The organism is Sphaerospermopsis sp. LEGE 08334, assembly GCF_015207205.1.
GTDB lineage: Bacteria > Cyanobacteriota > Cyanobacteriia > Cyanobacteriales > Nostocaceae > Sphaerospermopsis.
This window is the reverse complement of sequence record NZ_JADEXH010000012.1, coordinates 57,672-113,742: the sequence shown is the minus strand read 5'-3', so window position 1 is coordinate 113,742 and position 56,071 is coordinate 57,672. Positions and strand designations below refer to the sequence as shown.

Below are 56,071 nucleotides of genomic sequence, written 5' to 3'. Positions count from 1 at the left end.
GGTCAGAGGTACATCATAGATTAATTACAGCTATAGCAGACAATATAGAAACTCACCTCAGTCAAAAATATCGTGTAGCTATAGAAAAACGCACGTATCGGACTGATAGTGAAGATTCTCTCTTAATTGGTATTCCCGATGTTTCTATTTTATCAGTCAAACAGCAAGATCAAAAACCAGATAATACTACAAACACAACTTTAGCAACAACAATAGAGAATAAATCTGTTACTGTTACATTACCATCACCTTTAGAAATCAAAGAAGGATATTTAGAAATTAGAGAAGTTTCTACAGGTAAAGTAGTAACTGTAATTGAACTGCTTTCTCCTACAAACAAAAAAAGTAAAGAAGGAAGAAAGTCTTATTTAGATAAACGAGATAAAATATTTGAAAGTGATACTAATTTAGTAGAAATTGACTTAATCAGAACTGGTGAAAAAATGCCGATGATTACCCATATTCCTGATACAGATTATCGGATTTTAGTTGTTAGGTCTCACCGCTTACCATCTGCTCAATTATTTCCTTTTAGTGTTAGAGAAACCATTCCCAATTTTACTATTCCTCTGCAAAAATCAGAACCAGAAATAGAAGTTAATCTCCAAACTTTGTTATTAGCAATATATGAAAAAGCAAGATTTGATTTAACCTTAGATTATAATATTCCTCCCGTTCCAGATTTATCTGAAGAAGATAGAGAATGGATGGATTTATTATTAACAGAACAAGGAAGAAGAAAGTAACTAGAGTTTCCTGAACAGGGTTAAAAAATCCAAAAATATCTTGATGAATAAAACCCGTAAACTTGAAAAATCTTACCTCTGCGATCTCTGCGCCTCTGCGGTTCGTCATATTCCAAAATCTACAGCAATACGATGAGCGCAAGCAAACCCAGAAAACGCCACAGCATTTAAACCCTGACCCGGAAACGTGCTATCACCCACACAATAAAGATTAGGTATGGTGGTACGATTAAAAGGCATACCCAACAAACCCCATAACTTACGTCTGGGTATTGGTCCATAAGTTCCATCAACCCGGCTTAAAAACCGCCGATGGGTTAGGGGTGTTCCCACTTCCATATAGTCCATACCCGCATCTAAACCGGGGAAAATTCGCTCTAATCTTTCAATAATTTCCCCTGCTGCTTGTTCTTTCTTTTCTGCATATTCACTGGGAGAAAGTCCCCGCCAATTATCAATCCAATCCGGTGTAAAAGCATGAATAATGTGGTATCCTGTAGGGGCTAAACTCGGATCTAGTAATGTAGGAATAGATACAAACAGCGTCCCTGCTGCTGATTCCATTTTTTCCCAGTCTTCTAAAATAATATGATGACATTCTGTACCTTGAGATAATACAGATGCTTCTACCCCTAAATGCAAACTTAAAAAACTGGGTGATTTTTGATATCTCTGCTGCCAATTTTTCTCATTAGGTGGTATTTGTTCTTTTGGTAGTAATTTTTCAAAAGTGTCCCAGCGCGTAGCATTAGATACAATTTTCTTGGCATGATAAACTTCACCAGTTGCTAATTGTACACCAATAGCTTTACCCTGTTTAGTGAGAATTTTTGTCACCCTGGCTTGATATTCAATTTTACCACCACATTTTTCTAAACCTTCTGCTAATTTTTGGGCAATTTTTCCCACTCCACCTTTAGGGTAGTTAACTCCCCCATAATGACGATCAGAAAATACCATTCCTGCATTAATCATTGGTGTCATATTAGCAGGAACTACAGACCAACAATAACATTCAATATCAATGAATTTTAATAATAACGGATCTTTAATATATTTGCGGGCAATATCGCCGACATTTTGCGGTAAGTATTGGGCTAAACCTAAGCAAGCTAAGGGGTTTTGCCAGAATACTCGCATTACATAACCAATTTCTTCTAATGATAACAATTCTATGCTATTTAGGCAATTAAATATTTTTTGACATTCGTTATAAAATTGGCGAATCCCTTTTTCTTCATGGGGAAAATAGGCAATTAAATTTTGTAAAAATTTCTCGTAATTTTGATCAACTTTAATATCTAAATTATCAGGTAAATGATAATGAATTTGAACAGGATCAGGGATGGTTTCTAAGTGAACATTGACTGCATCTAAAGCACGGGTGAGTAAGTTGGTTGTTCCTTTTTTGCCAAAACCAAAAATCATGGAAGCACCAACATCAAAAGTATATCCTTGATGTTGAAAATAACCTGCACTTCCACCGGGAATTAAATAACGTTCTAAAACCAGGACTTTCGCACCTTTAGCTGCTAACTGGGTGGCTGTGACTAAACCCCCAATACCAGCACCGATAATAATCACATCAAACATAATTAATTGGTAATTGGTAATTGGTAATTGGTAATTGGTAATTGGTAATTGGTAATTGGTAATTGGTAATTTATTATGAATTATAATTCTTAATTTGTAAATCTTAGAATCTGTTAATTTGTCTGAAAGCTGATAGCTGACTGCTGATAGCTGAAAAAAAGAGGGACAAGCCGCTATTACTGGCCAATCCCGTTTGCCGATCCTTTAAAGAGAGGAGAACACTATAAATAATATATCCTTGATTGAGAATATCTGTCAACTACTAATGAAAATTTTTGGCAATAATTTGAAGGAGATCGCACAAATGCCGGAAATACATAGATTTTCCACAGCCATAAATGAGCCTATCTAACCAATGCACAGGCGGGAAAGAGTATGATGGTGGTTCAGTTCCTTGATAGTGACAGGCTGCTTTTTGAACTATGACACAACAATTGCTAGTTTATGTCCCACCCCATCCCCTGATCAAACACTGGCTGGCGGTAGCTCGTGATGCTGCTACGCCTTCGGTTTTGTTTCGCTCCGCCATCACTGAGTTAGGCAGATGGCTAACTTATGAAGCAGCGAGAGAGTGGTTGCCAACGCAAGACACGGTAGTTAATACTCCCTTAGCGCCTTGTGCAGCAACATTTATTGATCCACAAGTACCAGTGGCAGTTGTACCGATTCTCCGGGCTGGGTTAGGCTTATTAGAGGGAGCGCAAACAGTATTACCTTTAGCAAAAGTTTACCATTTGGGTTTAGTGCGAAATGAGGAAACCTTAGAACCCTCTTGTTATTTGAATAAACTACCAGAGAAATTCGATCCAGAAACCAGGGTGTTAATTACCGATCCCATGTTAGCAACAGGAGGATCTATAATGACAGCAATGGCAGAATTGACACAAAGGGGTGTTGATCCGGCGTTAACGCGGATTGTTTGTGTGGTAGCTGCACCACCAGCTTTGCAAAAATTGAGTGCTGCTTATCCTGGTTTAACAGTTTATAGTGCCATCATTGATGAAACGGTTAACGATCAGGGATTTATTGTACCGGGATTAGGAGATGCAGGCGATCGCATCTTTGGGACTTGACGAAGGCAGGAGGCAGAAGGCAGAAGTCCGTGTTTGTTATGGGTATTAATCACCCACTGCAAAAACTTTGTACCTGAAAAAGCGGGGTTTTAGACCCAATTGTTTCGATAATTAATAAAATTGCTGAAAATTGGCTGCTTGTGGTTTCTTTGTTCAAGGCGGTGAAAATATGAGTCAAAAAGATGGTTTTGCCAGTGGTTTTTTACTAGGAACTATTGTTGGCGGTGTAGTTGGCGGCGTTTTAGGTGCTGTGCTGGCATCTCGACGGGATACAGTGGAAGAGGAAGAGATAGAAATTAACAATGGTTCTGTGACAGCGGGTAAAGTTCCAGCTAGAAGAAGACGGCAGATGAGATCCGCTGGTGGTGAAGATTGGGAAATGGAAACAGCAAGGCGATCGCTAGAAGATAAAATCGCTCAACTCAATGCCACAATTGATGATGTGCGAAATCAGTTGAGCAATGTTAATGGTAGTTCATCTCCAACCGCTGAACGCTCTATGTCCCAAGACTCTTAAACAACGGCTATATCATAGCAAAAAACCTATTTTGGTAGATGTCGCTGTGATTTGCAGACGCTATGACATTAGCTCCATTACAATCAAGAAATAAGACAGCGTTTGGTTTTTACCACAAAAATAACCCATCTATGTATTTACTGATTAACACTCTCAATACTTTCATCACTATCTATAGCTCTTTGCTAATCATTCGGGTTTTATTAACCTGGTTTCCCCAAGTCAACTGGTATAACCAACCATTTGCAGCCTTGAGCCAGATTAGTGACCCCTATCTTAATCTATTTCGTTCAATTATCCCCCCATTGGGTGGTATGGATTTTTCGCCTATCCTAGCTTTCCTTGCACTCAATGTTGCTAGTAGTTTAATATCTGGTCTTGTTCCTTTAGTCCAGGGATTTTAAATCATTTCTGCTCATTTCGGTAATTACCCGGTCTGATATCAGCCGGGAATGTATTGTAAAAATATAGGATTTGCTGAAAAAGTCTTTTCGTGGAGGCAGGGAATAGGGAGGAAAATTTTAGATTTTAGATTTTAGATTTTAGATTGGAGTTAACAAAAACAATCCAAAATCCAAAATCCAAAATCCAAAATCCAAAATCAATAACTCCTGACTCCTGCCTCTTATCTTCGCACTTTACCGCTAAAACCAGATGCTTTAAATTGCTTGAGTTGTAATGGAGTTGGTTGGTTTGCAGGTACAGAAATTCTTAACTCAAAATTACTAACACCTGGTGGTACTTCAGGAATAGAACCTAGACGGGTGCGGTTTTGGAGTATGGGGTTATTGTTAGCATCATAGATGCGTCCGTAGATATCTGCGTCATAGACTGTTTTATAAGTGCTGTTTTCAGCTTTACCAGTGACAATAAAGCAATTAGCAGACCCTGAACCATTGCTAACAACAGCACCTTGCGCTAATTCTGGTGGACAATCTTGGTATGATAAGTCAGATAGTTTAATTTGTGTTAAAGCTTGGGCAGGTAAGGTAAAAACCCAAGAGCAGAAAACTAATAAACAAGAGATTAATATTAGCTTGAGTGATAGCTTGAGTGAGTGCGATCGCATAAAACACAAAGTAAATTTACAAAAAGTATACAAAATTTTTATTTTCCAATTACCGAAAATTCCCTATTTTTTAATGAGAGAGTGGAATTTAATTTTGCAATAATTGTATCAATAGACCATTCTTTGCACCAGCTTATGAATCCAGATGAGATTGAAGCAGTCTTGCAAACAGCATTTAGTCGTTGTGATGCTGCTGACTGTCCTCTCACTGATATGCAGAAACAAATATTGCTGCAAGTAGTCGAACAGATTCAGAGAAGCTTAACTTCTAAGCTATCAGATACTAACAACCCTTTGGATGAACTCACCCCAGAGGAGTTAGAAGCGTTTTTAGAGTTTGTCAAAGCAGAGGAAGCACAAAACCGCACTTGGAAAGTACAATTACTTAATGATTGGCTTTTAGCACAAGATTCGGGAAAAGTCCAGTTTATTCGCCAACGTTATGGTTTACAGTGGTTAAATCGGGTGCAAGCATATCATTTTGATAAGTATGCTTATTTGGAAGAAGCATTAAAACTGAAAATAGGCGATCGCATTGAAGTTTCTAATGCACTATGGGAATGGATACCAGAAGATGATTTATCTCAAAAAGAATGGTTTCCCTGTATGGTGATTAAAATTGATGAAGTTGTTAATAGTAATGACAGTTTTAGTATTTGTCAAATTCGGTTTTTTAATGGTAGTGAATATGAAATACCCGGTGTTTATGAATGGAATCGGTATAATTGGCGGTGGCCTAAAAAGTAAATATCATTTAATATCATTTACCCAGATACCCGACTTCTTTAAGAAGTCCGGTATCTATCAATTTTAATTTGATTTTGACTTATTTATTAAACTCATCAACCAGGAAAATATTAAAATTTTATACAATTCTATAGCATTAAATTAGACATATTGTAAAATATTATTTATAGCTAAAACATTTGAATTTTGAGATTATTAATTATGGTCAATCAGTTATTTTATGGTGATAATTATATCACAAAGATTAAATCGTCAATGGATAAGAATTGATATTACCTATCAAAGTATTAGTTTAATTCTCAAAAGATTAGAAGACTCTTATGGAAAACAAGTATTAGACAATATTAATATGAGTGGTATTCCCAAAGATATGAAATCTGCGGAAGCATTAGCATTAAAAAAAGAAGATCGCACTCGTAAAGAATTTGAGAACTGGGCAATTTTAACCTATACTAATAATCGTGCTACCATTAATCAAAAAAAAGGAGCAGATAAAGGAATTGATGGAATAGCGTATTTTACAGGAGACAAAAACGAACCAGAAAAGATAATTTTACAAGTAAAATCCGGTAATGTCAAATCTGGAGATATTAGAGATTTACAGGGAACAATAACCCTAGAAAGTGCAGCATTAGGGATTTGAATTACCTTAAAACCACCGACAAAAGACATGATCAAAACTGCAAAAGAAGCAGGAATATATCAAAGTCGGTATATGAGTCAACCTGTAGATAAAATTCAGATTGTGACAGTACAAGAAATCATTGAATCACAAAAAAGATTAGATATGAGATTAAGTTTAGAAGTTTTGAAATCTGCGGAAAAACAAAAGGAAGTGAAACAAACACAATTAGAACTTTTTCGGGAGGAATAACTGTTTTCAGTAAAACAATAATACGGTTTTATTCATTTAAATAATCATCAAGTCTGGATATTCATAAAAATTAATGCGTAAAGTATTTGCTGATTCTAGTATTCTCATTGCTGGTTCTGCTTCGCGGACAGGAGCTAGTCGTGGTGTATTAACAATGGCAGAGATAGGTTTATTTCAATTAGTGATATCAGAGCAAGTTTTAATAGAGTGTGAAAGAAATATCAGTAAAAAATTACCTGATGCTTTACCTAGTTTTTTACAGTTAAGCTTAAAATAATTGTCAACTGTCAATTGTCAATTGTCAATTAATCACCTCACCAACTGCATCGCATCATTAAAAAACTGCCGACATAAACCTTTAGTGACAAAAATAGTCGTCAACAAATTAACAACAGCAACCATAAAAATAATTAAAATTTCATAAGAAACCGCTTCTAATGCAGATACTCCAGCTAATAATTGTCCACTGGTAAAAGTGGGTATTGTCACCATGCCAATTAACATCATTTGATTTAAAGTAGGAACCAATGCAGCTTTAATTGCATCCTTGCGATAGTGACTAATAGCTTGCTGGGGTGTTGCACCTAAACTGAGGTGTGTTTCTATTTCTGTAGGAAATTGATTAATAGTGCTAACTAGCCTTTCTCCGGCTACTGCTGCGGCATTCATAGCGTTACCGATCAATATACCACCCAAAGGAATTAAATAACGGGGTTCATACCATCTGTCAGGTTGGATAATCAAAAAATTGGTGTAAAGTAAGGTGAATGACGTACTAGCAAAAATCACTACCCAAACTAAAGGCAGTAGCAAAGGAATTTTTTGACTGATGCGGTTTCGTGCGACAATCGCCGTAATTGTGAGAATGATTGTGAAAATTCCCACAACAGCCCAAACATTGTCAACAGCAAAAATGAAGTCTAAAACGTATCCTAATACTATAAGTTGGAGGATGGTTCTACCGGTGGCTAATGCTAGGTTTAACTCTAGTCCTAATTTTTCCCAGACAGATAAACCAATAGCGATCGCCATTAAACCCACAGCTAACACTAAATCTACAATATCCAATTTAATCAAATCCGGCATGGTTTCTTTATTTCCTGAGATAGTCTACAGGCAGGAGGCAGAAGTACAACCTATTTTAGTCCTAGTTTTATGATCAATTAATGTCGTAAATTAATGTCATAACTACCCTGTATACTGCTATATCACCGTTAAAAGTGTATCTTTTGAATCTCTTGATAAAATAACAACTATGATCCAAAGTGTAAATTCCGTTCCTGCATTTGATATAAAACAGCAATATGCCGCTATTGAAGCCGAAGTCAGTCATGCTGTTTTAGAAGTTCTCAGTTCTGGCCGTTATATTGGTGGTCCTGCGGTAGAAGGTTTTGAACAACAGTTTGCAGCTTATCATGGTGTGACGGAATGTGTAGCCTGTAATTCCGGTACTGACGCTTTATATCTGGCTTTACGTGCTTTAGAAATTGGTGCAGGTGATGAAGTTATTACCACACCTTTTAGCTTTTTTGCTACCACTGAAGTCATAACTGCTGTCGGTGCAACACCTGTTTTTGTAGATATTGATGCCACTACCTTTAATTTAGATGTCACCCAAATAGCCGCAGCAATTACACCGAAAACCAAAGCTATTATCCCCGTTCACCTCTTTGGTTTACCTGTCGATATGACAGCATTAATGGCGATCGCAAACTCTCATAATTTAGCAGTAATTGAAGATTGCGCTCAAGCCACCGGTGCAAGTTGGGAAAATCAAAAAGTCGGTAGTATTGGTCATATTGGTTGTTTTAGCTTTTACCCCACCAAAAACCTTGGAGGTTGCGGTGATGGGGGTGCAATTACAACTAACGATAGTGCGATCGCTGCTAAACTGCGGATATTACGAGAACACGGTAGCAAAGTCCGATACATTCATGAAGAAATCGGAGTTAACAGTCGTTTAGATGCCATTCAAGCAGTCATCCTCCAAATTAAACTCCGCTATTTAGACACCTGGAACAAATACAGACAAAAAATAGCAACATATTATTATCAATACCTCAGTCAAATTCCTGGCATTACTCCCCCCCAAGAATTATTAGGAGGAGAAGCAGTTTGGAATCAATATACCATCCGCGTTTCCAGCCAAGAAAGAAACGGAGCAAGTTCCAAATATCGGGACTGGGTGCGGACACAACTGCAAGATCAAGAAGTCAGCACCATGCTTTACTATCCCCGTCCTTTACACCTACAACCAGTTTATGAAAATTTAGGCTATCAACCAGGACAATTACCAGTATCAGAACAAGCTTGTCATGAAGTGATATCTTTACCCATGTTCCCAGAACTCACCCAGGAACAGCAAGATAAAGTCATTTATGCCTTAAAAGACTGTTTAAGTTAGAAGAGGTGACAGGTGACAGTTAAGAGGGAGGGGTGAGAAACTTCTCCCCAACTCAAATTCTAATTTTAATTCCTCTCTGCGCCTCTGCGTCTCTGCGTGAAATAAAAAAATGCGCCTTAACAATAAAAAAAGCGAATAAACATATTTTACCGCCACTCAGAAACTCATATTTTTATAACTCTAACTTATCTTAAAGTAGTAGCTGTTTACATATTCAAATATTACAACCATTTTAGCTTAACATTTCTTAACACATTATTGAGAATTATTTTTATTTCTCTACGGTATTGCAATAGTTTCCGGCATTTGCTATAATTTTTCCAAATTTCAAAATCAGGGTAAGTATGTCAAATTTTCTAAATATCAAAAATTGCCATCTTTTAACCCTTGATATACAAATATTTGCAAAATCTATACTTAAATCAACATCAAAAAACACTGAGAAAAAATAGATGTTACTTGCACCAATTTTAGGGGTAAACTTATCTGAAAAACCGAATAGTACAAATAAACTCTTGACAAAAAAATATTTATAACCATCTGCGTCTATCTGCGTTCATCTGCGTTTTTTGTATCCAGGAGTTTGTTCAAGGTAACAGGAAGCAGGAGAGAACAAAATTTTTATCTGTCACCTGTCACCTGTCACCTGCCTTTTATGCAAAAGTGCGATCGCTCACAGTTGTTAAAGCTTCTACTAAACCACGCACAGCAGCGATCATGGCAATTTCGCTATTGAGTTGGTTAATAGCAGAACCCACACCCACACCAGCCGCACCAGCAGCAACAGCCAGAGGTGCAGTCACATTAGAAATACCAGAAGCACACAAAACAGGTACAGAAACAGCGCGGGAAATTTCATAAGCAGCCGCTAAAGTGGGAGCAGCTTTTTCAATCAAACCCAAAGTACCGGGGTGAACGGGTTGACTGCTAGTACCGCCTTCAGTTTGGATGATATCAGCACCAGCTTTTACCAAATCTTCAGCTAATTGTACTTGCTGATCCAAAGTCAGGATATGGGGAACAGTCACAGATAAAGTGATGTTTGGTAACAAAGCGCGAGTTTGGTGAGTTAACGCCAAAACTTCATCTGCTTCAAATCTGCGACCTTGAGCGTAAAAAGAATCAAAATTACCGATTTCAATTAAATCAGCACCAGCAGCAACAGCTTCTACAAATTTTTCTGGTTCAACAGCGGAAACACAAACAGGTAATTTAGTCAAGCTTTTAGCTAAATGTACCAAAGCCGCATCAGCAGCGATATCAACAAAAGTCGCACCACCCAGATCAGCCGCTTTCACAGTAGCAGCAACACTTTCAGCGTTAAAATTATTTAAACCGCTAATTACTTTTAAAACACTGCGGTTAGCAAATGCACGTTGCAAATTAGGAAGCATAGTCATAATATCTGATTTTGAACCTATTGAGGTAAGAATTATACACTATTTGGGGGATTTGGGAATAGGGCTTGGGGAATAAGGAACAGGAAATAGGTAAAATTACCAGATATTTCTCAGAATTTAATCTACATATTGAATATTAAAACTTTCAACAAATTTACTTTCTTTAGATTTTAAATACTCATCTCTTTGAGAAACAAAATCATCTATTTTCCCCTGTTTATATAAAGTAACCATTTCTTCTGTTATAAAATGCTTTTCTAAAACATCAGGTTGAGAAGTGTTAATAAAGTTAGCTAATGTTTTTTTCTCAGGTGATAGATCAAATTCAGAAGATAATCTCAAAATTATATTACCTGGAGTTCTATCCTTTTTAGAAGAAATAAAAATTTCCTTTATTCCTTCCATATCTTGAGGTTCACTATTACCAAGAATTGATTTTAAATAAAATAATTGTAATGCTTTAGGTCTAACTCCTGTAAAATTTAATTTACTTGGATACTTAGCTGTAGTAAATTCAATATCATCATTAACTCTATAAATTCCATCATCGTGTTCTCCCTTTGCAAATTGACAAAATACTTGATAAGCATTTCTTTGTTGACTTAATAAAGAATATCTTGTAAAATAATTAGAGTATGTAGTTATCCAAAACCAATTCTCTAATTTTTGATATTCTTCATCTGTAGGTGCTGAGTTTAATCTAAAATATTCAGATATGAAAATTAATTGAGACGGATAGGGTAGCAGGCGTACATCTAGTACAAATTTTTTATACAAAAACTCTACTGATTTTTGAATATATCGGTAAGCATGATTAGTACATAATTCTAAATCAGATTTATTAATTAATTCTTCTATCCTCACATCAAAATAAATCTTACCAGGTACATTGTTAACATTATTAGCAATACAGTTTAAAATTATATCTCTTTTTAAATCTTCAAAATTATAAATATTCAAGCTGTTTACAAACTCAGTAATTGAGTCACTAAGTACAAATCCCGTTTCTTTATTGTAGCTAAGTGCGGAAAGCATAAAATCTTTAGAAATTTTTGTTCCTGTTGAGTTAATTCGCGAGAAAATTTCTACAGCACTTTTTATATCTCCTCCTTTTATATTTACATAAGGTAATCTATATTTATGTAAAATATTATGTAAATTTCTGGCATTATCAATGTATTGATTTTTCTCAAATTCTGTAATATCTATTTTATCTAATTCACGATCTAATTTGCGTATAAAATTAAATAATTCACGATTATCGTAAATTTCATAAATAGGAATTGAAAAAGTGTTATTACTTTTTTTATTTCTTCTTATATAGCTAAAATTATTTTCCCTAATATCAAAGTAAATTAAATAATCGTTTAATTCATCTCTATCTACTTGGATAGATTCTTTAGGGTTCATCAATGAACCAAATAAAGTCGATATTCTTTGAAATCCATCCAAAACATATCTAGTATCACTACTTTCTTTTTTTATAGTATATGGACCTATTTTATCTTTAGTTTTATATCCTTTAGTTTCCCAAAATAATAAACTACCTATGGGATAGCCTTTCAAAATACTATCAAACAATTCAATTTTTTGAGAATTTTCCCAAACAAATTCTCTTTGAAATTCCGGTATTTTGTATACCCCATTAGCTATATCATTTAATAAGTCTTCAAGAAATATAGTATCAGGCTTGATGCTTATGTTATCATTCATATTATTTTCGCTATTTTTAGTAAAATTTGTTCTATTTCAGAAATTTCCTCTATTGTTCCATCAGGTAATTCAATTCTCACTTTGTGATGTTCGCATCTTTGTTCAAGTAGTCGGTAAGAAAAATTATCCAGAAACATTTTTGGAAATTCTTCTTTGATATCTATTTGACCTATATTATCCTTATTATAGTCTATAAAATCTAAATCACTTTCACTTTTACTAAGTAAATCACTTTTCTGTGCTTGAGTAATTAGTGGAGCTTTTTCAAACAGTATATCTAAAGGAATATAATTTTCTATTTTTCTCTTGTATAGAATATGCCATATAATTAGGTCATTAGGTTCATATTCATAGTCACTCTCTTGGATATTTTTAATTTCTCTTTTTTTAAAAAAACCAATTTTATCTATATGAGGTGTTTTAAAACCATTTCTAATTTCCCTATCACTATCAAAAATAGCCATTAATTTATACTGATAAATATTATGATAGCGATCAGCATTTATCCAACGTTCTGTAATTTTGAGAACATCTCCAATGCCACCAGCATGATCAGGTTCTATCATTTCCTGACTAATTGCTTTATTTAGTAATTTATAAATAGATTTTCTCTTTATTTTACTATTACTATATTTTTGGCAGATACCCCAAACAAATTTCCAATCATTAATTCCATTTTCTACAATAATTTTAGAACGCTCTGTCAGAATTTTATAAGCATCCTGGGGGTGTATTTCTCCAGAATTATTTCCAATAGGTAAATGAGTAAGATGATTTCTATACAATTTAGTAAGATTTTGATGTATTTTCTTCTCAATATAATCTTTTAAATTTTGCCTTTTAGCGTCTGACAAATGAGATTGAGCAATTTTATTTTGATTAAAAATATATTTATTGTCATTATCAAAAAAAATGTTTGCAATACTGCTAGGATCTATAAAATGGTTATCTTTAAGAAGCTCAACAAGGATATCAGCTAAAATAGACTGTATATCATCATCTTGAGTTTTAAAAATTGCGGGATTGAAAGATATGATCATATTGGTATCCTGGTTATAGTTACTGTTATTGTTCTTGTTGTTTTCTTCTTAGTGCTTTTTGCATTTCTAAAATTTCTTTCATACCTTCATTAAAAACACCTTCCGGCCAATCACTTAAAACCCCCTCCTCATCAACTGTTATTTCCCTCAGTTCTTTACCTTTCAACTCAGCATCTTCTATCCAGTAAATGATTAAATCATCTTGGGTGAAACCAAAATCATTTTCAACTATTAATTTCCGCAAACGCAAGATTATATTTTCAGAATGAGTTTCAATAATAAAAGTCTGATTATTCTCCTTTGCTGACTTCGCAAATAGTTCAGCTAAATCACCATGTGCAGCAGGATGTAAATGTAATTCCGGTTGTTCTAAAACAATTATTGAGTCAGGTCTATCAGTAACATTAGCACGAACAACTAAAGGTAATGCTTGATTCATTCCTTGTCCAACATCCATAATATTTACTTCAGTATCATTTTTAGAAAGTAGAATTTGGATAAGAGGTCTTTTACTTGTATCATCTACTATCAATTCCGAACCGTCAAAATGTTCCTTGTACCACTCTCCCACCTTCTCATACAAATTATCTTTTTTCTCTAATTTACTGACTCCAAGCATTATATAAGCATTTTCACCTGTAATACCTGTATCTCTAAATTTTGTCTTTCCAGTTAAAGAAAAGCATCTTTGAGGCAAAATTCTAAAAGGTCCAATATAATCTACATCAATTTTTGGTATTTTCAAGTTTGCAGATAAATTTTCATTTGTACCTTCTTTTATAAATTCAGTGGGTGTAAAACCTTTAAATTTGCACTCATAAAATTTTTGATCAATCTCATTAATGTATCCATTAGTAAAGGGGTTCATATTATTCATATCTTGCAAATCAAATTCCTGGTTATTATCTTTATATTTCCAATTGAAAATATCTAAACCATAACCATTTACTTTTTTTAGTAACCCAACTTCTATTTGTATATTATTCTCAAATGTAATTTGAAAATTTAAACTAATTCCTCCAGGGTTATTTTCAGGAAACAAATTATCAAAATCTGCACCTAATTCCACTCCATTATTTTTCAATAGTAGAGGTTCATCAATATCTCCCTTGAGGGACGTTTCCAGCAAAGTAAATAATTTAGCAATAGAACTTTTACCAGAACTATTTTTACCAATCAAAATAGTAATTGGTTTTAATTGCATTGTCTGTTTTTCATAAAATGCTTTGTAATTTTCAAAAGAGACTGATTTTATTTTTACCATGATTAATAAACCTTATAAATTAATGTTCGGATTCTCAGAAATGAATGGTTCAGTAGTATAAATGCGATCGCTGCTGACTCCCAGCAACCGCACCCCTACCGTACCAGCATCATTTACCCGCACAGACTCCGTTTCCAAAGTCACAGGCAAAGGTGTAATTAATAACTCTCGTTCTTCTCCTGTTAAGGATATTACACCTGCTATATAAAACCTAGACAAAGCTAGACTTTACTTTCTACTTCAACGGGAGCATGGGAGCGGTTATCCCTCAGTAGACTTGCACGCTGTAGCCCAACGCGACTTTCTCAGGTTAAGATTTGGAAACAGACTATCACTATCAATGATTGGTTTTCGCGTCGGTAATAGTCTGATTCAATACTTGATATCTGAGGATTATATATCAAGTTGGCATTTTTCTGAGCTAACTTATGTCCATTTTTGTCAACATAAGTATATTATTGTCTATAAAATGGTCAACTTAGGACAAGCTCTTCTTGTAACCAAAGCTTTGTCACCATAGACTGTGACAGATACAATCTGGCTTTGTATTGTTTTACGCCAAGATGATAATTCCGAGTTTACCATTGCCGGTTTTCCACCATGTTTAACAGTTACCAGTTATCACTGTCACCTTTTGCCTGTTCACTGGTTTAATAGTTATGTTGGTTAATTGTCAATGGTTTCCTGTTGCACCGTCAAGCAGTAAGGAAGTTTTGAATGTAAATTTGATGCAAATTTTATGACGGAAGTTGCTCAACCTTAATACTGAGAGGAGCAATTTCCTTTTCCACAATTTTCCTTGCTGCCTCTAATAGATACTCGTAATAAGTACGAGCAACAATAGATAATTGTTTACCTGCTGGATAAGCTATATACCAAGTCCGCTTAATGGGAAAATGCTGTACATCCAAAATACTAAACTCATGGGCATCCGTCAACAAAGTATGACGAGATAGCACCGAAATTCCCAAGCCTCCAACTATAGCCTGTTTTATTGCTTCATTACTCCCTAATTCCAATTTCACCTTGACCTTCACCCCATGTTCATCTAAGAGACTTTGCACAGCGCGGCGTGTACCCGAACCCGGTTCCCGCATAATAAACGGTTCTTCTCCCAGTCGTTCTAAAGGAATATTTTTTTCCTTGGCTAAGGGATGTCCAGCAGGAGCAAAAACCACCAAAGGATTTTCCAAAAAAGGTTGACAATTGATATCCAGATGATCTGGAACTTGACTCATAATATACAAGTCATCCAAATTAGCAATCATCCGATCCAAAATACCTTCATGATTTGTCACCTGTAGCGAAATATCAATTCCCGGATACTGTTGGCAAAACGGACCCAACAAACGGGGAATAATATATTTAGCCGTGGTAATTACCCCCAAACGCAATTGACCTTGTTTTAGCCCCTTTAAATTTGCAACAGTCATTTCAAACTGGGCGATAGTGTCAAAAATCTGGCGACAAGTGGCAAATAACTCATGTCCCGCTTCTGTTAAAAATAAGCGTTTTCCCACCTGTTCAAACAATGGCAACCCCACAGATTTTGTTAGTTGCTTGATTTGCATTGATACAGTCGGTTGGGTGAGAAATAACTCTTCAGCAGCACGGGTAAAGCTACCGTGTCTTGCAGCGGCCTCGAACACCTTCAACTGGTGCAGTGTCGCTTGGTTCAAGGTGATTCTCCTCTAATAGCAGTTAATAGATAACTTAATTTGCTAGTTGTGTTAGAAGTTCAGAAGTTCAGAAGTTCAGAACCAAGAATTAAGTTTTTCCCCTACACCCCTACACCCTGACTTTTTTGTAACTAGCAACTTGGGTTAGATATATTAGTCAGCAGTAAGATTGTGAAAACTCTTGTTTTACAAATATTGTAGAATTTGAGATGATCCTCATTATCTGCCGACTACTATATATATTCAGTATTACTTAACACTGACAAATTGTGTAGTGGCACACATATTAAAGTTATGAGTGTAAGTATAGAGAAAAACCTATCCTCGCTATCAGAAGTGTAGTATTGGACTTATGGAATTGAAAAGATATGATCAAAACAACACAAAACGTAAGATGCCTTCCAACCCAAGATGAATGCTGAATATCGAAAATATAGCATCAGGCAAGAGGCAAAAGGCAAAAGTAAAACCCTTGTCAAAACTAGGTTTGAGTTTTCAATAATGTCTTAAAGTTCTTGTCCACAGCTACATATAATTGATTATTCACCATTCATCATTCATCACTCCAAAGTTCTTCCTTAACCTTAACAGGCAATTTCGCTAAATCAGGTAATTCCACAGCTTCTGCATCAACAATTTTATCCTTGATATTCAAGGGTATATTCACTGGTTGACGTTCTTCCACCCAGCAACTAGCCACAGGCAAGGTTTGTTCCAACTCATCCAAAGGTCGCGGAATCACCATGACAGCGTTTAACTCACCAATCCTTTCTGCCTCATACATTCCCGCTTCTACAGCAACAGCCACATTAGCCACCGTACCCCGAATAATAGCGGTACACAAGCCCGCACCAATTTTTTCATAGGAAGCTAAATGGACATCTGCTGATTTCAGCATAGCATCACAAGCCCCTACCATTGCCGGAAAACCACGAGTTTCGACCAAACCAATCGCTTGATTACTTAAACGGCTGTAACTGCCATCCTCCATTATTTGCGTGAGACGGTTAATAGGTAGAACTATATCCAAATTGGGATAAGGCCGAGGAATAACCAAACTAGACACCAATTGTCCAAACTGTTCTGCTGTTTGTACACCAGCTTCCACAGCTAGACGTACATCAGCAATATTACCCCGAACAATAGCCGTACAGTGACCACTACCAATTTTTTCATAGCCGACTAAATGAACACCAGCCGACTTGAGCATCATATCAGCCGTGCCAACAATAGCCGGAAAACTGAGAGTGGATACCATACCCAAGGCTGCATCCTTGAGGGGATCGCGGCGACGTGGTGCATGGATGGTACTAAGAGAGCGTTGGTTGTATGTTTCCATCATAAATTCACCAGGATTCTCGCAAAGGCAGACAACTAACAAATAACACTTACTCTGAGGAATTTTCAGAGTTTTGGTTACTCAAGGGTTGCCGATTGGGAAACAATGTAGTCAATAGTCTATTAATGCTTCCTTGTCCATATATCTGTGTTCCAAAAATTTGAGAACTTTCAGTGTTAGCTGGACTGGGTTCGGGTTCTTGAGTGTTAGTTTCTTGTGAACCTGGGAGATTTGTTTCTGTGGGGGTAGAGTCAGTAACTAGGGGAGTTTCTGCAACAGGAGGTGACTGGCTTTTAGGAATGGGAGAAGGTGGAGGTACGGAAATAGATTCTTGTTTAAAATCCACAAAAGCCGCAGCAGAAAATTGAGTATAAGTAACTACGTTTTCCTTGGGTGTTTCAGGTTCTGCTTCTGGGGGATTTGTCTCAGTGGTATCAGAGGCCGTTTCTACCTCCTGTTGATTTTGATTTTCATCAATTTGCCGACTGCTATCTCCCAGAATTGAACCTGATGGTACTACTTGCTCCGGTGCGACGGAACAGTTAAACACTGTCGTAGCAGCACCAATACAAGCATTAGCCCCAATTTTGCCTTGGCCAACCATCAAAAAGCCGGCTCCCAGGTTTGCTCCTGCTTCTATTTCTAGGATACCCTCATTGACTTGGAGAATTGACCCCATGCCAATACAAACCCCAGGACCAATAATAATTTTACTGTTGGCAGCTGCTTGGAGTATTACCCCTGGTGCTATTACGGCGGTTTCATGAATATTGACATCGCCACTCATAAGAGAATTAAAACTGTTGCCCAGGCGTAGCAGCGGCACAGACATGGAATTTATTACCTCGGAAGCCGGAAAAATTAATGTTGAATATTTTGAGATAGGTAGGTGGGGGAAGCATCACAGGGGTAGGTTTTTAATATTAACTGTGAAGGCAGGACTAGGTAGACAAGGAGGTATTGTAGACAAGGAAGATTTGATACGCACAATGGTATTTTGACGGACTGTTCTTGTTACCAAGAAAATCTGATTTTGTACGGTTTTCCTCCCTTGTCCACTGTCCTTCCAAGTCATCCAAGTCTTGCCCTGACGACAATGTAAAATACCTACCCTTGTGAGGTGGGGGAAGCAGGGGAAGAAAAATTAATTCTTTATTCTTAAATTCTCTTGACTCCTGACTCCTTGAAATACTGTCACCTGTCACCTGTCACCTGTCACCTAAAATTATGGACGCTGAATAATTGCTTCTAACACGCGGCGTTTTGCTGCGGTGTCGATTCCAATTAAGCGCACGTATTCACCTGGATATTCAGAGAGGCAAGCTTCTACAGCAGCGATCGCATCTCTTTCTGTTCTCGCTTCAATTTGTCCAGCACTTGCCCAAGTACCTGTACGGAAACGGCGCTGGTCTACGTGTTCCAAGGTAATTTTCAACCCACCTTGTAACAATTGTCTCAGTTGATCTACTACTTCTGCACTTAAACGGGTGCTAGTTACGGTTGCAGTTCCACCACCATAAGAAGTTGCTGCTGGTTTCGCTGTGCCAGAAGATACTACTTGTCCGTTAGGACGTTGGATAATGGTTTCTAGTACGCGACGTTTAGCTTTAGCATCAATGCCAATTAAACGTACATATTCCCCCTGATGGGAAACCATACAATCTTCTAACGCTGCTACTACCTCATTAGCAGAATTTGTTTCAATGGGTTGGCAGTTTTGCCATGTACCTGTACGGAAACGACGCTCATCCACGTGTTCTGTACCAATTTTGTAGCCCTTAGCCAAAAGTTGGCGAATTTGGTTAATGGTTTCGGCACTGAGGCTACCACTGGCAACAGCACCGTTACCATTACCATTGCCGTTGTAGCTGCTGTAAGATGTAGCCGCAGGAGCTTTAAAGCTAGATGTACCGTTGCTAACTACACCATCAGGACGTTGAATGATGGTTTCTAATACCCGTTTTCTACCATTGTCAATGCCGAACAACCGCACGTACTCGCCACTGTGGTCTACTAAACAAGATTCTAAGGCTGCGATCGCTTGTCCTAATGACCGGGTTTCAATAGCCTTACAGCTTTGCCAAGAACCTGTGCGGAAACGTCTTTGATCTACGTGTTCTGTGCCAATTTTATAACCTTGTTCCAGTAGATAGCGCACTTGCTCTATCGTTTCTGCACCCAATTTGCTTGCCACTTCACTACTCCTATCCAATTCTTCAACGGTAATGCTTGTATAAGATTTTGCCCCAGAAACATTCAGTTCATCCCGAATTGGGGTAATACACTTGAGATCCTCTGCACAGCGATAACCAGCCCGCAAAGCCTGATTTATCCCCACAACGTGGTGAGCAAATTGCTGATCCTGATCTTGTACATCTGGCAAACGATCCGCTTGTTGTTGGGTCGTAATAATAGAGCCAGAAGCTACGTATTTTCCTGGGGGAATTTCTACATCTTGTATTAATGCGTGCATCATGACGATGCAACCTGCTCCGACTCTGGCGTTAAAGACAGTGGAGCGAAAACCTATAAAGCAACTGTCCCCAACATAAGCTGGTCCATGAATCAGCGCCATGTGGGTAATAGAAGCACTTTTGCCAATCCATACCGAGTATTTTTCGCCATCATCACCAATTACTCGGCCTTGCTCCAACCCATGAATGACTACGCCATCTTGAATGTTGGTATTTTCACCAATATAAAAAGGTGTGCCTTCATCTGCTCTAATCGAAGTTCCTGGAGCAATAATCACATTCGCACCCAGGTGTACATTCCCAATGAGATTACAAGAAGAATGTACATAAGCGGTTTGATGGATATCGGGTTCAGCTAAACTCCTTGACCACGGGGTTGGGGGTGCCGCCGTGCTGCGGACTGCCATTGTGAGATTCCTCCTGAAATATGCTTTTTGTCAGTGGTCATTAGTTATTGGTCATTGGTCATTGGTCATTGGTCATTGGTCATTGGTCATTAGTCGGTTTCTGATGAACTATATTTTTCTCACCAGTCACCAGTCACCAGTCACCAGTCACCAGTCACCAGTCACCAGTCACCAGTCACCTGTTTCCTGACTATCTATATTGATCTTTTTTGCTGTAAATGAAACGATCTTCAACGTGAATCGTATCTATTATCGCCACTACTGCTGCATCTAACGGACGTTGTTCGTTACCAAGAACTTGACGAGCGGCACTGCCTCTACTGACAAGTACCCACTCATCTACTCCTGCTCCCACACTATCGGCTGCTACCTCATATTCTGAGAGGAGATTTCCGTTTTCATCTACTAATTGCAACATTAGTAGTTTTACACCCCGCAGACTCGGATCTTTTTGGGTGCTAACTACTGTGCCACGCACTTTAGCAATTTGCATTCTTAATTATTGTCTGCTTCTGAAAGGACGAATTCCGCTTACACCTTCCCGGAATTGTTCAACATCCTCTGTATATCTAATTGGCAGTACATATTCCAGGTTTTCGTGAGGACGAGCAATTATGTGTGTAGACAACACTTGTCCACCGTTGACTCGTTTCACGTTTTCTACTCCTGCTGCTACAGAAGCTTGGACTTCGGAAACGTCACCGCGCACAATAACTGTTACCCGACCGCTACCAATTTTTTCATAGCCTACTAAGGTAACACGAGCCGCTTTTACCATAGCATCAGCAGCTTCTACTACTGCTGGAAAGCCCAGGGTTTCCACCATTCCCACTGCAATTGACATTATTCTTTTATCCTTAAATCAAATTTTTCAACAAGCACCAAACAGACAAATTTTCCACGTAAGCAAGTAAATCCTTTAACCACTTTATTTTAAAAGTGTTTAGGTTCGGAACTGTTCTACTGCTTCTGTGTACCGAATCGGTAATACATATTCTAGGTTTTCGTGGGGACGAGCAATGATATGAGTAGACAAAACTTCACCACCATTGACTCTTCTTGCGGCTTCAATTCCCGCTGCTACTGAAGCTTGTACTTCAGATACATCACCCCGCACAATTACGGTAACACGCGCACTACCGATTTTTTCATAGCCTACTAAGGTAACACGGGCTGCTTTTACCATCGCATCCGCAGCTTCTACTACTGCTGGAAACCCTTTTGTCTCAATCATTCCAACTGCAATTGGCATCGCAGAACTCCTAAAAATTTAATACAATCTGTACTATGGGTGTATTTTTTTGACGGGGATGCTCATTTTGAGCATTGGAGAAAAATACTTCTAAAATTAAGGATATGAAACCTTGGCATCCCTGGCAACATAAATTACTATAATAGTTTATGATAAAATACTTTTAAAAAACTTAACAAAACTTAATATACCCAAAAAATACATCAAAGTTCACGGTTTCCTAGAGTGGCCACTTATGCTTTATAATTTTTTTATTACTTTAAAAAATCACATTCATAACCAGGGCTAATCTGAACTACTCAGGATTGAACAGAGGCTGTATATTCTACTGTCTCAGTCTTTCCTTGATTTTTGCTATTGGCACAGATATTGAATGAACGATATATAAGATTTTTAAATATAAAGTATAAAATTCTTTTTTCAAAGTAGGAAGACAAATGTTCCATCAGATGATTAAAGAAGATAATTAGTGAGCATTCAGCTATCAGTAATCAGTTTTAACCTAATTATAAGCAGAGAGGTTTTTGATGAAATTAAAAGTTTGCCCAATTCCACAATACAAATTTACCGACTGGCTTTTGTCTTTGTTTTTTTAACAAGATTGCTGAATACTGAAAATCAGTACATGCTGCGAACTCTGTAAATTTTGTAAATTTTGTAAATTTTGTAAATTTATATATAACTGCCCGTGAATAGCGCAGGTGAAAGTAAAAATACTGATTCAAGTTTTTTGAGAAATAGTTAAGAAAAACTTGATTTTTTCAAAATTAACATTTTTTAAGCAAATGATTGATTTAAGGCTGTTTAAGAAACCAAAGGCTGAGTCGTCAAGGAAAAATTAAATGAATGAAGTTCTATTTTTCACCAGTTGGTTTGTACCTTTTTATAGCTTACTAGGGGCAATTTTAACACTGCCTTGGGGCATTGGATTAATTCAACGTACAGGACCTAGACCTGCTGCTTACTTGAACTTGTTGACTACCTTACTAGGTTTTGTCCATAGCCTGATTGTATTTCGAGACATCTGGAACAGAGACCAAGAAAATTTATTAATTACTTGGTTTCAAACTGCGGATTTTAAGTTAACCTTTGCTTTAGAACTGTCACCAGTAAGTATTGGGGCAATAGTTTTAATCACAGGATTAAGTTTATTAGCTCAAATTTATGCCCTGGGTTACATGGAAAAAGACTGGTCTTTAGCCAGATTTTTTGGGCTTTTGGGATTTTTTGAAGCTGCTTTGACTGGTTTAGCGATTAGTGATTCTTTGTTCCTCAGTTATGCTTTGTTAGAAGTTCTCACCCTTTCTACTTACTTGTTGGTGGGTTTTTGGTATGCTCAACCCTTGGTAGTCACAGCAGCGCGAGATGCGTTTTTAACCAAGCGGGTGGGAGATTTATTATTGCTGATGGCTGTTGTCACGCTTTCCACCCAAGCTGGTAGTTTGAACTTTTCTGACTTGTATGAGTGGGTACAAACAGCTAATTTAAGTCCATTAACATCTACATTATTGGGTATAGCTTTGATTGCTGGTCCTGCGGGTAAGTGCGCTCAGTTTCCCCTGCATTTGTGGTTAGATGAGGCGATGGAAGGACCAAACCCAGCTTCGGTAATGCGAAACTCTTTGGTAGTGGCTGGTGGTGCTTATGTTTTGTACAAGATTCAGCCAATATTAGTTTTATCGCCTATCGCTCTGAATGCCTTGGTAGTTATGGGTACGGTGACTGCGGTGGGTGCAACTTTGGTGTCAATAGCCCAGATTGATATCAAGCGGGCTTTATCTCACTCTACAAGCGCCTATATGGGATTGGTGTTTTTGGCAGTGGGTTTAGAACAAGGTGGTGTAGCCTTGATGTTGTTGTTAACTCATGCAATCGCCAAAGCCTTATTATTTATGAGTTCTGGATCTATCATATATACTACCCAAAGTCAAGACTTAACAGAAATGGGTGGTTTGTGGTCAAGAATGCCAGCTACTACCACCGCCTTTGTAGTTGGTTCAGCAGGGATGGTGACATTATTACCCTTGGGTAGTTTTTGGGCAATGTTGGCTTGGGCTGATGGCTTAATCAAAGTTAACCCTTGGGTGATTGCAGTTTTAGTTTTGGTTAATGGCTTGACAGCTTTAAATTTAACCAGAGTTTTCCGGCTGATCTTTTGGGGACAACCACAACAGAAAACACGCCGCGCCCCAGAAGTCGGTTGGCCAATGGCTTTACCAATGGTGACTTTAACTATCATCACCCTGCTAATACCAATGATGCTTCAGCAATGGTACTTACTACCAAACTGGGAAAGTATTGATTGGTACATTGTATTAGCTTTGGTGACTTCCACGGTCTTAGGGGTGGTGATTGGCTCAAAGATTTACCTGCATAAAGGTTGGTCAAGATCCAGAATTTTAGGATGGAGATTTTTGCAGGATTTATTAGGGTATGATTTTTACATTGACAGAGTTTATCGCTTCACCATAGTTAGTGCAGTAGCATTATTGTCCAAGATATCTGCATGGAGCGATCGCTACTTGGTTGATGGGTTTGTGAATTTAGTCGGCTTTGCGACTATTTTTGGCGGACAAAGCTTAAAATACAGCATTTCCGGTCAATCTCAAGGTTATATGTTAACTATCCTCGTTGTGATCAGCCTTCTTGGTTTCTTTATTAGCTGGTCCTTGGGTTTACTGGATAAATTGCCTTTTTAGGTGATTGGTGATTGGTGATTGGGTTATTAACCTCCCCATCTCCCCATCTCCCCTACTTCCCCTACTTCATTCTGAACTCCTGAACTTCTGAACTCCTGAACTCCTCATTATGATGCTAAGTACATTGATATTGCTGCCGTTAGTGGGTGCAGCATTAATTGGTTTCTATCCTGCTGCTTTGAGTGGGAAAATTGCCCGGAAAATAGCTTTGGTTTTTGCGGTAATTATTTTTCTGTGGACGGTTTTCCTAACAATTAAATTTAATCCTGGGGAAGTCGGAATACAGTTTGCTGAGTCTTTACCCTGGATAGATGCGTTAGGTTTAAACTATAATTTAGGTGTAGATGGTTTATCCTTGCCATTGCTTTTGTTAAATGGACTTTTAACAGGTATTGCCATCTATAGTAGTGATGAATCTCTACAACGTCCTAAATTTTATTACTCCTTAATTCTGCTGTTGAGTGCAGGGGTGACAGGAGCTTTTTTAGCACAGGATTTATTGTTATTTTTCCTGTTTTATGAATTGGAATTGATTCCCCTATATCTTTTGATTGCTATTTGGGGTGGTGCAAGACGGGGTTATGCTGCTACTAAGTTTCTGATCTATACAGCGATTTCGGGAATCTTAATTTTAGCTAGTTTTTTGGGGATGGTTTGGTTGAGTCATTCTCCTAGTTTTGGACTAGCAACTTTAAATGCTCACACTCTACCTTTAGCCACTCAACTATTATTATTAGCAGGAATTTTAGTTGGGTTTGGCATTAAAATTCCTCTCGTTCCTTTTCATACTTGGTTGCCAGATGCTCACGTCGAAGCATCTACACCAATTTCTGTTTTATTAGCTGGGGTATTGTTGAAATTAGGAACTTACGGTTTACTCAGATTTGGAATGAACTTGTTACCCCAAGCTTGGGAATATGTAGCACCAAGTTTAGCAACATGGGCGGTGATTAGTGTATTGTTTGGTGCATCTTGTGCGATCGCCCAAACGGACATGAAAAAAATGGTAGCCTATAGTTCTATCGGACACATGGGCTATGTTTTGTTAGCAGCAGCAGCAGCGACACCACTCAGCGTCTTGGGTGCTGTCATGCAAATGGTGAGTCACGGTTTAATTTCTGCTCTGATGTTTCTTTTGGTGGGGGTTGTGTATAAAAAAGCTGGTAGCCGTGATTTAGAAGTGATTCGGGGATTACTGAACCCAGAAAGAGGAATGCCGGTGATTGGTACTTTGATGATTTTAGGAGTCATGGCCAGCGCAGGTATACCGGGAATGGTGGGTTTTATTTCCGAATTTATTGTATTTCGCGGTAGTTATGCAGTTTTTCCCGTGCAAACCCTGGTATCAATGCTGGGGACTGGTTTAACGGCGGTTTATTTCTTAATTTTGGTAAATCGTGCCTTTTTTGGGCGGTTATCTGAGCAAGTGATGAATTTACCAAGAGTCTATTGGAGCGATCGCATTCCTGCTTTAATCTTAGCTGTGTTAATTGTGGTTTTTGGCATCCAACCATCTTGGTTAGTGCATTGGACCCAAGCGACAATTCAAGGAATGGTAAATACGCAGAACCTATTAACTCAAATACTCTGATACCAGAGGAAAAGGAAAAGTTAAATATGGATGCTAGAGATTGGGAAAATTCATTTTGATATTCCCAGTTCTAGCAACCAGTATTAATCAATAATTTTATGGTTAAAATATCTAGATCATGTTATTATTGATAAGTTCACAGCAACTACAGAAAACCTAAAGGATCTTATATATGAAATCAAAACACTTAGAAATATATGCTGATGGCGCAGGTATTATGGTTGGTTCAACCATAAGCAAACTAAATTTTTACTCTGTTGTAGATATTTCAGAAGATAATGACGAAAAAAAATAGAAGAAGAATTAAAAGTACAGATAGCTATTCCCACAATTACTTTACTCAAAGTATGCGCTAGATTCTTAAAGCAAGTTAAAACTGACGAGTTAGAAATCATTAGTGTTATAGACAGTCATAAAGAGGAAATCCTTAAAACTTTGGCAGATTTAGGCTTACAAGAAAGTGATGGAGAATAAAAATGTTAAAGATAAAGTCACAACCTGAAAAATCTTACTTATTAAAAGATAATTACGAGTTTCTGCGGAAAACCAAAACGATCACTTCTATTTCTATGCAGATGCAGGAAGTACAAACAAACCAATACTATCACAAATATGTCGCTTTTGAAAATGAAGAAATTAGGCTTAATAAACTAAGAAAAAAGGCTAAACTAATTAATGAAATACGTAATTATTTGTCTTTACCTGATGATTGGGATGGATATGAAGGAATTGCACCTCAATCAAAAACAATAGCAGAAACTATTTCTTTCGTAAAAAGTTTACCTGATTCTATATCATTACCTAAACCAATGGTAAGTGGTACAGGAATAGTTGGTTTGTTTTGGGAAAAAGATAATATTTATGCTGAAGTTTGTTTTGAGGGTGATGGAACATTTTGGTATTACGGTACAGATAGTGATTTGGAAATAGGAGAAGAATCTGTATCTATTCAAGAGGTAAATGAACTACCAAAGAACTTAATTAATTTAATCAATAAAATTTAATTTTCTATGAATTGTTCAGAAATTTATAATGTAACATCTAATAGATGTAAGTTTGTGCAAGAAAATGATTCTCAATGTAATTGCGAAAAAGTTTCAGTTAGTCAATATTCTCCAGGTATTATAGAAGATGATGAAATACTAATCAGACAAATTTATTCACCTATTCACATAGATAAAGAAACTGGAAAAGTTAATTCCACTGCATTTATTGATGCTCAGGATAAAGGTATGTCTGTAAATAGAAAAACATACACATCATTAGAAGAATTAAATAAAAAAGTTGAATATAAACTAAAGCTAGATCAGGAAAGAGGTAAAGATAGACATTTTCTTGGTGTTATTTATGCAAATTGCGAAAATGTCAGATCAATAAAAACTAATGATAACCTCAAAGCTTTTTGTGTTTACAGCACTTTGCACGTCTATCTAGTACAGTTCATATCCTATTTTCTAGCTTGATGTAATAATTCTGTCTTATGTTTTTGTACCTAAACGTTACGCAAAGTGCTGTATGATACATGTAATAAACATGATATTTCTCATGCAGATATCTGTCAAACCCTATCTAGTCGTGTAGAAGGGAGTAGAATGCGCCTTAAATTCAGAAAAGCTTTTTCCGAGAAACCTGTAACGCTAGATGTTTTATTTACAACTTCAAATAACTGAGATTCTTGTTAGGTTTAAAAAATAAACAGCATCAAAAATTACTATTGTAGTATTTTTATTCCAAATATAGCTTGATCTTTGTTAAAATCTATAAATACCGATACCTATTAATTATCTAAGATAGTGGGAGCTAAAACTAATGGTTAATACCAAAAACAAACCCGTTGATCATCCCTTGAATGAGTTTATCCAGCGTTTACAAACTGGAGAAGCGTTACTGAAAGATAGCCCAGAAAATGTTTTAGAAGTAGTGGGTATTCTGAAAAGTTATGGTGTGGTTTTAGATGCTTATTCCCAAAATCTTATTTACATTGCTGAACATCAGTTTTTAGTGTTTTTCCCATTTTTTAAATATTTTAATGGTAAAGTTTCTTTATCTCAATTACTGCGTCATTGGTGGCATCACAGAATTAATTTTGAGTATGCCGAATATTGCATGAAAACCATGATGTGGCATGGTGGTGGTGGCTTAGATAGTTATTTAGATAGTAAAGAATTTGCAGAAAGAGCAGAAGCGGTAATCGCTACTAAATTTAAGTATAATCCTTTAATTTTAGGAATTAACAATCTGTTCCCTGATTTTTTGAATGAACAGTTGCGAGTATCTGCCTACTATAGTGGTTTAGGTCAATTTTGGCGAGTTATGGCTGATATTTTTCTCAGCTTATCAGACCTTTATGATCAAGGGAAAATTAAATCAATTCCTCAAGTTGTAGATCATATTAAAGTTGGTTTGGTAAAAGATGCTTTAAGACCTATTACCTACGAAGTGAAAATTGGCAGTAAAGTTTATGATATTATTCCTAAATCAGTTGGTTTGACATTCTTACCAGATACCGCAGTTCCTTATGTAGAAGCGGTATTTTTCCGGGGAACTCCCTTTTTAGGAACTGTTTCTTTAAACGCCCAAGCATATCAAGTTCCCCCAGATCAGGCCAGATTTCAATATGGTGCATTATACGCAGATCCTTTACCTATTGGTGGTGCGGGTATTCCTCCTACATTGTTAATGCAAGATATGCGCCATTATTTACCAGAATATCTGCATGATATTTATAAGCGTAGTTTGCGCGGTGAAGATGATCTGCGGGTACAAATTTGTATGAGTTTCCAAAAGTCCATGTTTTGTGTCACCAGTGCTGCTATTTTAGGATTGATGCCTTATCCTGTGGATACAAAAGATCAATCTGAGCAAACAGCGAATCGGGTATATTTAGAAAAGTGGATGGATAGATTTAAAACTTCTCGGTTATTAGAAGTAAATGAATAGTACATAGGTACAGACAAAAGTTTGCTTTAGATTAGGTGAAGTTAGTGACAACAGAGTGCAAAATTAATGATAATGAGTTAGTTCATAGGTCAGGGTGCGAGAGTGATCACTCAATCTCAAATGGTAGATAGAATCAACGATATAGCTTGGCAAGCTCATCAAGGCAGCGTTGCCGCTATTATTCAGGTATTGAACGAAAGACTCGTGATGTCTGGTGTCAGAACCAGAGCCATTTTTGCTGATGGTGTGTTACAAATTTTATGTGAAGCGGCTACGGTAGAACAACTTGAGCAGTCTACTTTGGTAGCCAACATCCAGCAAATTTTGGAGTCTATAGCACCGCGTAACATTCGCAAAGTCAATATCAACAGTCGCATTGTGCGGGAAGAGCAATTATTATGGTTAGAGGAAATTAACCGCAATAGCGAAAATCAATTACTTTGGTCACAGGAAATTACTCTATCTCAGCCTAGTCTTTTCCAGCAATTAATTCAAGATTTTACAACCGCCTATACTGAGTTTGGAAAGCCGATTTTACCTAAAGCTCAATCTTTACTAACTAACCAGGATAAAAACAAAGATACAATCAACAAGCTGATCATTGGATCAGTTAGTTTGTGTGCATTACTTTTGGTGGCTGGTTTGTTTGATGAACGTTTGGGTAATTCAATAAAAAATCTTATACCATTGCAAATCTCGCCGTCTGTAAAAACCGCAGGTGAAGTTAAATCCAAAGTATCATCCTCTCATGCTCAAAAAAGCCCTGCTCAATCGGCAAATGATACATCTGATGACAAATTTGCAGATGCAGTGAGACTTGCTAATCAAGCCTCTGCTGCTGGTAAAAAAGCTACAACTTCAACTCAGTGGTTGGAGTTAGCTGCTAGATGGCAAAGGGCTTCTGATTTAATGAGTCAGGTTCCACCTAGTCATAGCCGATATCAAGAAGCAAAAATTCGTACTAAGTTATACAGGGAATATAGTAAAACTGCTGAGAAAGAAGCAGAAAAAATGGGTGATTGGTGACTCAATTTTGGATTTTGGATTTTGGATTTTGGATTGTTTTTCTCAACTCAAATCTAAAATCTAAAATTATTCTGCCTCCTGATGGCTAAACACTCATTTCTAACATCCGTTGCATGGGTTTGAGTGCTGCAAGACGAATATCCTCTGACATAGTAATTTCAGGGGTGCGGTTTTTCATGGCTAAGTACAGCTTTTCTAAGGTATTTAACCGCATAAATGGACATTCGTTACAATTGCAGTTATTCTCAGGAGGTGCAGGAATAAAGTGTTTACCGGGTGCTAATTTTTGCATCTGGTGGATGATTCCTGGCTCTGTAGCGACGATAAACTCATGGCTAGGGCTTTTTTGACAATAATTCAATAAAGCGGCTGTAGAGCCAATATAGCTGGCGTGACGTAAAACGCTGGTTTCACATTCTGGGTGAGCGATCGCCTCAGCTTCTGGATGTGTAGTTTTTAACTCAACTATTTTCCTTTCCGAAAATGTTTCATGGACAATACAGCTACCTTGCCATAACAGCATATCCCGTCCGGTTTGTTGCATCACGTACCGTCCCAAGTTCCGATCTGGTGCAAAAATAATCGGTTGTTCTTTGGGTATTTGCTGTACAATTTTCACAGCGTTGGAACTGGTGCAGATAATATCGCTCATGGCCTTGATTTCGGCAGAGCAATTAATGTAAGAAATTACTAGATGATCTGGGTGTGCGGCTTTAAAAGCTGCAAACTGATCTGGAGGACAACTATCAGCCAGAGAACAACCAGCATTTAAATCTGGTAACAGTACCAATTTATCAGGATTGAGGATTTTTGCGGTTTCTGCCATGAAGTGAACACCAGCAAACACAATCACATCTGCATTTGTCTGTGCTGCGGCTCTTGCTAATTGTAAAGAATCACCTATAAAATCTGCAATATCCTGTATATCTGGATCTTGATAGTAATGCGCTAATATTACTGCGTTGAGTTCTTTTTTCAGATCCTCAATAGCAGCAAATAAATCTAGTGGTAGTTTACCCTGTGGTCGAGCGAGTGTAGTTGTAAACACAATTAAGAACTGCTTTAGATTACAAATTGTTACTTTATGGATTCAATTATAGTAGTTTTTACCAAAAATGGTAGACGGTTGATGGGGGTAATTTATAAGAAAAAAGGCTGAAAACCCTTGAGTTTAAGTTTTGGAGCGTGGCGCAAAAACTTAACCGTCCGATACAAAAAAGCTAACTAATGCTAACAAGAGCCAGCTTTTTCTTCCTGCTTCATCAGTTCGACTACGCTCACTGAACTCCTAGAAGTGTCGGCACTATCTAGTCCACAGGCTAACACGGTCAATCTGACCGCTTCTTGTTTTAAATTCATCGCAGCGTTTAAATCTCTGTCACTCTCAAAGCCACAACTATCACATTTAAACTTTGGCTTACTGTTAATGAACCTCACGTTGGTGGTAATAATAGTTGTAGTAATTGTCTGAATGACGATGCTGTCCATTGGCAACTACGCCTAAAACATTAATGGACGAATTTTTCATATCAGTTAAAGCCTGCTCAAATACAGAACGGTCTGTTTTATCCATCCTGACGATCATCACCGCACCGTCAGTTTGGGGAGCGATGTAATTAGTATCAGCCAGCCCCACAATGGGAGGAGCATCATAAATGACTAAATCAAAGGTATCTTGAAAATGTGCCATCAGTTTTTTCATTTTCCCTGATGAGAGTAACTTAGGTGCATCGGGGGGAATAGGTCCAGAAGTAATGATAGATAATTCATTCATAGCAGGTAGTGGTGTGACTACATTTTCTATGGACATATCCGTAGTAATTAAACTACTCAACCCCCAGAGATTACTTAAATTTGCCAAGGTATGAATATTAGGGCGGCGCAAATCTGTATCTACCAGTAATACTTTTCTCCCCATGGATACAGCTACTTGAGCCAGATAAAAGGCAATTGTACTTTTACCGTCACCTTGCATGGAGGAGGTGATGGTAATAGACCTGATGGGATTATCAGAGCTTAATAATTGTATATTTGTGTAGAGCAGCCTGATGGCTTCGATAAAATTGTTAGCGTAATTGGTATAGTGTCGTTTGGCTACGGTGGCTCTTTGGGTAGTAGTTTCCATCTGCCCATCCGAGTATTGTATCAAAGCATTTTTGAGTTTGAGAGTAGGGGATTTATCCGGCTGCATTTCTTGGTTAAAGGGAATATTCCCTAATACAGGAACTTTGATTCTTTCCTTGAGGCTTAAAGCGTTGTGATAAGTATGATCTAGCTTTTCCAAGAGTAAAGCTGCACCAATCCCTAGGGAGATACTCGCGGCAATTCCCATGATAATATCCCGGATCATAGTTGAAGAGGCTATAGGACTTATGGGTAGGTTAGGTAACCGAATTAATTGCCAACCTTGTTCCGTCTGAGAGGATTGAATCATAAAAAGCGATTCAGACTTTCATTAGCAATACCTAAACGGCGTTGTATTTCTGTATATTCTCGGATGAGGATGGGTAATTGCTGACGTTGTCGTTCTAAAATTCGGCGACTGTTTTCTAGTTGTTGTTGATTAAGTTCTAAGGATCTGAGTAATTTATATGCTTCTGATCGCCTGGTTTGGATATATAGTTCTGATTCTTGCTCAATTAATGGTCTGAGGTTGTTCTGTTTTTCCTTGAGTGTAATTAGGGCGGGGTTTCCATCTTGAAAAACAGCTGATTGTGTGGCAATTTGAATATCTAATTGGCGCAATTCTTCATTTAATGTATTCAGCATTATCATCTGGGAGGCCATTGGCGGTAGTTTGTTCACCCTACTCTAGCTTAAGACAAATAATTACCGAGGCTGAGTGTGGGGCGGCATTTGACCATGGGGATGGTCAGGGACTGGCGGCATTTATCCGTTTATTGCAAACTAACCAAACACTAGCAGAACAGATGGGTAAAGCTGGTCGTGAGTATCTACAATCCCACTTTACACCGCAAATTATTTGCCAACAGTATCTTGAGGTTTTACTGCAAACAGCGAATATTAAAAAGAGTAAAACTTTTTGAAATTACTGCTTGAATTTGTGGTACAATAAAGTTGTGTAATAAAACAAAATAAATCTCCAAAGGAAATAATTCCTAAGAGGATTTTTCATCTCAAGCTTATTAAAAACTAATAGTTACTCTCGGCATAGGCTGATTTTTGTGGAGTGAGCTTTGACGGTCTAATTGATCTCAGTTTCTCCAAACGTAACCTTCCTATTGATTTTGATATTGGGGGGTCGAATTGCAGAAAAGGTGTTACCGCAATCAGAAACGTTCCAAACGTAGAGCTATTTACGAGTATTAGCACTATAGTATGTTAGATTCTAAACAAGAGTTAAATACCTTATACCATCAAGATTTATACCAATGGATAGAAACTACTATTCATAAAATTCAGCATCAGAATTTAGACCAATTAGATTGGGAAAACTTAATCCTAGAGTTAGAAGATTTGGGAAATTCTCAAAAGCATGAATTAGAAAGCCGATTACTAGTATTATTCGAGCATCTACTAAAACTAGCTTATTGGCAGCAAGAGAGAGACTCTAATAGTAGAGGATGGAAAGGTACAATTATAGAACAAAGGAAACAAATCAAAAAACTACTCAAAAGAAATCCTAGTCTCAAATCCTTCTTTTTAGAAATAGTTGCAGAAATTTATCAAGATGCTAGAGACATTACTATTGTTAAAACTGGACTTGAACCGCTAATTTTTCCTTTAGAACCATTCTTTACGGATGAACAAGCTTTAGATGAAAATTGGCTACCTGATGAAATTAAGTAAACCGCTGATGATGATATGGAAGAATTATTACTATTACGGGAATTAATTGAAAAACAAGAATATGATCAAGCTTTAGAAATTGTCAGTCAGCTTGAAGAAATGTCCAGGGAAGATAAATTAGCTAAGATTTATAGCTATGCAGTAATTTTATTAATACACTTAATTAAACAAGAAGCCGAAAAACGTAGCACTCGTTCTTGGGAGTTTTCGATTTATAATAGCAGCAAAGAAATCAAAAAAGTCAATAAGCGAAAAAAATCTGGTGGTTCTTATGCTAATGAAGAGGAATTAAAGGAAATTTTAACTGATGCTTTTGATACTGCTATTAAAAAAGCAGCATTGGAAGCTTTTGAGGGTATATACACAGATAATGAACTTAAACAAAAAATTGATGAAGAAGAAATTAAAGTTAAAGCTATGAGTTTGATTTACAGTAATTGATACAGCAGGAGTCGTAGGGGCGCGGGGAATGCACCTATTCAAGAGTAAAACTGGCTTTGTGTATAGGTTTCAATTTAGATTACGTATCAGAAAATGGTATTCATGATCATATTTGCTATTATTCCAACTTAACAAAAATGCGTGATCATTATCCTCACTGGGATATTACAATTTCCTTAGAAGAGACAAGTGAACAGATAGTTGAATCTTGGCAACAGCGATTAAATACAGGAGATAATTAATAATGTATCAAAGCGATGTGTATAGCAAACCTAGCTATGAACCATTACCTCCTCGACAAACACTGCCAACGATGTATGATTTACCTAGCGAAGATCCAGAGGAACCAGGGTTGCCAGACGAATTTCACCTTTTACAACCACAATTATTGCGTATTACTTTCCGTCCACCTAGTTATGCGGAAGATAATGTATTTACAGGCAGTGACTTAAATTTATACTATGATAGCAAGCATACACAATGGTATAAAAGACCAGATTGGTTTGCGGTATTAGGGGTATCCCGTTTTTATGAAGAAACAGAACTGAGATTAAGTTATGTGACTTGGTATGAAGGAACATATCCCTTTGTGGTGGTAGAACTAATATCTCCAGGAACAGAAAACGAAGACTTAGGGAGAAATTTACGGGAAGTTAATCAACCACCAAATAAATGGACAGTATATGAGCAAATTCTGAGAATCCCCTATTATTTTGTTTATAACCGTTATACTGACGAATTTAACTGTTTTGGTTTAGTAATGAACCGTTATCAACCGCTATCTGTGAATGGATTAGGGGTATGGTTAGAAGAAGCAGAATTGGGTTTAGGATTATGGGAGGGAGAATATCAAGGATTAACTAGACAGTGGTTACGTTGGTATGATAAAGATAATAACTGGTTGCCTACTCCAGAAGAAAGAGAAAAGCAACGGGCTGAACAAGAAAAACAACGGGCTGAACAAGAAAAACAACGGGCTGATTTAGCGGAAGCGGAATTAGCTAAATTAAGACAGTTTCTAGCAGAAAAAGGAGTAAATTTATAGGGTTTACTGGGGTTCAAACATCAATATTTAAACTGTAATTGAGTTAGTAAAATGCCACCTAGACAAGCAATTTACGAGATTTATGAACAAGATTATCCTGAGTGGTTAGAGATTACCCTTAACCAACTACAAAATCAGGATTTAGAAAATATTGATTGGGAACATTTAATTGAGGAAATCACCGCATTGGGAAGCGAACAAAGACGTAAAGTAGAAAGTTATTTATTGAGACTTTTAATTCATCTACTATTGTATAATTATTGGAGTTCAGAAAAAGATTGGTCAGGGAGAGGTTGGGAAAAAGAAATTGATAACTTTAGGCTGGAATTAGATTTATTATTGGAGTCTAAAGTTCTTTATAATCATTGTGAGAAAGTTCTGGATAAAATTTACAGTAAAGCTAGAAGTAATGCTATTCGTAAATCTGAACTATCTCCGGCAATTTTCCCTGAAAATTGTCCTTATTCATTAACAGAAATTCTTAATCCTGAATGGTTGCCATGATTATAAAAGTTATAGATCAACAATAAAAACCATGTATCAACCCCAAACGATAATATCCCTTCCCAAAGAACAATTACCTACCATGTATGATCTTCCTAGTGAAGAAATAGGAGATCCTGGTTTGCCCGATCAATATCATTTTTGGCAAGGGGAATTTCTGTCAGAAACCTTTATTCCGCCTAACTATCCTTCCAATCAGGTATTTGTCGCCTGTGATCTCAATCTCTACTATAGTCTAGAACAACCCCTCTGGTATAAACGACCTGACTGGTTTGCTGTGGTGGGAGTAGATCGCTTTTATCAACAAACAGAACCCCGTTTAAGTTACGTTATTTGGCAAGAAGACGTAATACCCTTTGTTATCGTGGAATTACTATCTCCAAGTACCGAAAAAGAAGATTTAGGATTAATTAGAAGTAAAAAAGGTAAAACACCCTATAAATGGCAGGTTTATGAAGAAATATTACAAATCCCTTACTATGTAGTATTTGATGGTCATAGTAATCAATTAAGAATCTTTAAATTAATTAATGGACGTTATCAAGCTCAGGATGTTTCTAATGGGGAATATTGGTTTGAAGAAATCCAATTAGGGTTAAGATTGGTATTTGGTAAATATCAGGATTTAAACAGACTTTGGTTACGTTGGTGCGATCGCACTGGAAATGTTATTCCTACTCCAGTCGAAAGGGAGAGACAACGGGCTGAAGCTGAAAAACAACGAGCAGATCAAGCTGAGTTAGAAAATGCTCGCTTGAAAGAATTGTTACGTCAAGCAGGTATTAATATTAATGGAGGTTTAACTTAACTATCAATATAAAAAGTCGAGTCGCTAGTTTATTGAAGGTAGGAATATATTTTCATTCTGAATTGACAGGTAAAGATAAGATTAGACATCTGGTGAAAATTAAATGTGCGTTTCCTAAAACCCTTGTAGGGAAAATTCATGAATTGTCCCTACATTAATTACCACCAGATGTCTAGCAAAATTCGCCGGCAGTTTTAATAATTAATTGGCGTTAGTAGTTTTACTTTTAGTAAGTGGAATTTGGTATTTTCGGAAAATGGAACGGACATTTGCAGATGTAATTTAGTTTGTTAGACTTAAAAAAATTCCGGGTGAGGATTATGGGATGGAGAATATCAAGGATCAAGAAGATTGTGGTTACGTTGGTATGATCGAGAAAATAATTGGCTACCAACACCAACAGAACAAGAAAAACAACGGGCTGACTCTGCTGAATTAGAATTAGCTAAATTACGCCAATTTTTATTGGAACAAGGTATTAGCTTACCTAATGATCAATAGGGTTGAAAAATTGTTCGGCAAGCAGGTAATCATTACTAGTTTTATGTCTAAATCACCTCTCTACAAAACAGATTTCATGGATTGGTTGACTCAACAAAAATTAGCCTTGGCTAGTCGAGATATAACAGCTTTGGATTGGGAAAATTTGGCAGAAGAGTTAGATGCTATGGGTATTAGTGAAAAAAATGAGTTAAAAAATCGGTTAATAATTTTATTAACTCATTTACTAAAATGGCAATACCAATCTTCTAAACGTTCTATTAGTTGGTTTACCACCATTGCTAACCAAAGAGATGATTTACAAGATTTACTAACTGAAAAACCAAGTTTAAAACAATATATTCCTGATATTTTACCCAAAGCTTATCGAAATGCCAGGAGGGAAGCATCGGCAGAAACAGGTTTGGTATTAAGTACGTTTGCAGAAATTTGTCCCTATGATATACAAGAGATATTAAGTCCTGAATTCTTGTGTAACACGACAGATGATTTTGAAAAAGCTATAGTAGGAAGCTAATCAATCATATATCAGATAAATCCACCATTATCTTTCTCTGAAACTTGTTCTTATTTTTTAAGAGAAATTATCAATCCTGAATGGTTTCCATCATAATGATCTTTATAAACTCAGTCAGGATATTAAGCAGAATTAAGGTTATGAGAAATGGCTTACAGTGACTTTAGTTTAGACAGAATCAGTAAAACATTTGGCATTGATATTGAAGAAAGAACAAATGTTTTTACTTCCGACAACCAGTTAACAGTTGATAGTTTTTTTATCAAATATCTGCAAAATAACATCCCCTTAGCTCAAGCAATTAGTACAGAAAAAGCCAAATCAGAAATGATTATTGCACCTGTTTTAATTGAAGTAAGAAGATTATTAAAGAATAAAATTAGTTTATTCTCAGGAATTGATTTTAATGTTAATATTGAGCAAGGTTTAAATGGATTTTGCGATTTCTTAATTGGTCTATCATCTCAGCAGTTATATGTAACATCTCCTGTAATTGCTGTGGTTGAAGCAAAAAATGATAATCTGAAACAAGGATTCGCTCAATGTATTGCAGAAATGATTGCTGCTGCTCAATTAAATCAATCGGAGGGAAATAATATTGAAAATATTTATGGTTGTGTCACGAATGGTAATCAATGGGTATTCTTGCAATTAACTAATAATCTAGTAGTAGTTGATTTAGATGAGTATTATATAAATCAACCAGAAAAAATTATTAGTGTATTTGTGAGTTTAATTAAGTCAGAGTTAGAGTCTAATCGGAAACAAAGCTAGTTTTTGAAAGCCTTATTCCTACGTAAGAGCTTAATCCATAAATTACCAAGCTAAAATTAGATTTAGTAGAAGCAATTCTGGTAAACAAATTTAACGAAGTAAGTATAGAGGAGATTCAGAAAATGCTAAATCTCAGAGAAGCAGATGTAACTCAAACCCGTTTTTATCAAGAGGTTTTATTAAGAGGTGAGAAAAGCGGTGAAGCCAGGGGAAACGCATCTAATTGAATTTGACAAAATACAACTTATATGAATACCGAAAAAGGGTGATATTAACAATATAATATAAAGTTGGTAAATGTATGCAAAGAAAATTGGATGGTAAATTCATTTCCAGAAGAATCAATAAAATAGGGTGAAGTGGTATTCTGAATTAAAACAAAGAGAGAAGATCGGGAAATGAAGCTACCACCAAAAATTACAATTGCAGATCATTTTAAAGATTTAGAAGATAAGAGAGTTGAACGGACAAAAAGACATAAATTAATTGATATTGTTACCATCGCTATTTGTGCAGTAATATGTGGAGTCGATAGTTGGGTATTAATGGAGGCTTATGGAAAAAAGAAAGAAAAATGGCTAAAAAAATTTTTAGAACTGCCAAATGGGATTCCATCCCATGATACATTCGCCAGAGTATTTGCAAGAATAGAACCGCAACAATTTCAGAACTGTTTTTTGAGTTGGATAAAATCAATAAATAAAATTACAGAAGGGGAGGTCATAGCAATAGATGGTAAAACATTAAGGCATTCCTACGATAAAGGAAAGGAGAAAGGAGCTATTCATATGGTGAGTGCATGGGCAACAACTAATAGCTTAGTATTAGGACAATGTAAAGTAGATGAAAAATCAAATGAAATAAGAGCAATACCGGAATTAATTAAAGTATTAGATATAGCAGGATGTTTAGTAACGATTGATGCAATGGGATGTCAAAAAGAGATTGTTAAATCAATTGTAGAGAAATCGGGGGAATATATTATTGCACTGAAAAAGAATCAAGGTAATTTATATAAAAATGTAGAAGAAATCTTCAAAGAGGCTATAGCTAAAGGATTTGAAGGATTTAAACATAGTGAATTTCATACAAAAGAAGATGAACATGGAAGAGAAGAAATACGTAATTATCTGATGTTATCAGACATAAAAGAAAGGATAGATATAGAGAATAAATGGGTAAATCTTCAAAGCATAGGAATGGTAGAATATATACGAAAAGTCAATGGAGAAACCAAGGTTGAAACCCGTTATTATATTAGTAGTTTGACAGGTAATGCGAAATTATTAGGACAATCAGTCCGTAGTCATTGGGGAATAGAGAACTCATTGCATTGGATTTTAGATGTAGCGTTTAGAGAAGATGATTGTCGGATAAGAAAGGATAATGCACCACAAAAATTTGCAGTTATTCGTCATATAGCAGTTAATCTTTTAGGAAAAGAAAAAAGCCAAAAACTAGGAATTAAAAGTAAGCAGTTTTGTGCAGGATGGGATGATGAATATTTAGAGAAGATTTTAGAATGTATCTGATAAAAGTCAGAAAATATAGACAACCATAAATCAATATCAACAATTTATTTTTCTGTTGATTATGCAATAGAATCTAGCTTTTTTATGTCCAAAAATATGATATTAATATATAGAACTGAACTGGCTAAATTTGTTATCACAAATAAATAATTACCCTAAATTTATTCAAGTTTTAGGATATTAATAAAGGAATTAATCAGATTTTGAATAAAATTAGATATTTTTCCATCTTGATGCACTAATATGATATTTTGTCAAGATAATTTAGATGCGTTTCCCCTGCAACCCCTCCTGGCTGCGGCTTTGCGAGAATCTTTAGAACTGGCTGGATTAATCTTAGAATCCATGCTCATTGCCTCCAATTTTGGGCTATGCGCCACCGTGGGCGACAAAACTATCGTCAAAGCCCCGGACTGGGTTTATATACCTGTAGCTCATCCCCTCCCAGAGGGGGAAGTCCGCCGCAGTTATACCCCCCACGCCGAAGGAGAACCCCCCGCCATTGTCATGGAATTTATCTCCGCCACTGAAGGGGGAGAATATTCTATTAATCCCCATTATCCCTATGGTAAATGGCATTTTTACGAACAAATTTTAAAAGTGCCTGTATATGTGATTTTTCATCCTCAAACCGGAACCTTAGATGTTTATCATTTAACAGACGGTAAATACCAGCAACAATCCCCAGATGAACAGGGAAGATTTTACCTGGTAGCATTAAACCTGTTTTTGGGTGTATGGAGAGGTAAAAAGGCAGAAATGGTAACCTTTTGGTTGCGGTGGTGGGATGAATCCGGTAATTTGCTTCTTTGGGGTTCTGAATTATTAGAACAAGAACGCCAAAGGGCTGAACAAGAACGCCAAAGGACTGAAGAAGAACGCCAAAGGGCTGAACAAGCCGAAGAGAAAGCCGCTAAATTAGCAGCAAAACTGCAAGAAATGGGGATTAATCCCGAAGCAATTTAAGGCGCGGAAATCCCTCCTATTGTGGATGGTCTCAAGTCCTACCGGAACCAGCTTTAACCCTCGTCTTCCTATTCCGAATATGCGATTAGATAACTACAGTCTGGGTAACTATACCCCTGGGGTTTCCTACTGGAAACAAGTCTTGTGGTACTTCCTCGGTTCACCTTTAGTTGAAAGTTCTTGGTTACCCATCTCATCAGTCAAAGTGCAGATACTCCGCATTTTTGGAGCTACTATTGGTCAAGGTGTGCGCCTCAAACCAAAAGTGCGGGTAAAATTTCCTTGGCGCTTAACTGTCGGTGATTATGTGTGGATTGGTGAAAGTGCTTGGATAGATAACCTAGCTCATGTGACCATAGAAAGTCATACTTGCATATCTCAAGATGTCTATCTTTGCACAGGTAATCATGACTGGAATCACCCTGATTTTGAATTAAAAATTGCCCCAATTTATATTGAGAAAGGTAGTTGGATTGCTGCTAAGTCAATAATTGGCCCTGGGGTGACTGTCGGTAAAGGTGCTGTATTAACTCTGGGTGGAGTAGCTGTTAAATCATTAGCATCAATGACAATTTATGCAGGAAATCCTGCACAAGCCATTAAGCCTAGAAAGTTATATGATTGAGGCTTGACCATTCCTACCTTTAACAGGTAGCCAAACATCCGCAAAGGACGCAAAGTACACAAAGGGAAGAGAGTTTCAGAGGGTTTTTGGTGTGGCTGCGTTTATTTTTTCGTTCATTGGGATGCTCCCAATTTATTTCCAAATGGGGTAGAGTTTCTTATCCTGATATATATATGGATATGGCTTTTTAAAGTGGCATGACCAGTCAGAAAACTCAATCAAAACCTGTGAAAATCGCTGTAGTTGGCGATGTTCACGACCTATGGGAAGTAGAAGATGGTATCGCACTCAAACATCTGGGTGTTGACTTAGTGCTGTTTGTGGGAGATTTTGGTAATGAGTCGGTGGAGGTGGTAAGAGCGATCGCATCCCTGGATATTCCCAAAGCAGCAGTAATGGGCAACCACGACGCATGGTACACTGCCACTGAATGGGGACGGAAAAAATGTCCTTATGACCGCACCAAGGAAGACCGAGTACAGGAACAACTAGATTTATTAGGATCTGCCCAAGTTGGTTATGGTAAATTGGATTTTCCAGATGGGAATTTAACAGTAGTGGGTAGTCGTCCTTTTACTTGGGGTGGATCAGAGTGGAGATTTGCTGATATCTGTAAACAACGGTATGGTGTCAGCAGTATGGAAGAGTCAGCAGATAAAATCGTGCAAGCGGTGAAAAGTGCAGCTTGCGAGAATATTATTTTTTTGGGTCATAATGGACCGACGGGGTTAGGCGATCGCCCTGAAGACCCCTGTGGTAAAGATTGGCATCCTATCGGTGGTGACTTTGGAGATCCTGACTTAGCAGCAGCGATTTCTCAAAGTATCAATATGAACAAAACAGTTTCCCTGGTGGCTTTTGGTCATATGCACCGTAATCTGCGCCATACTAAGAAGGTGCTAAGAAAAGCCCTATTTAGAAGCCCAGAGGGAACAGTTTATTTAAATGCGGCGAATGTACCCCGAATTGTGGCAGAAAATGGGGGAAAACGGCGTAATTTTTCCCTAGTTGAGTTAGAGGGGGGTGTGGTAACAAAAGCTTCCCTGGTTTGGGTGGGTGATGACTTCCAGGTGGTATCAGAAGAAATTTTTTATAATTCTTCTACTTTAGTAGTGCCAACGGCGTAATTATAGGCTATACTGTTATCTGTCGGTTTTTGTGTTTAACAAGCTGACAGACAATATGGAGAGGTGGCAGAGTGGTCGAATGCGTCCGACTTGAAATCGGATGAGGCAAAAACCTCCGGGGGTTCGAATCCCCCCCTCTCCGTTGATTTTATTGAATATTTCTTGCCGTCACCCGATTTCAATCGACAGTATCTACATAGCTGATGCTAGAAGATACTGAGAGGTCATCTAAAAAATGTCAAACTGAGAATAGCTAAACAAAATCATATACTCAAAAATCATGTACCTGACTCCAACCAAATGGACAACAGAAGAATATCACCGCATGATTGCAACAGGTATCTTGGATAACCGCCCTGTAGAATTACTCAGAGGAGAAATTATTGAAATGTCACCAGAAGGAGAACCTCACGCTTATTTCAGCAGTGAAGCGGGAGAGTATTTAATTAAATTATTAGCAGAAAAAGCTACTGTTCGTTTAGATAAACCTATTACTTTACCTAATAATTCTGAACCTCAACCTGATATTGCTATTGTCCAACGCTTAGGACGTGAATATTTACAACATCACCCTTACCCAGAAAATATTTTATGGTTGATTGAATATGCAGATTCTAGTTTAGAGAAAGATTTAGAAGTAAAAAGTAAAATCTATGCTGAAGTTAATATTGCTGAATATTGGGTAGTTAACTTAAAAAGAAGAACTTTAATTATTTTTCGTGAACCCCAAGATGGTGAATATGCATCAAAATCAACGCTAACATCTGGAACTATTTACCCCCTTGCTTTTCCAGATATGGCAATTTCTGTTAATGCCATTATTAGTAATTAATTGCAAATTTCACTTCTATATCCGTAATACCAATTCTGGATGAAGATGCGCCGACTTATATAACGAACCGCAAAGGACGCAAAGAACACAAAGAAAGAGCTTGTCCTAAGTTGACAATTTCATAGACAAAACTATACTTATATTGACAAAAATCAATATATTTTCCGGAAAAAATCAACTACTTGATATATAATACGGTGATATCAAGTATTGAATTGAGACTATTGCCGACGCGAAAACCAAGCAATGATGGTGGTAGTCTTTTTCAGAAACTTAATTGGAACACAATCGCGTTGGGCTACAGCGTGAAGGTCTACAGAGGGATAACCGCTCCCATGCTCCCGTTGAAGTAGAAAGTAAAGTCTAGCTTTGTCTAGGTTTTATATAGCAGATAAAGAAATTTAGCGCAGATTCATAAAGAAACGGTATAAGTAATACAATTTATACCTGAATACCGAAAACCTCTCCTCCCAGTTTCAATTTCCGAAACGAGAGCTATAACTGCTGTAGAAACAAGTTAGCTTAACTGTTAAACACAAGCCGCACCCCAGCAGCTATGGTAAAAGAAATAGCAATTCGCACCACTGGACTAACTAAGCAATTTGAACGCCACGTTGCTGTCAATGATGTGGACTTAGAAATTCAGATGGGCGAAGTTTACGGTTTAATAGGTCCTAATGGTGCTGGTAAAACAACCTTAATACGGATGTTAGCCGCAGCAGAAGAACCAACTACGGGTGAGATTTATATTAATGGCGTTCGCGTAGCGGGTCCTTCGGACCATCGCTTGTTACGTGATCACAGTAACCCCACCCTCAAACGTCGTCTTGGTTACTTACCTGATGACTACCCACTGTATGAAGATTTAACTGTTTGGGACTATTTAGATTATTTTGCCCGTTTATACCGCTTACGAGAACCACGCCGCACTCAACGCTTACATGAAGTTTTAGAACTGATCCAACTGGGTAATAAACGCAATAGTTTGATTTCTACTCTGTCACGGGGGATGAAACAGCGTTTGAGTTTAGCCCGCACTATCATCCATGAACCGATTTTACTACTTTTAGATGAGCCAGTTTCTGGACTTGATCCCATTGCCAGGATGCAGTTTCGGGAAATTATCAAAGCTTTGCGAGAAGCGGGGATGACAATATTAATTTCTTCCCACGTTCTCAGCGACTTAGCGGAATTATGTACTTCCGTGGGCATTATGGAACTAGGTTTTCTCGTAGAAAGTGCCTCACTGCAAACATTGTACCAACGTTTAGCCCGACAGCAAATTTTTATCTCAACTTTGGGCAACATAGATGTATTGGTGAGAGAAATCAAAAATTATCCTTTGGTAGAAGAATGGGAGGTAATACACAGCAAAAATAGTGTGCGGGTGAACTTTTCAGGAACACAAGAAGAAACTGCTGAATTATTGCGATCGCTCATCAGTACAGGTATTCCTTTAACTGATTTTCACTGCACCCAAGAAGACCTAGAAACTATTTTCCTCAAATTAGGTCACAAACAAGCATCTTAAAAAAAGGAGTTCAGGAGTCATTCGATTTTAGATTTTGGATTTTGGATTGATTCAACATATCAATCAGGAGTATTTTGAAATAAAGAAATAATTAGTCATAATCATTGCCTACAATCCAATATTTCCACAATAAGTCAATAAATCTCAATTTTAATTTTTGGAGATTTTTTCTATGTCAATCAATTTTATCGACCGAGTAGGTGAATGGAATCCTCAACTTTTCCGAGAACTGAAAGGAAGACTTAAACCTTTTAATGTCTTATTTGCTGTTGTCTCTTCCTTATTATTGCAACTGGTAGTTTTTCTGTTTCAACTACGAGAATATCCTGGTGAAGAATATTCTTTAATAGGTTCTTACTGTCGTCTAAGTCCAATATTGCAACAGCAAGAACAGCAGCTTTACCAGCAACAATCTCTACTCAATCAAAAATTATCTAATTATCGACAAATTAAACTTTCAGATTCCAGCATCATTACTAATTTAGAGGCGCAGATTCAGCAAGTTGATACACAACTCAGTCACCTGAGAGATCAGTTATCTAAAGGTCTTTGTCCTGCCGGCGAAATTGACTGGCAGATGTGGTGGCGAGATCATTGGGAATACACTTTTTTAGCATTTAGTGTAATTTTTATTTTTACACTATTAATTGCTGGAACTTATTTACTGATCAGCGATTTAGCCAAAGAAGAACAAAGAGGTACACTCAATTTTATTCGCCTCAGTCCCCAAACTGAAACCAGTATTTTAACTGGAAAAATGTTAGGAGTACCAAGTTTAATTTATCTGTTTGTACTCACTGCTATTCCTCTACATTTCTGGGCTGGACATTCTGCCAATATCGCCTCTAGCTACATTCTCAGTTACTACGCTGTAATTATAGCTTGTTGCGGTTTCTTTTATAGTGCTGCACTATTATTTGGTTTAGTCAGTCGCTGGTTTAGTAGCTTTCAACCTTGGCTGGGTAGTGGTGGAGTTTTGTTATTCTTGTTTATGACAATGATCATGGCATCTAGTTCCTATAGCAATGACTTCAATAACCCAGGTGCTTGGTTTAGATTTTTTAGTCCTTGGGATATTACCAATTATTTATTCCCAAATCTCTTCCGTATGTATAACGGTTCACCATTAGAAATTTGGCAATTTTTCTACTTACCAATAGGTAAAAATTTAGCAAGTTTAGTAGGATTTTATTTGCTGAATTTTGGCATTTGCAGTTATGGGTTATGGCAAGCAGTAAAACGTAATTTGCGTAATCCCCAAACTACCATCTTGAGTAAAGGACAAAGTTATTTATTTCTGGCTTTTACTCAGTTGATGTTTGTAGGTTTGACTTTGCAAAAAACAGAACCGAGAGCAGAGTTAGTGATGTATATGTTAGTAGTCATAAATGCTGCTTTCATATTCGGTTTAATTTTGATTCTCTCCCCTGTGCGGCAAAATATCCAAGACTGGGCAAGATATCGCCACCAAAATAATAGAAATCAATCTCTTTGGCAAGATTTAGTTTGGGGTGAAAAAAGTCCAGCTATTTTAGCAATAGCAATTAATTTAGTGATAGCTGTCACACCTGTAATTATTTGGATGGCTATTGCTTCAGAAAATCCAGAGATCAGCTATTTTGGTAAAACTAAAGCATTATTAGCAGTAGCTTTGTCTATCAGTTTAATGTTGATTTATGCCAGCATTGCTCAGTTAATGTTGTTGATGAAAAATCAAAAGCGTTATGTATGGGCGGTTTTGACTATCATAGCGGCAATTTCTTTACCTCCAATTATTCTTTCTGTCTTGGGTTTAGAACCCTACAAAAATCCTGCTGTATGGTTGTTTTCTACCTTCCCTTGGGCGGGTATTGAAAAATCTAGTATGACGACGATTTTTATGGCGTTGTTAGCTGATTTTACTGTTGTTGCCTTGTTAAATTGGAAGTTGAACAAACAAGTACAGGTTTTGGGTGAGTCTGCAAGTAAGGCTTTATTAGCAGGGCGTTAGGTAATTTTATACTGGGCTGGTTTATACTGGGCTGGGAGTAAAGTGGTTGCAGTTCACCAACACCCAGCCATCTATAATGACTTTGAGGAGATGTTAGGTAGGAGGAAGGGCGGGCAAGATGCCCACCCCACAAGCATGATAGAATTTATAGAGGATGTTTTTATATTTCTGGTTCAACACCTAAAGCACGTAGTTGGGCGATAAGGCGATCGCTTTTTTGCCTTTCTTGTTCGGCTCTTTCATCACCATCCAATAATAAATTACCATCTAAATCCCACCAACGTAACCAAGGTAATTCTACATTTTGATATTCACCCTGCCATAAACCTATTTCAACACCCATCGGTGTAATTGGATAATGTCCCCGTTCATTTACTGGTAATAACTGATATTGTCCACCAATTAATTCATAAACTTCTAGATTGGCTTTAGTCACTTCATAAATACCATAAAAAGCGGGTTTAATTACCTGTTCATAAATCCAAAATTTACCCTGCCAAGGCGTTTTATCTCGTTCTTCTTCACCATTTCCAGAAACAAATTCTAAGGCAATTAATGGTGAAATATATTCTTGCCAAAGGACATAGGAACGGCGAAATTGACCATTTAACAAAGGTGGAACATTGGGAACATAAAACCAATCAGGAGATTCTGCACCGCGTTCTGGGGGGTCAGTAATACGCCAGTAAATACCGCAATCTTGACCTATGGTATATTGTCCTTCGGGATGACGTTTTTGTAATACTGGTTTGATGGACTGGGTTAGTAGAATGCTTTGGGGATGTTTTTGCCAGTTTGTACCATTAATTTCTGGGAGTTGGGTATGATCTGGGAGACTGGTTTCTGTGTAGGGGCGGTTGGTTGCAGAGGTCATGGTGTCCTCGCTGGTTGTGAGGTTTGTTTTAGTTTAGCAAGATAGGGGAAGTTGAGGTAGGGATGACGTACAGCATTTTGAACATAGCGATCGCAATTTTCAGTAATTCCATTTTTTGAAGCATTAAGTTAAAATTTAATTACAACCTATATTTGTGATTTTAACTATGGTAAATTCTTGCAATCAATCCTCAATATCCTTAGAATCTCTCATCAATGAAATTGAAGCAACACCCCAGGAATACTGGACAGAATTACTAGACACATTACGCCAGTTTCGTGAGAAAATTAGTTTACAAAATTCACCCATTATCAATCCAGAACAAGCCCAAAAAAATCAGGCAGCAATTGAGCTTTTAGACTCTTGGCTAAATGAAGATGAAGATGCTACTGAACATCAACAAGCCTGGGACTTTCTCAAAAATACCCTTGATGAAGATCGTTTATCTGATCGCCCTTTATTTCCATGAATCGTGTAATTTTATTGGACTCAGGTCCTCTAGGAATGGTAACAAATCCTAAAGCAAAAGGTCTTCCTCTAGCCTGTCAACAATGGTTAAAAAGACTTTTAGCACGAGGTGAACGGTTTGCAATCCCGGAAATTGCAGATTATGAAGTACGTAGAGAATTACTGCGTGCAAATTTATTAAAAAGTGTCCATCGTCTCGATAACTTAAAACAAACCCTTGAATATATTCCTATTCAAACAGAGACAATGGTATTAGCAGCAAAGCTTTGGGCAGAAGCACGACAAACTGGACAACCTACAGCCGATGCTAAAGCTTTGGACGGAGACATTATTCTCTCTGCTCAAGCTCTTCTTTTGGCTGATGAAACGACAGAAGTAATAGTTGCTACCACTAATGTTGGTCATTTGAGCCGATTTATTACGGCTTGTGATTGGCAGCTGATTAATTAACAAAACTATAGGGCGATCGCCTATCATTATCTGACTAAAATTCCATCACCCAATAATTGCAATAAATCTAGTATTCCACCTCTAGATAAAAAGATGAGAGGTGAAGCATTAATCACAGTTCTTTCAGCCACGTTCTAATTCCCTTTGTAGGTCGTCAAAATCAACATTAAAAACATCTACTTTTTCACGGGATAAAGCAAGGATAAAATCTGTTCTATCTAAACCTGCAATATTAGCTGCTTTTTCTTGAGAGATTTCACCCCGTTGATACCAGTGAATAGCTGCTGCTAGTCGCAATTCTTGAACAAATTCGTTAGGTGAAAGTCGTAAGGCTGAAAATATTTCTTCGGGTAGTTCTAAGGTAATGGTAGTCATAAAGTTTATTTGGGATAGAAGGTTATTATTAAGTTTACTTTAGCAATTTTAGGGTGTGAAGGAGGAAGGGGGAGCGATCAAACTTCTTGCCAATTGTATTTTCAAGGCACTTGTCTATTGCTAAAGCTTGTAACAAGTCGGACACTAAGACATTAACGTCTTCATCCAAATACAAACTAATAAATATTTTACTCACAAATCTCTCACCAATGGATCAATTAATTCTTCAGGAATACGGTTTTTTTCAATATATTGATTAATTTCTTCTTGGTGGTCACTATAATAAGTTAATGCTCCAAAAATTTGCCCTAAAGTTAGGTGTGGCATTCCTTTAGGAATTTCCTCTGGTGCAATGCCCATGCGCCACGTTTCAACAATTGCTCTCACAGGTGTGCGAGTTCCTCTAATTATAGGTTCTCCATTGAGAATTTCATCATCCCGCACTATATAAAGATATTCTGTTGCTTGAACCATATTTACCTCTCATATAGGTTATACTAGATTTTCTTACTCCAGTTTGATCACCAATTAATTATTACCAATTTTAGCAATATATGGGGTAGCGATCGCACCTAACTTAATAAATGCAATCGCTATTTATTCTAACTAACTTTTTCCACCCCCGCTAAATCCAAAATAGGTGCGATCGCTTTCTCCGGTGGTAAAGATCGCACCTAACCTAATAAATGCGATTGCGTTAAAATTCAATTACAACTTGATATTTCTGATTTTAAATATGATAAATTCTTTCCAGCGATCATTACTGTCTGTGGTTCATAGTGATCCCGACATTTTAGGAGGAATCCCTGTTTTTGTAGGAACTCGTGTCCCAATGAGAACCCTACTTGATTATCTTGAAGCTGGTGATTCATTAGAGGTATTTTTAGATCATTTCCCTAGTGTTAGTCGGGAACAGGCGATCGCAGCCCTTGAATTAGCAAAGGAAATGCTGACAGCTTATGCGAATCCTGCTTGATGAATGTGTCCCAAGACCTCTAAAGCGTGAACTTTCCGATTACAAGATACAGACAGTTTTTGAGATGGGATGGTCAGGAAAAAAGAACGGTGAATTGCTGCGGCTTATGAGTCAGGAAGGGTTTACAATTCTGCTTACTACTGATCAAAATTTGCGTTATCAACAAAATTTACAGCAAGCTGGAGTGGCAGTCCTCGTTCTCGTAGCACCGAGTAACAAGCTCGCTGACTTACTTCCTCTGATACCAGATGCTCGTCAGGTGTTGAATACCATTACTCCGGGAGCAGTGATTGAAGTTGGAGGTTTGTGAAAGTTGAACAGCGATCGCACTTAATCTAATAAATACGATCGCTATTTATTCTAACTAACTTTCTCCACCCCCGCTAAATCCAAAATTTGCGCGATCGCCTCTTCTTTTTTCACTGCCATTATATGCACTCCCTGACACAAACCCCGCGCCATCTGCACTTGTTCGGCTGCAATCTTCATCCCTTCCTGTAATGGATGTTTCGCTTTTGCTAACCTCTCAATAATATGGTCAGGAATATTCACACCAGGGACCATCCTATTAATAAACTGGGCATTTTTCGCAGATTTTAAAAGAAAAATTCCTGCTAAAATTGGTTTATTGTAACGAGATGCAATTTGATCCATGAACTTTTCTAATTTTTCAAAATCAGTAATTAATTGACTTTGAAAAAATTGCGCTCCCGCTTCAATCTTCTTTTCAAACCTACTTTGCAAACCTGACCAACTTTTCGACTGTGGATCAACTGCTGCACCGGCAAATAAATCTAATGCCCCATCATTCAGGGTTTTATGATTAAAATCAACCCCTTCATTCATGTTTCTAATTAACTGCAATAATCGCACAGATTCTAAATCAAAAACAGCTTTTGCATCGGGGTGATCACCTGCTTTTACAGGATCACCAGTAAGGGCTAAAATGTTACGAATACCCAAAGCATGAGCGCCCATTAAATCTGCTTGTAATCCGATTCTATTGCGATCGCGGCAAGCAAATTGACAAATTGGCTCAATTCCATGTTGCAATAAAATTGCTGAAGCTGCTAAAGGTGACATTCCCAACACCGCACGGCTACCATCGGTAATGTTAACAGCATGAACTCTCCCCTTAAGAGTCGCTGTCATTTCAATGGTGTGGGTGATGTTTCCCCCTTTGGGTGGTGCAACTTCCGCAGTAACTAAAAATTCTCCCGCTTGTACCGCTTTGCGGAAGTTGTTTAATGTACTAGTTTTATGACTATCCTGCATAATGCACATTTAATTTTGAGGTTTTTTTCAAGGTAAACTGAATTACACTTTCTAGCTTAAACAGATCCCCGACTTCTTGGAGAAGTCAAGGATCTTAGATCCTCAAAATTACAACCTTGCTGTATAACCTAATGCTGATTTTACATCTGCTAAGGTTTGATTGGCGATCGCCTCTGCTTTTTCTCTACCATCCTTTAACACTGACTCTAAATAACCTTTTTCTGCCATCACCTCCTTATATTTATCTTGAATCGGTTTTAAAGCATTTATCGCTGTTTCCGTCAACAAGGGTTTAAATTGACCCCAACCCATATCCGCACATTCAGCAGCTACCGCTTCCTTAGTTTTCCCAGACAGCAGCATATACAAAGTTAACAGGTTATTACATTCCGGTCGTTCTGGATCATCAAAAGTTAAACCGCGAACTGGATCAGTTTTACAACGTTTAATCTTATTAGAAATTTGATCTGGTGGATCTAAAACATTGATTCTGCTTAACTCCGAAGGATCAGACTTTGACATTTTCTTAGTTCCATCGGTTAAACTCATCACCCTTGCACCTTCTTTTCTAATCAAAGGATCAGGTAACTTTAATACAGGTTTATCCTTAGCAAATTGATGATTAAACCTGTTAACAATATCCCGTGCTAGTTCTAAATGTTGCTTTTGATCCTCACCCACCGGCACTTTATCCGCTTGATAAAGTAAAATATCCGCAGCCATTAAAACGGGATAAGTCAACAAACCTGCACCGACATTTTCCCCTTGTTTCAAGGCTTTTTCCTTAAATTGAATCATATCTTGCAACCAATTTAAGGGAGTAATGCAATTTAACAACCAACAAAGCTCACTGTGGGCAGAAACGTGAGACTGTACAAAAATGTTAGAATGTTGTAAATCAATGCCACAGGCTAAATATAAAGCAGCGATGGTGTAAGTATCAGCCGCTAAGGTGGCGGGGTTATGTGGTACTGTGATGGCGTGTAAATCTACCACACAAAAGAAATTTTCATACTGGTCTTGAATTTCTACCCAGTTGCGAATAGCACCCAAGTAATTACCCAAGTGTAAATTACCAGTTGGTTGAACTCCCGACAAAACGCGCTGCTTACCCATAATTTTATTTACTTCGTTATCTCCTATCACCGCTTTCTTAGGTGGCGGTTACAAAACCTATTTTAGTAGTGATTAGTCATTAGTTATTAGTTATTGGTAAAATTTCCATCTTATATTTTTCTGTTTCAGTAAAGATTACTTTTGGTTGAAACTGATACCATTTTGTTATGAAGCTACGCTTAATTTTCTTACCTGTATTTTACTCCTCTGCGTCCTCTGCGCCTCTGCGGTTAATTTCCTGAGCAATTTTGCATATCTTTATACAGAATTGGTATGAGCAATTATTCAACGAAATAAGTAGGATCTATTTGAAAAAACACTGCTAAATCTTGAATTTCCTTTTCTGTTAATTGCCGTTTACCATTGAGAACATCTAAAACTATTGACTCACTTTCTAAAATAGAAACTAAATCTTTTGGTTGTAGCTCTGATTCTTCTAGCAACGCTTGAAGTAATGCAACACCTTTGAGAATAGGCATTTTTTCATGTTGCTGTTCATAATCATAAACCAGAGTACCAAGAACCCTCAGATAATCCCGATCATCTTGAGTAATGTTTCCTTTATCCAAAATAGCATTTATTTGATTTTGGGTAGCAATTAATTCTTGTTCATTAGTAATTGGTCTTGGGGGAAATGTAGTAATTAATTGTATATAGTAGTTACTAGGAGTTTTTAAACCAATCGTCATTTTTCCAATTCTCCTTATCATATTCAGCGTGAGTGAGTACAGCGCGTATAAATAATATTTGAGATTCGTAATCTATATAGGTTATAAGTCGATAATGATTACCTTTGATATTAAAAACAGTAAAGTTACCAACTAAGTCTGCTGATGGAAAAATTTTTCTCAGATCATTAAAAGTTGACAATTGAGAATCTAATATACGCTGATACCATAGTAACAGCCCTGATTGTGATTGGGAATGTTTTCCCCAAAATTCTCTAAGTATTTTTTTGCTAATCACACGCATTGAGATTACAGAAAGATATTATAGCTGTTTTTAGGTAAATTTACCACATATTTGTCTTCATGATCTAGAAGCAGATAATTTTTTTACTGAACTGTATTTTCTCCATAACGCATCCATTTCTTCTATTAATGACGAAGCTTAATAAATCTGTACCTCCAGATGGATAAAAACTAACTTCCTCAGCTTTTATATTTCAAGACTAAATGGGTATTTAGACATAAAGCAAATCTGGGGGATATGCTTGATGAAAGCTTTATTAATATGGCCGATCATGCCTAATTCTTTTTGGTCTTATCAAGAAACTCTTGATTTGGCTAATTTACGTGCTACAAATCCCCCCTTGGGTTTAATTACTGTAGCAGCAATGCTACCAAATGACTGGGAAATGAGATTAGTGGATCGCAATGTTCGTTTAGAAACTGATGCAGATTGGCAATGGTGCGATCTGGTTATTATCTCAGCAATGATTATCCAAAAACAAGATTTTGGTGAATTAATTAAAAAAGCTAAAACATTAGGTAAAAAAGTTGCAGTCGGTGGACCATTTGCCACATCTGTACCAGAATTTGCCCTAGAAGCAGGAGCAGATTATTTAATTTTGGATGAAGGGGAAATCACTATTCCCATGTTTTTAGTAGCTTTAGAAAAGAGAGAAGAAAAGGGTATTTTTCGCGCTACAGAAAAGCCAGATGTTACCCAAACTCCTATCCCAAGATTTGATTTATTAGATTTAGACGCTTATATAGCAATGACGGTACAGTTTTCTCGCGGTTGTCCCTTTCAATGTGAATTTTGTGATATTATCACCCTTTTTGGACGTAAACCCCGCACGAAAACACCAGAACAAATTTTGGCAGAATTAGAAGTATTATATCAGATGGGTTGGTGGCGTTATGTGTTTATTGTTGATGATAACTTTATCGGTAATAAACGTAATGCCAAAGTATTTTTAAGGGCATTAATTCCCTGGATGGAAGAACGTAATTATCCCTTTGCTTTATTAACAGAAGCTTCTTTGAATTTAGCCGAAGATGATGAATTATTAGAATTGATGGTTAAAGCTGGTTTTGTCCAGGTATTTATGGGGATAGAAACCCCTGATATAGAAAGTTTAGCGGGAGTAAATAAAGAGCAAAATACTCGAACTTCATTAGTTGAATCCTGTCACAAAATTACCAAGGCCGGATTACAAATTATGTCTGGTTTTATTTTAGGATTTGATGGTGAAAAAACGGGTGCTGGTAAACGGATTCAAGAGTTTGTGGAAGAAACGAGTATTCCCCAAGCCCATCTCAGTTTATTGCAAGCATTACCAAATACAGCAATGTGGACTCGTCTGCAAAAAGAAGGACGTTTAATGGATGGTTTAGGTAAATATTTTACTTCTCAGAAAGCTATGATGAATTTTGTTCCTACCCGTCCGATGTCGGAAATTGTTAACGAGTTTATTGATACTTTTTGGAATCTTTATGAACCATTACCATATCTAAAACGGACTTTTCGCCATTTTATGATGATGGAAGGTTGGCGGGCTAAATATCAACGTACTTTAACAAAAGCAGAGTGGGATTTTCTCAAGGCTATTTGTTGGAGACAGGGAATATTACGTTCTACAAGATTTCATTTTTGGTGGCAATTGATAGTCATGGCATGGCGTAAACCAAATTTATTATATGATTATTTAATTGTTTTAGGTGTGGGTGAACATTTCTTTAAGTTCCGTTATGAGGTAAAAGCTGAACTAGCGGCAGAATTAGCATTATTACAGCAGCAAGAATTGGAGAATAAAGAAACCGCAAGTTTGCAATTAGAAGCTGTGAGTTAAGAAACTGTGAATTAATTTTAACAAAGCCGAGTATTTGAGCCTGAGATATTTCACAAATAAGATAGAATTGCTATAGTAGCTTATGATAAACATAGCAATAGCCTTATTAATAAAAAATGTCCCAGGTTTTAGAACAATCAATTAAAATTAACGCCCCTGCTACATTAGTAGAACAATGTTTAACAGATTTAACTTTAATGCACCGTTGGTTAAACCCTGTTCTCCGTTGTGAACCTGTGGGAGAAGTGTGGAGTACAGAACTAGGTAGTCGTAGTCGGTTTATGATTCAAATTCCGGTGATTAAACCTACTTTAAATACTGTGGTGATTGAAAGACAACCGGGTTTGATAGTTTGGGGTTTTAAAGGGTTTTTTCAAGGTAGCGATCGCTGGGAATGTCAACCACTCCCTCAAGGTACATTATTAATTAACCGCTTTGAGTTTAAAATTCCTAACCCTGTTGTCAGTTGGGGTTTTAATACTTTTGCTGCATCTTGGACAAAAGCAGATATGGAAGCACAACTCAAGAGATTTAAACGAGTTGCGGAAGAACTTGTACGCTCTCCTAAATATGCAAAATAGGAGTCAGGAGTCATTGATTTTGGATTTTGGATTTTGGATTGTTTTTGTCAAATCCAATCTAAGAGGATGTTTGAAAAGTCGCTGATGGTGTATCAAATATTTATAGATCCCCCTAAATCCCCCTTGGAAATGGGGACTTTGACTCTAGTTCCCCCCTTTTTAAGGGGGGTTAGGGGGGATCAGGGGGGTGCTTAAAATCACGATCCAAAACTTTTCAAACACCCTCTAAAATCTAAAATCTAAAATCTAAAATCTAAAATTTAAAAAGTCACCAGTCACCAGTCACCTGTTTAGCAAATTCTAACGCTT

General features: G+C 37.1%; 64 protein-coding genes, 1 tRNA gene and 2 pseudogenes (2 of these 67 only partly in view). 40 read left to right on the top strand and 27 right to left on the bottom strand.

Going from position 1 to position 56,071, the window contains the following annotated elements:
* On the top strand, window positions 1-746 hold the 3' portion of the coding sequence (locus IQ237_RS09245; RefSeq protein WP_194054340.1) for a DUF4058 family protein. 52 nt of this gene lie to the left of the window's left edge; the window shows 746 of its 798 coding nt (coding positions 53-798); its start codon lies beyond the left edge, outside the window; it ends in the stop codon at window positions 744-746.
* Window positions 747-851: 105 nt separating this feature from the next.
* On the opposite strand, the gene crtH is transcribed toward IQ237_RS09245, so the two are convergent.
* Complete coding sequence (gene crtH / locus IQ237_RS09240) at window positions 852-2,339, bottom strand: carotenoid isomerase (RefSeq protein WP_194054366.1); 1,488 nt, start codon at window positions 2,337-2,339, stop codon at window positions 852-854.
* A gap of 422 nt (window positions 2,340-2,761) precedes the next feature.
* On the opposite strand from crtH, the gene upp reads away from it, so the two are divergent.
* From upp to IQ237_RS09225, 3 genes are all read left to right on the top strand, one after another.
* Entirely contained in the window at window positions 2,762-3,412 is a 651-nt protein-coding gene (gene upp / locus IQ237_RS09235; protein ID WP_194054338.1) for a uracil phosphoribosyltransferase, read from the top strand.
* A gap of 169 nt (window positions 3,413-3,581) precedes the next feature.
* A complete protein-coding gene (locus tag IQ237_RS09230) occupies window positions 3,582-3,929 on the top strand; it encodes a hypothetical protein (protein ID WP_194054336.1) in 348 nt (115 codons plus the stop codon).
* Between the two features lie 131 nt (window positions 3,930-4,060).
* Window positions 4,061-4,333, top strand: a complete 273-nt coding sequence (locus IQ237_RS09225) for a YggT family protein (RefSeq protein WP_096571285.1) — start codon at window positions 4,061-4,063, stop codon at window positions 4,331-4,333.
* A gap of 221 nt (window positions 4,334-4,554) precedes the next feature.
* On the opposite strand, the gene IQ237_RS09220 is transcribed toward IQ237_RS09225, so the two are convergent.
* Window positions 4,555-4,998 carry a biotin carboxylase gene (locus tag IQ237_RS09220; RefSeq protein WP_137666650.1) on the bottom strand — a complete coding sequence of 148 codons (444 nt, stop codon included), beginning with the start codon at window positions 4,996-4,998 and terminating at the stop codon, window positions 4,555-4,557.
* Between the two features lie 135 nt (window positions 4,999-5,133).
* Here IQ237_RS09220 and IQ237_RS09215 point away from each other — a divergent pair, with 135 nt between their 5' ends.
* The 4 genes from IQ237_RS09215 (at window position 5,134) to IQ237_RS09205 (ending at window position 6,896) form a co-directional block, all read left to right on the top strand.
* Window positions 5,134-5,745, top strand: coding sequence for a hypothetical protein (locus IQ237_RS09215; protein WP_194054334.1), 612 nt, complete (start codon window positions 5,134-5,136; stop codon window positions 5,743-5,745).
* Between the two features lie 220 nt (window positions 5,746-5,965).
* The gene (locus IQ237_RS26230) at window positions 5,966-6,388 is read left to right on the top strand and encodes a restriction endonuclease (protein WP_228019918.1); all 423 of its coding nucleotides are present in this window, start codon (window positions 5,966-5,968) and stop codon (window positions 6,386-6,388) included.
* Between the two features lie 27 nt (window positions 6,389-6,415).
* Window positions 6,416-6,619 (top strand): hypothetical protein, encoded by a 204-nt coding sequence (locus IQ237_RS26225; RefSeq protein WP_228019915.1) that lies wholly within the window; start codon window positions 6,416-6,418, stop codon window positions 6,617-6,619.
* Between the two features lie 73 nt (window positions 6,620-6,692).
* Entirely contained in the window at window positions 6,693-6,896 is a 204-nt protein-coding gene (locus IQ237_RS09205) for a PIN domain-containing protein (RefSeq protein ID WP_194054332.1), read from the top strand.
* A gap of 32 nt (window positions 6,897-6,928) precedes the next feature.
* On the opposite strand, the gene IQ237_RS09200 is transcribed toward IQ237_RS09205, so the two are convergent.
* Window positions 6,929-7,705 (bottom strand): ABC transporter permease, encoded by a 777-nt coding sequence (locus IQ237_RS09200; RefSeq protein ID WP_194054330.1) that lies wholly within the window; start codon window positions 7,703-7,705, stop codon window positions 6,929-6,931.
* 169 nt (window positions 7,706-7,874) lie between these two features.
* Here IQ237_RS09200 and IQ237_RS09195 point away from each other — a divergent pair, with 169 nt between their 5' ends.
* Window positions 7,875-9,023 carry a DegT/DnrJ/EryC1/StrS aminotransferase family protein gene (locus tag IQ237_RS09195; protein WP_194054321.1) on the top strand — a complete coding sequence of 383 codons (1,149 nt, stop codon included), beginning with the start codon at window positions 7,875-7,877 and terminating at the stop codon, window positions 9,021-9,023.
* Between the two features lie 653 nt (window positions 9,024-9,676).
* Here the strand turns inward: IQ237_RS09195 and IQ237_RS09190 are convergent.
* The 5 genes and pseudogenes from IQ237_RS09190 to IQ237_RS09170 all read right to left on the bottom strand — a co-directional run.
* Window positions 9,677-10,423 (bottom strand): DUF561 domain-containing protein, encoded by a 747-nt coding sequence (locus IQ237_RS09190; RefSeq protein ID WP_194054319.1) that lies wholly within the window; start codon window positions 10,421-10,423, stop codon window positions 9,677-9,679.
* Window positions 10,424-10,540: 117 nt separating this feature from the next.
* Window positions 10,541-12,136 (bottom strand): DUF262 domain-containing protein, encoded by a 1,596-nt coding sequence (locus IQ237_RS09185; protein WP_194054317.1) that lies wholly within the window; start codon window positions 12,134-12,136, stop codon window positions 10,541-10,543.
* A complete protein-coding gene (locus IQ237_RS09180) occupies window positions 12,133-13,176 on the bottom strand; it encodes a hypothetical protein (protein ID WP_194054315.1) in 1,044 nt (347 codons plus the stop codon). Before IQ237_RS09180 ends, IQ237_RS09185 begins: the two co-directional genes overlap by 4 nt.
* Window positions 13,177-13,201: 25 nt before the next feature.
* On the bottom strand, window positions 13,202-14,440 hold the full coding sequence (locus tag IQ237_RS09175) for a DUF3696 domain-containing protein (protein WP_194054313.1): 1,239 nt from the start codon (window positions 14,438-14,440) through the stop codon (window positions 13,202-13,204).
* Window positions 14,441-14,485: 45 nt separating this feature from the next.
* Window positions 14,486-14,638 (bottom strand): annotated as a pseudogene (locus tag IQ237_RS09170) (hypothetical protein); the annotation flags it as partial.
* Window positions 14,639-14,963: 325 nt separating this feature from the next.
* On the opposite strand from IQ237_RS09170, the gene IQ237_RS09165 reads away from it, so the two are divergent.
* Window positions 14,964-15,110 carry a hypothetical protein gene (locus tag IQ237_RS09165; protein ID WP_194054309.1) on the top strand — a complete coding sequence of 49 codons (147 nt, stop codon included), beginning with the start codon at window positions 14,964-14,966 and terminating at the stop codon, window positions 15,108-15,110.
* A gap of 67 nt (window positions 15,111-15,177) precedes the next feature.
* Here IQ237_RS09165 and IQ237_RS09160 read toward each other — a convergent pair whose 3' ends face one another.
* The 7 genes from IQ237_RS09160 to IQ237_RS09130 form a co-directional block, all read right to left on the bottom strand.
* A complete protein-coding gene (locus tag IQ237_RS09160; RefSeq protein WP_194054307.1) occupies window positions 15,178-16,119 on the bottom strand; it encodes a LysR family transcriptional regulator in 942 nt (313 codons plus the stop codon).
* 553 nt (window positions 16,120-16,672) lie between these two features.
* Window positions 16,673-17,458: a carbon dioxide-concentrating mechanism protein CcmK gene (locus IQ237_RS09155; protein WP_096571305.1), complete on the bottom strand. Its 786-nt coding sequence runs from the start codon at window positions 17,456-17,458 to the stop codon at window positions 16,673-16,675.
* A 49-nt stretch (window positions 17,459-17,507) separates the two neighbouring features.
* Window positions 17,508-18,290 carry a transferase gene (locus IQ237_RS09150; RefSeq protein ID WP_194054305.1) on the bottom strand — a complete coding sequence of 261 codons (783 nt, stop codon included), beginning with the start codon at window positions 18,288-18,290 and terminating at the stop codon, window positions 17,508-17,510.
* Between the two features lie 393 nt (window positions 18,291-18,683).
* The gene (locus tag IQ237_RS09145; protein WP_194054303.1) at window positions 18,684-20,339 is read right to left on the bottom strand and encodes a ribulose bisphosphate carboxylase small subunit; all 1,656 of its coding nucleotides are present in this window, start codon (window positions 20,337-20,339) and stop codon (window positions 18,684-18,686) included.
* A 190-nt stretch (window positions 20,340-20,529) separates the two neighbouring features.
* Window positions 20,530-20,832, bottom strand: a complete 303-nt coding sequence (locus tag IQ237_RS09140; RefSeq protein ID WP_096571311.1) for a EutN/CcmL family microcompartment protein — start codon at window positions 20,830-20,832, stop codon at window positions 20,530-20,532.
* A gap of 6 nt (window positions 20,833-20,838) precedes the next feature.
* Window positions 20,839-21,183, bottom strand: a complete 345-nt coding sequence (locus IQ237_RS09135) for a carbon dioxide-concentrating mechanism protein CcmK (RefSeq protein ID WP_096571313.1) — start codon at window positions 21,181-21,183, stop codon at window positions 20,839-20,841.
* A gap of 99 nt (window positions 21,184-21,282) precedes the next feature.
* Window positions 21,283-21,591, bottom strand: coding sequence for a carbon dioxide-concentrating mechanism protein CcmK (locus tag IQ237_RS09130; RefSeq protein ID WP_006276527.1), 309 nt, complete (start codon window positions 21,589-21,591; stop codon window positions 21,283-21,285).
* A gap of 842 nt (window positions 21,592-22,433) precedes the next feature.
* Between IQ237_RS09130 and IQ237_RS09125 the strand changes: the two genes are divergently transcribed.
* The 7 genes from IQ237_RS09125 (at window position 22,434) to IQ237_RS09100 (ending at window position 29,847) form a co-directional block, all read left to right on the top strand.
* On the top strand, window positions 22,434-24,290 hold the full coding sequence (locus IQ237_RS09125) for an NAD(P)H-quinone oxidoreductase subunit F (protein ID WP_194054301.1): 1,857 nt from the start codon (window positions 22,434-22,436) through the stop codon (window positions 24,288-24,290).
* 112 nt (window positions 24,291-24,402) lie between these two features.
* Window positions 24,403-25,881, top strand: coding sequence for an NADH-quinone oxidoreductase subunit M (locus IQ237_RS09120; protein ID WP_194054365.1), 1,479 nt, complete (start codon window positions 24,403-24,405; stop codon window positions 25,879-25,881).
* Window positions 25,882-26,053: 172 nt separating this feature from the next.
* Window positions 26,054-26,176 carry a hypothetical protein gene (locus IQ237_RS26660; RefSeq protein WP_255512639.1) on the top strand — a complete coding sequence of 41 codons (123 nt, stop codon included), beginning with the start codon at window positions 26,054-26,056 and terminating at the stop codon, window positions 26,174-26,176.
* 181 nt (window positions 26,177-26,357) lie between these two features.
* The gene (locus IQ237_RS09115; protein WP_194054300.1) at window positions 26,358-26,885 is read left to right on the top strand and encodes a hypothetical protein; all 528 of its coding nucleotides are present in this window, start codon (window positions 26,358-26,360) and stop codon (window positions 26,883-26,885) included.
* 54 nt (window positions 26,886-26,939) lie between these two features.
* Window positions 26,940-27,344 (top strand): hypothetical protein, encoded by a 405-nt coding sequence (locus tag IQ237_RS09110; protein ID WP_194054299.1) that lies wholly within the window; start codon window positions 26,940-26,942, stop codon window positions 27,342-27,344.
* Between the two features lie 346 nt (window positions 27,345-27,690).
* Complete coding sequence (locus tag IQ237_RS09105; RefSeq protein ID WP_194054298.1) at window positions 27,691-28,821, top strand: CO2 hydration protein; 1,131 nt, start codon at window positions 27,691-27,693, stop codon at window positions 28,819-28,821.
* A gap of 120 nt (window positions 28,822-28,941) precedes the next feature.
* Window positions 28,942-29,847 carry a hypothetical protein gene (locus IQ237_RS09100; protein WP_194054363.1) on the top strand — a complete coding sequence of 302 codons (906 nt, stop codon included), beginning with the start codon at window positions 28,942-28,944 and terminating at the stop codon, window positions 29,845-29,847.
* 85 nt (window positions 29,848-29,932) lie between these two features.
* On the opposite strand, the gene nadA is transcribed toward IQ237_RS09100, so the two are convergent.
* From nadA to IQ237_RS09080, 4 genes are all read right to left on the bottom strand, one after another.
* Window positions 29,933-30,895 (bottom strand): quinolinate synthase NadA, encoded by a 963-nt coding sequence (nadA, locus tag IQ237_RS09095; RefSeq protein WP_194054297.1) that lies wholly within the window; start codon window positions 30,893-30,895, stop codon window positions 29,933-29,935.
* Between the two features lie 182 nt (window positions 30,896-31,077).
* Window positions 31,078-31,284: a zinc ribbon domain-containing protein gene (locus tag IQ237_RS09090; protein WP_309225746.1), complete on the bottom strand. Its 207-nt coding sequence runs from the start codon at window positions 31,282-31,284 to the stop codon at window positions 31,078-31,080.
* The gene (locus IQ237_RS09085) at window positions 31,271-32,281 is read right to left on the bottom strand and encodes a CpsD/CapB family tyrosine-protein kinase (protein ID WP_194054296.1); all 1,011 of its coding nucleotides are present in this window, start codon (window positions 32,279-32,281) and stop codon (window positions 31,271-31,273) included. Before IQ237_RS09085 ends, IQ237_RS09090 begins: the two co-directional genes overlap by 14 nt.
* Entirely contained in the window at window positions 32,278-32,616 is a 339-nt protein-coding gene (locus IQ237_RS09080; protein WP_194054295.1) for a hypothetical protein, read from the bottom strand. Before IQ237_RS09080 ends, IQ237_RS09085 begins: the two co-directional genes overlap by 4 nt.
* On the opposite strand from IQ237_RS09080, the pseudogene IQ237_RS09075 reads away from it, so the two are divergent.
* The 17 genes and pseudogenes from IQ237_RS09075 to IQ237_RS08990 all read left to right on the top strand — a co-directional run.
* Window positions 32,604-32,894 (top strand): annotated as a pseudogene (locus IQ237_RS09075) (glycosyltransferase); the annotation flags it as partial. The gene IQ237_RS09080 and the pseudogene IQ237_RS09075 overlap by 13 nt on opposite strands.
* Window positions 32,895-33,186: 292 nt before the next feature.
* Window positions 33,187-33,657 (top strand): DUF29 domain-containing protein, encoded by a 471-nt coding sequence (locus IQ237_RS09070; protein ID WP_194054294.1) that lies wholly within the window; start codon window positions 33,187-33,189, stop codon window positions 33,655-33,657.
* A gap of 15 nt (window positions 33,658-33,672) precedes the next feature.
* Window positions 33,673-34,098, top strand: coding sequence for a DUF29 family protein (locus IQ237_RS09065; protein WP_194054292.1), 426 nt, complete (start codon window positions 33,673-33,675; stop codon window positions 34,096-34,098).
* A gap of 244 nt (window positions 34,099-34,342) precedes the next feature.
* Entirely contained in the window at window positions 34,343-35,143 is an 801-nt protein-coding gene (locus IQ237_RS09055; protein ID WP_194054290.1) for a Uma2 family endonuclease, read from the top strand.
* A 51-nt stretch (window positions 35,144-35,194) separates the two neighbouring features.
* Window positions 35,195-35,647 carry a DUF29 domain-containing protein gene (locus tag IQ237_RS09050; RefSeq protein ID WP_194054288.1) on the top strand — a complete coding sequence of 151 codons (453 nt, stop codon included), beginning with the start codon at window positions 35,195-35,197 and terminating at the stop codon, window positions 35,645-35,647.
* A gap of 31 nt (window positions 35,648-35,678) precedes the next feature.
* Window positions 35,679-36,455, top strand: coding sequence for a Uma2 family endonuclease (locus IQ237_RS09045; protein WP_194054286.1), 777 nt, complete (start codon window positions 35,679-35,681; stop codon window positions 36,453-36,455).
* Window positions 36,456-36,806: 351 nt separating this feature from the next.
* Window positions 36,807-36,956, top strand: coding sequence for a hypothetical protein (locus tag IQ237_RS09040; RefSeq protein ID WP_375539902.1), 150 nt, complete (start codon window positions 36,807-36,809; stop codon window positions 36,954-36,956).
* Window positions 36,957-36,999: 43 nt separating this feature from the next.
* Window positions 37,000-37,473 (top strand): DUF29 domain-containing protein, encoded by a 474-nt coding sequence (locus IQ237_RS09035; RefSeq protein ID WP_194054284.1) that lies wholly within the window; start codon window positions 37,000-37,002, stop codon window positions 37,471-37,473.
* A gap of 147 nt (window positions 37,474-37,620) precedes the next feature.
* Window positions 37,621-38,247 (top strand): hypothetical protein, encoded by a 627-nt coding sequence (locus IQ237_RS09030; RefSeq protein ID WP_194054283.1) that lies wholly within the window; start codon window positions 37,621-37,623, stop codon window positions 38,245-38,247.
* A 398-nt stretch (window positions 38,248-38,645) separates the two neighbouring features.
* The gene (locus IQ237_RS09025; RefSeq protein ID WP_194054281.1) at window positions 38,646-39,779 is read left to right on the top strand and encodes an ISAs1 family transposase; all 1,134 of its coding nucleotides are present in this window, start codon (window positions 38,646-38,648) and stop codon (window positions 39,777-39,779) included.
* A gap of 243 nt (window positions 39,780-40,022) precedes the next feature.
* Window positions 40,023-40,745, top strand: coding sequence for a Uma2 family endonuclease (locus IQ237_RS09020; RefSeq protein WP_194054279.1), 723 nt, complete (start codon window positions 40,023-40,025; stop codon window positions 40,743-40,745).
* Between the two features lie 79 nt (window positions 40,746-40,824).
* The gene (locus IQ237_RS09015; RefSeq protein ID WP_194054277.1) at window positions 40,825-41,370 is read left to right on the top strand and encodes a WcaF family extracellular polysaccharide biosynthesis acetyltransferase; all 546 of its coding nucleotides are present in this window, start codon (window positions 40,825-40,827) and stop codon (window positions 41,368-41,370) included.
* Window positions 41,371-41,567: 197 nt separating this feature from the next.
* Entirely contained in the window at window positions 41,568-42,497 is a 930-nt protein-coding gene (locus IQ237_RS09010; protein ID WP_194054276.1) for a TIGR04168 family protein, read from the top strand.
* Between the two features lie 57 nt (window positions 42,498-42,554).
* Window positions 42,555-42,639, top strand: a tRNA-Ser gene (locus IQ237_RS09005).
* A 138-nt stretch (window positions 42,640-42,777) separates the two neighbouring features.
* Window positions 42,778-43,329 carry a Uma2 family endonuclease gene (locus tag IQ237_RS09000; RefSeq protein ID WP_194054274.1) on the top strand — a complete coding sequence of 184 codons (552 nt, stop codon included), beginning with the start codon at window positions 42,778-42,780 and terminating at the stop codon, window positions 43,327-43,329.
* 556 nt (window positions 43,330-43,885) lie between these two features.
* Window positions 43,886-44,860 carry an ABC transporter ATP-binding protein gene (locus tag IQ237_RS08995; protein ID WP_194054272.1) on the top strand — a complete coding sequence of 325 codons (975 nt, stop codon included), beginning with the start codon at window positions 43,886-43,888 and terminating at the stop codon, window positions 44,858-44,860.
* 172 nt (window positions 44,861-45,032) lie between these two features.
* Window positions 45,033-46,850, top strand: coding sequence for an ABC transporter permease (locus tag IQ237_RS08990; RefSeq protein WP_194054270.1), 1,818 nt, complete (start codon window positions 45,033-45,035; stop codon window positions 46,848-46,850).
* A gap of 160 nt (window positions 46,851-47,010) precedes the next feature.
* Here IQ237_RS08990 and IQ237_RS08985 read toward each other — a convergent pair whose 3' ends face one another.
* A complete protein-coding gene (locus tag IQ237_RS08985) occupies window positions 47,011-47,724 on the bottom strand; it encodes a Uma2 family endonuclease (protein WP_194054268.1) in 714 nt (237 codons plus the stop codon).
* A 166-nt stretch (window positions 47,725-47,890) separates the two neighbouring features.
* On the opposite strand from IQ237_RS08985, the gene IQ237_RS26220 reads away from it, so the two are divergent.
* The gene (locus IQ237_RS26220) at window positions 47,891-48,193 is read left to right on the top strand and encodes a hypothetical protein (protein WP_228019910.1); all 303 of its coding nucleotides are present in this window, start codon (window positions 47,891-47,893) and stop codon (window positions 48,191-48,193) included.
* A gap of 35 nt (window positions 48,194-48,228) precedes the next feature.
* On the top strand, window positions 48,229-48,642 hold the full coding sequence (locus tag IQ237_RS08975) for a nuclease (RefSeq protein ID WP_309225745.1): 414 nt from the start codon (window positions 48,229-48,231) through the stop codon (window positions 48,640-48,642).
* 123 nt (window positions 48,643-48,765) lie between these two features.
* On the opposite strand, the gene IQ237_RS08970 is transcribed toward IQ237_RS08975, so the two are convergent.
* On the bottom strand, window positions 48,766-49,017 hold the full coding sequence (locus tag IQ237_RS08970; RefSeq protein WP_194054264.1) for a UPF0175 family protein: 252 nt from the start codon (window positions 49,015-49,017) through the stop codon (window positions 48,766-48,768).
* A gap of 192 nt (window positions 49,018-49,209) precedes the next feature.
* A complete protein-coding gene (locus IQ237_RS08965; RefSeq protein ID WP_194054263.1) occupies window positions 49,210-49,491 on the bottom strand; it encodes a DUF433 domain-containing protein in 282 nt (93 codons plus the stop codon).
* Between the two features lie 262 nt (window positions 49,492-49,753).
* Here IQ237_RS08965 and IQ237_RS08960 point away from each other — a divergent pair, with 262 nt between their 5' ends.
* Both IQ237_RS08960 and IQ237_RS08955 read left to right on the top strand, forming a co-directional pair.
* The gene (locus IQ237_RS08960; protein ID WP_096571628.1) at window positions 49,754-49,993 is read left to right on the top strand and encodes a DUF433 domain-containing protein; all 240 of its coding nucleotides are present in this window, start codon (window positions 49,754-49,756) and stop codon (window positions 49,991-49,993) included.
* Window positions 49,977-50,303 (top strand): DUF5615 family PIN-like protein, encoded by a 327-nt coding sequence (locus IQ237_RS08955; protein ID WP_194054261.1) that lies wholly within the window; start codon window positions 49,977-49,979, stop codon window positions 50,301-50,303. The genes IQ237_RS08960 and IQ237_RS08955 overlap by 17 nt, the downstream gene beginning before the upstream one ends.
* 50 nt (window positions 50,304-50,353) lie before the next feature.
* Here IQ237_RS08955 and IQ237_RS08950 read toward each other — a convergent pair whose 3' ends face one another.
* The 4 genes from IQ237_RS08950 to IQ237_RS08935 form a co-directional block, all read right to left on the bottom strand.
* A complete protein-coding gene (locus tag IQ237_RS08950; protein WP_194054260.1) occupies window positions 50,354-51,268 on the bottom strand; it encodes a methylenetetrahydrofolate reductase in 915 nt (304 codons plus the stop codon).
* A 108-nt stretch (window positions 51,269-51,376) separates the two neighbouring features.
* Window positions 51,377-52,384 (bottom strand): tryptophan--tRNA ligase, encoded by a 1,008-nt coding sequence (trpS, locus tag IQ237_RS08945; RefSeq protein ID WP_194054259.1) that lies wholly within the window; start codon window positions 52,382-52,384, stop codon window positions 51,377-51,379.
* Window positions 52,385-52,665: 281 nt separating this feature from the next.
* Window positions 52,666-53,073 (bottom strand): type II toxin-antitoxin system HigA family antitoxin, encoded by a 408-nt coding sequence (locus IQ237_RS08940; RefSeq protein ID WP_194054258.1) that lies wholly within the window; start codon window positions 53,071-53,073, stop codon window positions 52,666-52,668.
* Window positions 53,048-53,356, bottom strand: a complete 309-nt coding sequence (locus IQ237_RS08935) for a type II toxin-antitoxin system HigB family toxin (protein WP_194054256.1) — start codon at window positions 53,354-53,356, stop codon at window positions 53,048-53,050. The genes IQ237_RS08940 and IQ237_RS08935 overlap by 26 nt, the downstream gene beginning before the upstream one ends.
* A gap of 244 nt (window positions 53,357-53,600) precedes the next feature.
* On the opposite strand from IQ237_RS08935, the gene IQ237_RS08930 reads away from it, so the two are divergent.
* Together IQ237_RS08930 and IQ237_RS08925 are read left to right on the top strand one after the other, a co-directional pair.
* Window positions 53,601-55,181 carry a B12-binding domain-containing radical SAM protein gene (locus IQ237_RS08930; protein ID WP_194054254.1) on the top strand — a complete coding sequence of 527 codons (1,581 nt, stop codon included), beginning with the start codon at window positions 53,601-53,603 and terminating at the stop codon, window positions 55,179-55,181.
* 116 nt (window positions 55,182-55,297) lie between these two features.
* The gene (locus IQ237_RS08925) at window positions 55,298-55,762 is read left to right on the top strand and encodes an SRPBCC family protein (protein ID WP_194054252.1); all 465 of its coding nucleotides are present in this window, start codon (window positions 55,298-55,300) and stop codon (window positions 55,760-55,762) included.
* A gap of 268 nt (window positions 55,763-56,030) precedes the next feature.
* Here the strand turns inward: IQ237_RS08925 and IQ237_RS08920 are convergent, their stop codons facing one another.
* Window positions 56,031-56,071, bottom strand: the 3' portion of a protein-coding gene (locus IQ237_RS08920) for a CCA tRNA nucleotidyltransferase (RefSeq protein WP_194054249.1). Its footprint extends 1,237 nt past the window's final position; the window shows 41 of its 1,278 coding nt (coding positions 1,238-1,278); its start codon lies off the right edge, out of view; the stop codon is at window positions 56,031-56,033.

Excerpts from the sequence above, each read along its gene's own strand:
- crtH (WP_194054366.1), bottom strand. The coding sequence starts at position 2,339 with ATGTTTGATGTGATTATTATCGGTGCTGGTATTGGGGGTTTAGTCACA.
- upp (WP_194054338.1), top strand. The coding sequence starts at position 2,762 with ATGACACAACAATTGCTAGTTTATGTCCCACCCCATCCCCTGATCAAA.
- IQ237_RS09230 (WP_194054336.1), top strand. The coding sequence starts at position 3,582 with ATGAGTCAAAAAGATGGTTTTGCCAGTGGTTTTTTACTAGGAACTATT.
- IQ237_RS09225 (WP_096571285.1), top strand. The coding sequence starts at position 4,061 with ATGTATTTACTGATTAACACTCTCAATACTTTCATCACTATCTATAGC.
- IQ237_RS09220 (WP_137666650.1), bottom strand. The coding sequence starts at position 4,998 with ATGCGATCGCACTCACTCAAGCTATCACTCAAGCTAATATTAATCTCT.
- IQ237_RS09215 (WP_194054334.1), top strand. The coding sequence starts at position 5,134 with ATGAATCCAGATGAGATTGAAGCAGTCTTGCAAACAGCATTTAGTCGT.
- IQ237_RS26230 (WP_228019918.1), top strand. The coding sequence starts at position 5,966 with ATGGTGATAATTATATCACAAAGATTAAATCGTCAATGGATAAGAATT.
- IQ237_RS26225 (WP_228019915.1), top strand. The coding sequence starts at position 6,416 with ATGATCAAAACTGCAAAAGAAGCAGGAATATATCAAAGTCGGTATATG.
- IQ237_RS09205 (WP_194054332.1), top strand. The coding sequence starts at position 6,693 with ATGCGTAAAGTATTTGCTGATTCTAGTATTCTCATTGCTGGTTCTGCT.
- IQ237_RS09200 (WP_194054330.1), bottom strand. The coding sequence starts at position 7,705 with ATGCCGGATTTGATTAAATTGGATATTGTAGATTTAGTGTTAGCTGTG.
- IQ237_RS09195 (WP_194054321.1), top strand. The coding sequence starts at position 7,875 with ATGATCCAAAGTGTAAATTCCGTTCCTGCATTTGATATAAAACAGCAA.
- IQ237_RS09190 (WP_194054319.1), bottom strand. The coding sequence starts at position 10,423 with ATGACTATGCTTCCTAATTTGCAACGTGCATTTGCTAACCGCAGTGTT.
- IQ237_RS09185 (WP_194054317.1), bottom strand. The coding sequence starts at position 12,136 with ATGAATGATAACATAAGCATCAAGCCTGATACTATATTTCTTGAAGAC.
- IQ237_RS09180 (WP_194054315.1), bottom strand. The coding sequence starts at position 13,176 with ATGATCATATCTTTCAATCCCGCAATTTTTAAAACTCAAGATGATGAT.
- IQ237_RS09175 (WP_194054313.1), bottom strand. The coding sequence starts at position 14,440 with ATGGTAAAAATAAAATCAGTCTCTTTTGAAAATTACAAAGCATTTTAT.
- IQ237_RS09155 (WP_096571305.1), bottom strand. The coding sequence starts at position 17,458 with ATGGAAACATACAACCAACGCTCTCTTAGTACCATCCATGCACCACGT.
- IQ237_RS09150 (WP_194054305.1), bottom strand. The coding sequence starts at position 18,290 with ATGTCTGTGCCGCTGCTACGCCTGGGCAACAGTTTTAATTCTCTTATG.
- IQ237_RS09145 (WP_194054303.1), bottom strand. The coding sequence starts at position 20,339 with ATGGCAGTCCGCAGCACGGCGGCACCCCCAACCCCGTGGTCAAGGAGT.
- IQ237_RS09140 (WP_096571311.1), bottom strand. The coding sequence starts at position 20,832 with ATGCAAATTGCTAAAGTGCGTGGCACAGTAGTTAGCACCCAAAAAGAT.
- IQ237_RS09135 (WP_096571313.1), bottom strand. The coding sequence starts at position 21,183 with ATGTCAATTGCAGTGGGAATGGTGGAAACCCTGGGCTTTCCAGCAGTA.
- IQ237_RS09130 (WP_006276527.1), bottom strand. The coding sequence starts at position 21,591 with ATGCCAATTGCAGTTGGAATGATTGAGACAAAAGGGTTTCCAGCAGTA.
- IQ237_RS09125 (WP_194054301.1), top strand. The coding sequence starts at position 22,434 with ATGAATGAAGTTCTATTTTTCACCAGTTGGTTTGTACCTTTTTATAGC.
- IQ237_RS09120 (WP_194054365.1), top strand. The coding sequence starts at position 24,403 with ATGCTAAGTACATTGATATTGCTGCCGTTAGTGGGTGCAGCATTAATT.
- IQ237_RS26660 (WP_255512639.1), top strand. The coding sequence starts at position 26,054 with ATGAAATCAAAACACTTAGAAATATATGCTGATGGCGCAGGTATTATG.
- IQ237_RS09115 (WP_194054300.1), top strand. The coding sequence starts at position 26,358 with ATGTTAAAGATAAAGTCACAACCTGAAAAATCTTACTTATTAAAAGAT.
- IQ237_RS09105 (WP_194054298.1), top strand. The coding sequence starts at position 27,691 with ATGGTTAATACCAAAAACAAACCCGTTGATCATCCCTTGAATGAGTTT.
- IQ237_RS09100 (WP_194054363.1), top strand. The coding sequence starts at position 28,942 with ATGGTAGATAGAATCAACGATATAGCTTGGCAAGCTCATCAAGGCAGC.
- IQ237_RS09085 (WP_194054296.1), bottom strand. The coding sequence starts at position 32,281 with ATGATTCAATCCTCTCAGACGGAACAAGGTTGGCAATTAATTCGGTTA.
- IQ237_RS09080 (WP_194054295.1), bottom strand. The coding sequence starts at position 32,616 with ATGCTGAATACATTAAATGAAGAATTGCGCCAATTAGATATTCAAATT.
- IQ237_RS09070 (WP_194054294.1), top strand. The coding sequence starts at position 33,187 with ATGTTAGATTCTAAACAAGAGTTAAATACCTTATACCATCAAGATTTA.
- IQ237_RS09065 (WP_194054292.1), top strand. The coding sequence starts at position 33,673 with ATGGAAGAATTATTACTATTACGGGAATTAATTGAAAAACAAGAATAT.
- IQ237_RS09055 (WP_194054290.1), top strand. The coding sequence starts at position 34,343 with ATGTATCAAAGCGATGTGTATAGCAAACCTAGCTATGAACCATTACCT.
- IQ237_RS09050 (WP_194054288.1), top strand. The coding sequence starts at position 35,195 with ATGCCACCTAGACAAGCAATTTACGAGATTTATGAACAAGATTATCCT.
- IQ237_RS09045 (WP_194054286.1), top strand. The coding sequence starts at position 35,679 with ATGTATCAACCCCAAACGATAATATCCCTTCCCAAAGAACAATTACCT.
- IQ237_RS09035 (WP_194054284.1), top strand. The coding sequence starts at position 37,000 with ATGTCTAAATCACCTCTCTACAAAACAGATTTCATGGATTGGTTGACT.
- IQ237_RS09030 (WP_194054283.1), top strand. The coding sequence starts at position 37,621 with ATGGCTTACAGTGACTTTAGTTTAGACAGAATCAGTAAAACATTTGGC.
- IQ237_RS09025 (WP_194054281.1), top strand. The coding sequence starts at position 38,646 with ATGAAGCTACCACCAAAAATTACAATTGCAGATCATTTTAAAGATTTA.
- IQ237_RS09020 (WP_194054279.1), top strand. The coding sequence starts at position 40,023 with ATGATATTTTGTCAAGATAATTTAGATGCGTTTCCCCTGCAACCCCTC.
- IQ237_RS09015 (WP_194054277.1), top strand. The coding sequence starts at position 40,825 with ATGCGATTAGATAACTACAGTCTGGGTAACTATACCCCTGGGGTTTCC.
- IQ237_RS09010 (WP_194054276.1), top strand. The coding sequence starts at position 41,568 with ATGACCAGTCAGAAAACTCAATCAAAACCTGTGAAAATCGCTGTAGTT.
- IQ237_RS09000 (WP_194054274.1), top strand. The coding sequence starts at position 42,778 with ATGTACCTGACTCCAACCAAATGGACAACAGAAGAATATCACCGCATG.
- IQ237_RS08995 (WP_194054272.1), top strand. The coding sequence starts at position 43,886 with ATGGTAAAAGAAATAGCAATTCGCACCACTGGACTAACTAAGCAATTT.
- IQ237_RS08990 (WP_194054270.1), top strand. The coding sequence starts at position 45,033 with ATGTCAATCAATTTTATCGACCGAGTAGGTGAATGGAATCCTCAACTT.
- IQ237_RS08985 (WP_194054268.1), bottom strand. The coding sequence starts at position 47,724 with ATGACCTCTGCAACCAACCGCCCCTACACAGAAACCAGTCTCCCAGAT.
- IQ237_RS26220 (WP_228019910.1), top strand. The coding sequence starts at position 47,891 with ATGGTAAATTCTTGCAATCAATCCTCAATATCCTTAGAATCTCTCATC.
- IQ237_RS08975 (WP_309225745.1), top strand. The coding sequence starts at position 48,229 with ATGGTAACAAATCCTAAAGCAAAAGGTCTTCCTCTAGCCTGTCAACAA.
- IQ237_RS08970 (WP_194054264.1), bottom strand. The coding sequence starts at position 49,017 with ATGACTACCATTACCTTAGAACTACCCGAAGAAATATTTTCAGCCTTA.
- IQ237_RS08965 (WP_194054263.1), bottom strand. The coding sequence starts at position 49,491 with ATGGTTCAAGCAACAGAATATCTTTATATAGTGCGGGATGATGAAATT.
- IQ237_RS08960 (WP_096571628.1), top strand. The coding sequence starts at position 49,754 with ATGATAAATTCTTTCCAGCGATCATTACTGTCTGTGGTTCATAGTGAT.
- IQ237_RS08955 (WP_194054261.1), top strand. The coding sequence starts at position 49,977 with ATGCGAATCCTGCTTGATGAATGTGTCCCAAGACCTCTAAAGCGTGAA.
- IQ237_RS08950 (WP_194054260.1), bottom strand. The coding sequence starts at position 51,268 with ATGCAGGATAGTCATAAAACTAGTACATTAAACAACTTCCGCAAAGCG.
- trpS (WP_194054259.1), bottom strand. The coding sequence starts at position 52,384 with ATGGGTAAGCAGCGCGTTTTGTCGGGAGTTCAACCAACTGGTAATTTA.
- IQ237_RS08940 (WP_194054258.1), bottom strand. The coding sequence starts at position 53,073 with ATGACGATTGGTTTAAAAACTCCTAGTAACTACTATATACAATTAATT.
- IQ237_RS08935 (WP_194054256.1), bottom strand. The coding sequence starts at position 53,356 with ATGCGTGTGATTAGCAAAAAAATACTTAGAGAATTTTGGGGAAAACAT.
- IQ237_RS08930 (WP_194054254.1), top strand. The coding sequence starts at position 53,601 with ATGAAAGCTTTATTAATATGGCCGATCATGCCTAATTCTTTTTGGTCT.
- IQ237_RS08925 (WP_194054252.1), top strand. The coding sequence starts at position 55,298 with ATGTCCCAGGTTTTAGAACAATCAATTAAAATTAACGCCCCTGCTACA.